Source organism: Gordonia terrae (assembly GCF_051789125.1).
GTDB classification, from domain to species: Bacteria; Actinomycetota; Actinomycetes; order Mycobacteriales; family Mycobacteriaceae; genus Gordonia; species Gordonia terrae_A.
Genome location: NZ_CP196526.1, coordinates 1826178 through 1882898 on the forward strand (window position 1 = coordinate 1826178; position 56721 = coordinate 1882898).

50 protein-coding genes, 1 pseudogene and 1 riboswitch (2 of these 52 running past the window's edge) are annotated in these 56721 nt (G+C 68.9%); of the genes and pseudogenes, 20 read left to right on the forward strand and 31 right to left on the reverse strand.

Translation table 11 applies throughout. From position 1 onward, the window contains the following. From ACSUZC_RS08295 to ACSUZC_RS08310, 4 genes are all read right to left on the reverse strand, one after another. Nucleotides 1–647 carry the 5' portion of a D-alanyl-D-alanine carboxypeptidase family protein gene (locus ACSUZC_RS08295; RefSeq protein ID WP_439032365.1) on the reverse strand. The gene continues 643 nt to the left of window position 1, outside the view, so the window shows 647 of its 1290 coding nt (coding positions 1–647); its start codon is at nucleotides 645–647; its stop codon lies off the left edge, out of view. Between the two features lie 55 nt (nucleotides 648–702). Next, entirely contained in the window at nucleotides 703–1458 is a 756-nt protein-coding gene (locus ACSUZC_RS08300; protein WP_439032366.1) for a type 1 glutamine amidotransferase, read from the reverse strand. Further along, nucleotides 1455–1898, reverse strand: a complete 444-nt coding sequence (locus tag ACSUZC_RS08305) for a hypothetical protein (protein ID WP_439032367.1) — start codon at nucleotides 1896–1898, stop codon at nucleotides 1455–1457. Before ACSUZC_RS08305 ends, ACSUZC_RS08300 begins: the two co-directional genes overlap by 4 nt. Nucleotides 1899–1988: 90 nt before the next feature. Next, a complete protein-coding gene (locus ACSUZC_RS08310) occupies nucleotides 1989–3188 on the reverse strand; it encodes a cytochrome P450 (RefSeq protein WP_439032368.1) in 1200 nt (399 codons plus the stop codon). 174 nt (nucleotides 3189–3362) lie between these two features. Between ACSUZC_RS08310 and ACSUZC_RS08315 the strand changes: the two genes are divergently transcribed. Beyond that, nucleotides 3363–3956, forward strand: coding sequence for a TetR/AcrR family transcriptional regulator (locus ACSUZC_RS08315; RefSeq protein WP_439032369.1), 594 nt, complete (start codon nucleotides 3363–3365; stop codon nucleotides 3954–3956). A gap of 44 nt (nucleotides 3957–4000) precedes the next feature. On the opposite strand, the gene ACSUZC_RS08320 is transcribed toward ACSUZC_RS08315, so the two are convergent. The 4 genes from ACSUZC_RS08320 to sdhC are packed head-to-tail and all read right to left on the reverse strand — an operon-like array spanning nucleotide 4001 to nucleotide 7430. Further along, nucleotides 4001–4789 carry a succinate dehydrogenase iron-sulfur subunit gene (locus tag ACSUZC_RS08320; RefSeq protein ID WP_238422129.1) on the reverse strand — a complete coding sequence of 263 codons (789 nt, stop codon included), beginning with the start codon at nucleotides 4787–4789 and terminating at the stop codon, nucleotides 4001–4003. Continuing rightward, complete coding sequence (gene sdhA / locus ACSUZC_RS08325) at nucleotides 4789–6543, reverse strand: succinate dehydrogenase flavoprotein subunit (RefSeq protein ID WP_439032370.1); 1755 nt, start codon at nucleotides 6541–6543, stop codon at nucleotides 4789–4791. Before sdhA ends, ACSUZC_RS08320 begins: the two co-directional genes overlap by 1 nt. Before the next feature lie 14 nt (nucleotides 6544–6557). Next, the gene (locus ACSUZC_RS08330) at nucleotides 6558–7013 is read right to left on the reverse strand and encodes a succinate dehydrogenase hydrophobic membrane anchor subunit (RefSeq protein WP_004021682.1); all 456 of its coding nucleotides are present in this window, start codon (nucleotides 7011–7013) and stop codon (nucleotides 6558–6560) included. Nucleotides 7014–7025: 12 nt separating this feature from the next. Next, nucleotides 7026–7430 (reverse strand): succinate dehydrogenase, cytochrome b556 subunit, encoded by a 405-nt coding sequence (gene sdhC / locus ACSUZC_RS08335; protein WP_439032371.1) that lies wholly within the window; start codon nucleotides 7428–7430, stop codon nucleotides 7026–7028. 224 nt (nucleotides 7431–7654) lie between these two features. Here sdhC and ACSUZC_RS08340 point away from each other — a divergent pair, with 224 nt between their 5' ends. From ACSUZC_RS08340 to ACSUZC_RS08350, 3 genes are read left to right on the forward strand one after another with little or no spacing between them, the layout of a single operon-like run. Beyond that, nucleotides 7655–8059, forward strand: coding sequence for a cytidine deaminase (locus ACSUZC_RS08340; protein WP_439032372.1), 405 nt, complete (start codon nucleotides 7655–7657; stop codon nucleotides 8057–8059). Next, a complete protein-coding gene (locus tag ACSUZC_RS08345) occupies nucleotides 8056–9387 on the forward strand; it encodes a thymidine phosphorylase (RefSeq protein WP_439032373.1) in 1332 nt (443 codons plus the stop codon). Before ACSUZC_RS08340 ends, ACSUZC_RS08345 begins: the two co-directional genes overlap by 4 nt. Next, entirely contained in the window at nucleotides 9384–10514 is a 1131-nt protein-coding gene (locus ACSUZC_RS08350) for an adenosine deaminase (protein ID WP_439032374.1), read from the forward strand. Before ACSUZC_RS08345 ends, ACSUZC_RS08350 begins: the two co-directional genes overlap by 4 nt. 23 nt (nucleotides 10515–10537) lie before the next feature. Here ACSUZC_RS08350 and ACSUZC_RS08355 read toward each other — a convergent pair whose 3' ends face one another. The 3 genes from ACSUZC_RS08355 to ACSUZC_RS08365 all read right to left on the reverse strand — a co-directional run bounded on the left by ACSUZC_RS08355 (nucleotide 10538) and on the right by ACSUZC_RS08365 (nucleotide 13267). Next, nucleotides 10538–11833 carry a primosomal protein gene (locus ACSUZC_RS08355; RefSeq protein ID WP_439032375.1) on the reverse strand — a complete coding sequence of 432 codons (1296 nt, stop codon included), beginning with the start codon at nucleotides 11831–11833 and terminating at the stop codon, nucleotides 10538–10540. Between the two features lie 124 nt (nucleotides 11834–11957). Beyond that, entirely contained in the window at nucleotides 11958–12911 is a 954-nt protein-coding gene (locus ACSUZC_RS08360) for a C40 family peptidase (RefSeq protein ID WP_439032376.1), read from the reverse strand. Then, nucleotides 12908–13267, reverse strand: coding sequence for a type VII secretion target (locus tag ACSUZC_RS08365; RefSeq protein ID WP_439032377.1), 360 nt, complete (start codon nucleotides 13265–13267; stop codon nucleotides 12908–12910). The genes ACSUZC_RS08360 and ACSUZC_RS08365 overlap by 4 nt, the downstream gene beginning before the upstream one ends. 146 nt (nucleotides 13268–13413) lie before the next feature. Here ACSUZC_RS08365 and upp point away from each other — a divergent pair, with 146 nt between their 5' ends. Further along, nucleotides 13414–14043 carry a uracil phosphoribosyltransferase gene (upp, locus tag ACSUZC_RS08370; protein WP_439032378.1) on the forward strand — a complete coding sequence of 210 codons (630 nt, stop codon included), beginning with the start codon at nucleotides 13414–13416 and terminating at the stop codon, nucleotides 14041–14043. 143 nt (nucleotides 14044–14186) lie between these two features. On the opposite strand, the gene ACSUZC_RS08375 is transcribed toward upp, so the two are convergent. Together ACSUZC_RS08375 and ACSUZC_RS08380 are read right to left on the reverse strand one after the other, a co-directional pair. After that, on the reverse strand, nucleotides 14187–14855 hold the full coding sequence (locus ACSUZC_RS08375; RefSeq protein WP_439032379.1) for a hypothetical protein: 669 nt from the start codon (nucleotides 14853–14855) through the stop codon (nucleotides 14187–14189). A 42-nt stretch (nucleotides 14856–14897) separates the two neighbouring features. Then, nucleotides 14898–15701, reverse strand: a complete 804-nt coding sequence (locus ACSUZC_RS08380) for a purine-nucleoside phosphorylase (RefSeq protein WP_439032380.1) — start codon at nucleotides 15699–15701, stop codon at nucleotides 14898–14900. A gap of 99 nt (nucleotides 15702–15800) precedes the next feature. Here ACSUZC_RS08380 and ACSUZC_RS08385 point away from each other — a divergent pair, with 99 nt between their 5' ends. Then, nucleotides 15801–16499 (forward strand): enoyl-CoA hydratase/isomerase family protein, encoded by a 699-nt coding sequence (locus ACSUZC_RS08385; RefSeq protein WP_439032381.1) that lies wholly within the window; start codon nucleotides 15801–15803, stop codon nucleotides 16497–16499. After that, nucleotides 16499–17698, forward strand: coding sequence for an amidohydrolase (locus tag ACSUZC_RS08390; RefSeq protein WP_439032382.1), 1200 nt, complete (start codon nucleotides 16499–16501; stop codon nucleotides 17696–17698). Before ACSUZC_RS08385 ends, ACSUZC_RS08390 begins: the two co-directional genes overlap by 1 nt. 45 nt (nucleotides 17699–17743) lie before the next feature. Here ACSUZC_RS08390 and ACSUZC_RS08395 read toward each other — a convergent pair whose 3' ends face one another. Further along, on the reverse strand, nucleotides 17744–18217 hold the full coding sequence (locus tag ACSUZC_RS08395; RefSeq protein WP_439032383.1) for a gamma-glutamylcyclotransferase: 474 nt from the start codon (nucleotides 18215–18217) through the stop codon (nucleotides 17744–17746). A 318-nt stretch (nucleotides 18218–18535) separates the two neighbouring features. Between ACSUZC_RS08395 and ACSUZC_RS08400 the strand changes: the two genes are divergently transcribed. The 3 genes from ACSUZC_RS08400 to ACSUZC_RS08410 all read left to right on the forward strand — a co-directional run bounded on the left by ACSUZC_RS08400 (nucleotide 18536) and on the right by ACSUZC_RS08410 (nucleotide 21950). Continuing rightward, a complete protein-coding gene (locus tag ACSUZC_RS08400) occupies nucleotides 18536–19939 on the forward strand; it encodes an NAD(P)H-quinone dehydrogenase (RefSeq protein ID WP_439033039.1) in 1404 nt (467 codons plus the stop codon). A 144-nt stretch (nucleotides 19940–20083) separates the two neighbouring features. Further along, nucleotides 20084–21469 carry a hypothetical protein gene (locus ACSUZC_RS08405; protein ID WP_439032384.1) on the forward strand — a complete coding sequence of 462 codons (1386 nt, stop codon included), beginning with the start codon at nucleotides 20084–20086 and terminating at the stop codon, nucleotides 21467–21469. A gap of 40 nt (nucleotides 21470–21509) precedes the next feature. Continuing rightward, nucleotides 21510–21950 carry a hypothetical protein gene (locus tag ACSUZC_RS08410; protein ID WP_439032385.1) on the forward strand — a complete coding sequence of 147 codons (441 nt, stop codon included), beginning with the start codon at nucleotides 21510–21512 and terminating at the stop codon, nucleotides 21948–21950. 28 nt (nucleotides 21951–21978) lie between these two features. Here the strand turns inward: ACSUZC_RS08410 and glpK are convergent, their stop codons facing one another. After that, entirely contained in the window at nucleotides 21979–23466 is a 1488-nt protein-coding gene (gene glpK, locus ACSUZC_RS08415; protein WP_439033040.1) for a glycerol kinase GlpK, read from the reverse strand. 76 nt (nucleotides 23467–23542) lie between these two features. Between glpK and glpD the strand changes: the two genes are divergently transcribed. After that, nucleotides 23543–25285, forward strand: coding sequence for a glycerol-3-phosphate dehydrogenase (glpD, locus tag ACSUZC_RS08420; RefSeq protein ID WP_439032386.1), 1743 nt, complete (start codon nucleotides 23543–23545; stop codon nucleotides 25283–25285). Between the two features lie 34 nt (nucleotides 25286–25319). On the opposite strand, the gene ACSUZC_RS08425 is transcribed toward glpD, so the two are convergent. Both ACSUZC_RS08425 and ACSUZC_RS08430 read right to left on the reverse strand, forming a co-directional pair. Further along, nucleotides 25320–26111, reverse strand: coding sequence for a DNA-formamidopyrimidine glycosylase family protein (locus ACSUZC_RS08425; RefSeq protein WP_439032387.1), 792 nt, complete (start codon nucleotides 26109–26111; stop codon nucleotides 25320–25322). Further along, the gene (locus ACSUZC_RS08430) at nucleotides 26104–30735 is read right to left on the reverse strand and encodes an ATP-dependent helicase (RefSeq protein WP_439032388.1); all 4632 of its coding nucleotides are present in this window, start codon (nucleotides 30733–30735) and stop codon (nucleotides 26104–26106) included. Before ACSUZC_RS08430 ends, ACSUZC_RS08425 begins: the two co-directional genes overlap by 8 nt. A 61-nt stretch (nucleotides 30736–30796) precedes the next feature. Then, a riboswitch (cobalamin riboswitch) is annotated at nucleotides 30797–30916 on the forward strand. Between the two features lie 75 nt (nucleotides 30917–30991). Between ACSUZC_RS08430 and ACSUZC_RS08435 the strand changes: the two genes are divergently transcribed. From ACSUZC_RS08435 to ACSUZC_RS08450, 4 genes are all read left to right on the forward strand, one after another. Beyond that, nucleotides 30992–31228: a CbtB domain-containing protein gene (locus tag ACSUZC_RS08435; protein ID WP_439032389.1), complete on the forward strand. Its 237-nt coding sequence runs from the start codon at nucleotides 30992–30994 to the stop codon at nucleotides 31226–31228. Nucleotides 31229–31269: 41 nt separating this feature from the next. Further along, nucleotides 31270–32100, forward strand: a complete 831-nt coding sequence (locus tag ACSUZC_RS08440; RefSeq protein ID WP_439032390.1) for a CbtA family protein — start codon at nucleotides 31270–31272, stop codon at nucleotides 32098–32100. Nucleotides 32101–32116: 16 nt separating this feature from the next. Further along, complete coding sequence (locus tag ACSUZC_RS08445; RefSeq protein ID WP_439033041.1) at nucleotides 32117–32614, forward strand: histidine phosphatase family protein; 498 nt, start codon at nucleotides 32117–32119, stop codon at nucleotides 32612–32614. A 113-nt stretch (nucleotides 32615–32727) separates the two neighbouring features. Then, nucleotides 32728–33954 carry an acyl-CoA dehydrogenase family protein gene (locus tag ACSUZC_RS08450; RefSeq protein WP_439032391.1) on the forward strand — a complete coding sequence of 409 codons (1227 nt, stop codon included), beginning with the start codon at nucleotides 32728–32730 and terminating at the stop codon, nucleotides 33952–33954. Nucleotides 33955–33958: 4 nt separating this feature from the next. Here the strand turns inward: ACSUZC_RS08450 and ACSUZC_RS08455 are convergent. The 6 genes and pseudogenes from ACSUZC_RS08455 to ACSUZC_RS08480 all read right to left on the reverse strand — a co-directional run bounded on the left by ACSUZC_RS08455 (nucleotide 33959) and on the right by ACSUZC_RS08480 (nucleotide 42352). Further along, nucleotides 33959–35464: pseudogene (locus ACSUZC_RS08455) on the reverse strand (hypothetical protein). 36 nt (nucleotides 35465–35500) lie between these two features. Next, on the reverse strand, nucleotides 35501–35929 hold the full coding sequence (locus ACSUZC_RS08460) for a DUF7144 family membrane protein (protein ID WP_439032392.1): 429 nt from the start codon (nucleotides 35927–35929) through the stop codon (nucleotides 35501–35503). A 140-nt stretch (nucleotides 35930–36069) separates the two neighbouring features. Continuing rightward, nucleotides 36070–38862: a molybdopterin-dependent oxidoreductase gene (locus ACSUZC_RS08465; RefSeq protein WP_439032393.1), complete on the reverse strand. Its 2793-nt coding sequence runs from the start codon at nucleotides 38860–38862 to the stop codon at nucleotides 36070–36072. Further along, complete coding sequence (locus tag ACSUZC_RS08470; protein ID WP_439033042.1) at nucleotides 38859–39701, reverse strand: FAD binding domain-containing protein; 843 nt, start codon at nucleotides 39699–39701, stop codon at nucleotides 38859–38861. Before ACSUZC_RS08470 ends, ACSUZC_RS08465 begins: the two co-directional genes overlap by 4 nt. A gap of 256 nt (nucleotides 39702–39957) precedes the next feature. After that, entirely contained in the window at nucleotides 39958–41454 is a 1497-nt protein-coding gene (locus ACSUZC_RS08475; protein WP_439032394.1) for an MFS transporter, read from the reverse strand. Between the two features lie 115 nt (nucleotides 41455–41569). Further along, entirely contained in the window at nucleotides 41570–42352 is a 783-nt protein-coding gene (locus tag ACSUZC_RS08480; protein ID WP_439032395.1) for an SGNH/GDSL hydrolase family protein, read from the reverse strand. A 563-nt stretch (nucleotides 42353–42915) separates the two neighbouring features. On the opposite strand from ACSUZC_RS08480, the gene ACSUZC_RS08485 reads away from it, so the two are divergent. Then, a complete protein-coding gene (locus ACSUZC_RS08485) occupies nucleotides 42916–46305 on the forward strand; it encodes a pyruvate carboxylase (protein WP_439032396.1) in 3390 nt (1129 codons plus the stop codon). A gap of 34 nt (nucleotides 46306–46339) precedes the next feature. Here ACSUZC_RS08485 and uraH read toward each other — a convergent pair whose 3' ends face one another. Both uraH and uraD read right to left on the reverse strand, forming a co-directional pair. Beyond that, the gene (uraH, locus tag ACSUZC_RS08490; RefSeq protein ID WP_439032397.1) at nucleotides 46340–46666 is read right to left on the reverse strand and encodes a hydroxyisourate hydrolase; all 327 of its coding nucleotides are present in this window, start codon (nucleotides 46664–46666) and stop codon (nucleotides 46340–46342) included. After that, complete coding sequence (gene uraD, locus ACSUZC_RS08495) at nucleotides 46663–47166, reverse strand: 2-oxo-4-hydroxy-4-carboxy-5-ureidoimidazoline decarboxylase (protein WP_439032398.1); 504 nt, start codon at nucleotides 47164–47166, stop codon at nucleotides 46663–46665. Before uraD ends, uraH begins: the two co-directional genes overlap by 4 nt. A 66-nt stretch (nucleotides 47167–47232) precedes the next feature. Here uraD and ACSUZC_RS08500 point away from each other — a divergent pair, with 66 nt between their 5' ends. Together ACSUZC_RS08500 and ACSUZC_RS08505 are read left to right on the forward strand one after the other, a co-directional pair. Then, nucleotides 47233–47826, forward strand: a complete 594-nt coding sequence (locus tag ACSUZC_RS08500) for a nucleotidyltransferase family protein (RefSeq protein ID WP_439032399.1) — start codon at nucleotides 47233–47235, stop codon at nucleotides 47824–47826. A 167-nt stretch (nucleotides 47827–47993) separates the two neighbouring features. Then, complete coding sequence (locus ACSUZC_RS08505; protein ID WP_439033043.1) at nucleotides 47994–48716, forward strand: hypothetical protein; 723 nt, start codon at nucleotides 47994–47996, stop codon at nucleotides 48714–48716. Between the two features lie 12 nt (nucleotides 48717–48728). On the opposite strand, the gene ACSUZC_RS08510 is transcribed toward ACSUZC_RS08505, so the two are convergent. The 3 genes from ACSUZC_RS08510 to ACSUZC_RS08520 are packed head-to-tail and all read right to left on the reverse strand — an operon-like array spanning nucleotide 48729 to nucleotide 52335. Next, nucleotides 48729–50813 (reverse strand): xanthine dehydrogenase family protein molybdopterin-binding subunit, encoded by a 2085-nt coding sequence (locus tag ACSUZC_RS08510; protein ID WP_439032400.1) that lies wholly within the window; start codon nucleotides 50811–50813, stop codon nucleotides 48729–48731. Continuing rightward, entirely contained in the window at nucleotides 50810–51793 is a 984-nt protein-coding gene (locus ACSUZC_RS08515) for an FAD binding domain-containing protein (protein ID WP_439032401.1), read from the reverse strand. Before ACSUZC_RS08515 ends, ACSUZC_RS08510 begins: the two co-directional genes overlap by 4 nt. Beyond that, on the reverse strand, nucleotides 51790–52335 hold the full coding sequence (locus ACSUZC_RS08520; protein ID WP_439032402.1) for a 2Fe-2S iron-sulfur cluster-binding protein: 546 nt from the start codon (nucleotides 52333–52335) through the stop codon (nucleotides 51790–51792). Before ACSUZC_RS08520 ends, ACSUZC_RS08515 begins: the two co-directional genes overlap by 4 nt. Before the next feature lie 63 nt (nucleotides 52336–52398). On the opposite strand from ACSUZC_RS08520, the gene ACSUZC_RS08525 reads away from it, so the two are divergent. Then, a complete protein-coding gene (locus ACSUZC_RS08525; protein ID WP_439032403.1) occupies nucleotides 52399–53709 on the forward strand; it encodes an NAD(P)/FAD-dependent oxidoreductase in 1311 nt (436 codons plus the stop codon). A gap of 135 nt (nucleotides 53710–53844) precedes the next feature. Then, the gene (locus ACSUZC_RS08530; RefSeq protein ID WP_439032404.1) at nucleotides 53845–54972 is read left to right on the forward strand and encodes a nitronate monooxygenase; all 1128 of its coding nucleotides are present in this window, start codon (nucleotides 53845–53847) and stop codon (nucleotides 54970–54972) included. A gap of 19 nt (nucleotides 54973–54991) precedes the next feature. Here the strand turns inward: ACSUZC_RS08530 and ACSUZC_RS08535 are convergent, their stop codons facing one another. The 3 genes in view from ACSUZC_RS08535 to ACSUZC_RS08545 are tightly spaced (at most 48 nt apart) and all read right to left on the reverse strand, a layout consistent with a single transcriptional unit that may run on beyond the window. After that, nucleotides 54992–55321 carry a rhodanese-like domain-containing protein gene (locus ACSUZC_RS08535; RefSeq protein ID WP_439032405.1) on the reverse strand — a complete coding sequence of 110 codons (330 nt, stop codon included), beginning with the start codon at nucleotides 55319–55321 and terminating at the stop codon, nucleotides 54992–54994. 31 nt (nucleotides 55322–55352) lie between these two features. After that, on the reverse strand, nucleotides 55353–55766 hold the full coding sequence (locus ACSUZC_RS08540; protein ID WP_439032406.1) for a MarR family winged helix-turn-helix transcriptional regulator: 414 nt from the start codon (nucleotides 55764–55766) through the stop codon (nucleotides 55353–55355). 48 nt (nucleotides 55767–55814) lie between these two features. Then, nucleotides 55815–56721, reverse strand: the 3' portion of a protein-coding gene (locus ACSUZC_RS08545; RefSeq protein ID WP_439032407.1) for a flavin monoamine oxidase family protein. It continues 488 nt past the right edge of the window; 907 of the gene's 1395 nt are visible here — the last part of the coding sequence; the start codon falls outside the window, past its right edge; its stop codon occupies nucleotides 55815–55817.

Consider the following 56721-nt stretch of genomic DNA (forward strand, 5'->3'; position numbering starts at 1 on the left):
CGTGCGTTCATCTTCGTCAGGGTGGCGTCGACGCCACCCAGTTCACGGGCGAGCGCGTTCGCGCAGTCGTTACCCGACACCAGGAGCAACCCGGTCAGCAGGTCGCGGACGGTATAGGTGCCACCCGGGCCCATGCCGCAGGAATCGCCTTCGGCACTCCAATCCTCCGGGGTCGGCACGACGGGTGCGGCGAGGTCGAGTTCGTCGAGGACGACCAGGGCGAGAAGTACCTTGATCGTCGACGCCGGGCGGTACCGTCCGTGTGGGTCCTTGGCCGCGATGATCTGTCCCGACCCGAGGTCGGCGACCAACCAGCCGGCCGAGGTCAGGCCTGGCGGAACGGGCCCCGCGGCGGGGTCGGCGACGACCCCGCAGTAGGAGAGATCCTCACCGCCGACGGCGGGCGTCGGCACCGGAAGCGGAGTCGGGGTTGCCGAACCCGGTGCGACGACCTCGGATTCGTCGACGGCGGGCGGCGTCGAGACCTTGTGCGGACAGTGATCGGTGACCGGTGTGGTGACGACCGGGGGAGCCGGGGCGGGCGGTGGCGGCACCGCCGCGGCAGGCGGTATCCCACCGGCGATCGTCCCGAACGTGACCACGGCCGCGAGCGCACACAGGGTCCGACGCGTCCACCTCCGGGTCACCGATCGGACGTTACCAGCGGACAAGGCGGCGTCCGGGGCATCGACGCGGGGCACGTCAGCGCGTGTCGCGGGTCGTGGCCACGACCTCGGTCAGCCACCGGTGCATCACCCCGCGGGCCAGGGGCGTCGTCACGACCTCGACGGCTCCGGCCTCGTCGATGAACCGGTCGGTCGCGGCGTCGCCCAGGACCTCGACCACATCCGCCCGTGACTCGGGGTGTGACAACCAGTCGCTGACCAGTGCGCCACCCGCCTCGAGATGGAATTGCACGCCATAGCAGTTGCCCTTCCGGTACAGCTGGGTGTCGCACTGCGCGGACGACGCCAGCAGATCGGCCCCGGCCGGGAGCCGGCACGCGTCGAAATGCCAGTGCACAGTGTCGATCTCATCGTGGTGTCCGGCGGCGTGAAGCGCGGGGCCCCAGACCGGATCGGCGAGGCCCGCGTCGTTGAATGTCACGGGACGGACGCCGAGTTCGGGGGATGGTCCGGTGAAGACCTCGCCGCCGAGGGCTTTCGTCAGCATCTGTGCGCCGAGGCATACGCCCCACACGGGAATCCCGGCTTCGACAGCCCGCGCCAGCAAGGCGATCTCCTCGGTGATCCACGGGAGGCGCTCCGCGTCACCGACTCCCATGGCTCCGCCGAGGACGATGATCGCGTCGACGCCGGCGAGGTCCACCGGGACCGGCTCGCGCCAGATGCGAAGCGTCGTCACCTCGGCGACCTCGTCGAGGGCTGGGCCGTATGCGCCGGGCGGTTCGGAGTCGGCATGCCGGATCTCGAGCACGCGCACCGGGTTCTGCGTCATCCGCCAACACTACGATCTCCGTGTGTTCTCGTCTCGTCAGCTCGGCACGAACTGGTCGCGAGCTCACCATGCGCGGTGTGCTCGGCGACGCGCTGGTCGTCGATCCAGATCTCGCACCGCGCGAATCGACCCGCCGACTGGAACAGTGCGACGACCGGTGTGTCGGGGGAGGGGCGGGTGAACACCAGGGACGACGACCACAGTCCCGATGACGAATCCCGTTGCGACAGAGGGACGTCTGCCTGTGTACGCAACCGACCGAGCGCGTCGTACCAGGCCGCCGAGCCGTTGTGTTGCCGGTCCGAGGTCAGTGTCAGCGTGACCCGCGATACGGGCGGCGCGCCGCCGGGCGCTGCGAGGGCCGGGGAGAACACCGCGAACGCCAGACTCGCGCTCATCGTGCAGGTGAGCAGCAGGCGCAAGAGGAGAATGCGGATCATGCGGGACTCCGTTCGAGTGTGCCGGCTCGCGAGGTGTGCGAGATCGGTGTCGCACTCTAGGACGCATCCGGTCGCGATCCGGTTCCCGCCTCAGCCCGGCACGATGACCGGAAGTGAGGCGAGCTTGCGTGCCAGAGTGCCTTCTTCCCAGCGTGATCCGTCTACGTCGAGCCGGACGGTGGAGGTCTCGGCCAGAAGGTGTTCGACGGCGATGCGCGCCTGCAACCGTGCCAATGCCGCTCCGACACACAGATGCAGTCCCTTGCCGAATGCGAGATGGGATCGGCGGGCCGCGGGATCGAGGTCGATGATCGCGGGGTCGTCGAAGTGTGCGGGGTCCCGGTTGGCGGCTCCCCACATGAGGAACACGTGCGCGCCCGCGGGAAGGGACGTGTCACCAAGCGTCGTGTCGGACACGACGTGCCGAAAGTGTCCGCGGAACGGTGTCTCCAGTCGGAGCGCCTCCTCCACGAACACCGGGATGAGCGCGGGGTCGCGACGCAACGCCGCTTCCGTGTCCGGGTGCCTGCCGAGGAGCCAGACCGCGCTGCTCAGCAGGCTGGTCGTCGATTCGGCCCCGGCGGCGACGAGCTGGAAGAGGATCATCACGGCCTCGCCGTGGTCGAGACGTCCCTGCATGACCCGATCCGCGATCTGGCTCAGCGCGGTCGAGGTCTCGCTCATGTTCCCGTGTCCGACCATCTGGTCGGACAGCGCGTGGGAGAGGTGGGCGGTCAGTTCGGCCACCGCGGAGGTCGCCGTTGCCAGCTGCGCAGGGGTGATGATGCCGTCGATCAGCACATTGGTCGCGACCGCCCAGTCGGTCAGGTCGTCGAGCGCATCGGTGCGCAGCCCGAGCAGCTCGGCGACCACCGCCATCGGGATGCGTCGAGCGATGGCGGGCACCCAGTCGATCCGACCGTCGTGCAGCCCGTCGTGCCACGCGGCGGCGACCAGTCGGCGGACCTCGGGTTCGAGCGCGCGAATCCGCGCAGGGGATACCGCCGGCATGACGAGGGTGCGGTGGTCGCGATGGCGCGGCCCGTCAGCGGTGGCCAGGACGTGCATGGCGTCGCCGAGACCCGCGACCGGGAACTCCGAGACCCGGCCGTCGTCGTGCCAGACCATCGTCGCGGTCAGGTTCGACGAGAAGTCGTCCGGCCGGCTCACCGCCTCGGCGATGAGGTCCCAGGAGCCGACGGCGTAGAACGGGGACTCGCCGATCTGTTGGACCGGTGCGTCGCCGTGGAGCCGCGAGTAGAAGGTCGTGGGGTCGTCGGTGGTGTGCATGACACCAGGGTCGATCACCTCGACGGACGAGCGCGCGCGATTCGGAGAACACGATACTGCTGCGGTCGGAAACGGTTACCATGCGTCTCATGGCAACTCTCTGAACTGGTACGACGGTCTACTCAACTTGTTCACCATGTCTCATCATGAGATTCGAGCGGGGGAGGGCGGACGATGGCGCGGGACTGGCTTGTCGGCGGCGATCGTGCGGATGCGGCGCGCGACCGACTCGTCGCGCATGCGGCGGCGCTGATCGGGCGACGCGGACTCGATGCCTTCGATCTCGACGAACTCGGGCGCCGTGCGCATTGCTCGCGTGCGACCATCTATCGCCACGCCGGCGGCCGGGCGGCACTGATCGAGGCGGTCTTCGCGACGACGTCGGCGCCGGTGCTCGACGAGATCCGCTCGTCCACAACGGGACTGGTGGGCGAGGAGCGCGCCCGCAAGGTCATCGTCGAGACGCTGCGCGCGCTTCGGCAGGACAGGGTGATCCGGCAGTTCCTCGCACCTCGCAGTCTCATGGACGCGACGCCGACCGTACTGGCTTCACCCACGGTGCTCGCGGTGGCCGCCGATCTGACCGGTATCGACGCGGGCGACACCGCGTCTGCACGGCTCGTCATCCGGTCGGTGCTGGGTCTGCTCCTGTGGCCCGGGGAGCCGGCAGAAGAGGCAGACCTCGTGAACGCCGTCGTGGCCGGGGTCTTCCGGCGTGACCCCGGCCCGCTCGACAGCAGCACCGACGACACCGGCCCGCACCCCTGAGGGGTGCGGGCCGGTGCCGGGCTGCAGAGAGGAGTACGTGTTGGTCAGCGCGAGAACATCAGGGCGCGCTTGACCTCGGAGATCGCCTGGGTCACCTGGATGCCGCGGGGGCATGCGTCGGTGCAGTTGAAGGTGGTGCGGCAGCGCCACACACCGTCGACGTCGTTGAGGATGTCGAGACGCTCGACGGCACCTTCGTCGCGGCTGTCGAAGATGAAGCGATGCGCGTTGACGATGGCGGCCGGGCCGAAGTACGAACCCTCGGTCCAGAACACCGGGCAACTCGTCGTGCAACACGCACAGAGGATGCACTTGGTGGTGTCGTCGAAACGTGCGCGGTCGGTCTGGCTCTGGATGCGCTCACGGGTCGGCTCGTTGCCCGAGGTGATCAGGAACGGCTTGATGGCGCGGTATGCGTCGAAGAACGGTTCCATGTCGACGACGAGATCCTTCTCCACCGGCAGGCCGCGGATGGGCTCGACGGTGATCGTGATCTCCTTGGACTTGTCCTTGGGGAGCATGTCCTTCATGAGGAGCTTGCACGCGAGGCGGTTGACGCCGTTGATGCGCATCGCGTCGGAGCCGCAGACACCGTGCGCGCAGCTGCGACGGAAGGTCAGCGTGCCGTCGAGGTAACCCTTCACGTACAGCAGCAGGTTGAGCAGGCGGTCCGTGGGCAGGGCCGGGACACGGAAGCTCTCGAACCCCTGCGCGTCCGGGTTCTCCGGATTGAAGCGGAAGATCTTGAGCGTCACCATCGTGGCCTCGTCGGGCACCGGTGGCAACGGCGGCTCGTCGGAGGACGGCGCGGGCTTGTCCAGAACAGATGTCATCAGTACTTACGCTCCATCGGTTCGTAGCGGGTCTGCACCACGGGCTTGTAGTCCAGCTCGATGTCCGAGAGAAGGTCGTTGCCCTTCTTGTACGCCATGGTGTGGCGCATGTAGTTCACGTCGTCGCGGTCGGGGTAGTCCTCGCGCGCGTGACCGCCGCGCGATTCCTTGCGGTTGAGCGCGCCGACCACGGTCACCTCGGCCATCTCGAGCAAGAAGCCGAGCTCGATGGCCTCGAGCAGGTCGCTGTTGAAGCGCTTGCCCTTGTCGTGGACCTTGATGTGGGCGTAACGCTCTTTGAACCGATGGATGTCGGTGAGCGCCTGCTTGAGGGTCTCCTCGGTGCGGAACACCGAGGCGTTGGCGTCCATGGAGGCCTGCAGTTCGGTGCGGATGTCGGCGACACGCTCGTGGCCGTGTTCGCTCAGCAGCAGTTCGAGCCAGGAGTCGACCATCTCGGTCGGCGCCTCCGGGAGTTCGGTGAACTCCGCGGAGTTGGCGTAGTCGGCGGCTGCGATACCGGCGCGACGGCCGAAGACGTTGATGTCCAGCAGCGAGTTGGTGCCGAGGCGGTTGGCGCCGTGGACGGACACGCAGGCGCACTCGCCCGCGGCGTACAGCCCGTGGACGACCTCGTCGTTGTTGCGCAGCACCTGACCGTTGATGTTGGTCGGGATGCCGCCCATGACGTAGTGGCACGTGGGGAACACAGGCACGTACTCGGTGACGGGGTCGACGCCGAGATAGGTGCGGGCGAACTCGGTGATGTCGGGGAGCTTCTCGTTGAGGACGTCCTCGCCGAGGTGGGTCACGTCGATGTAGACGTAGTCCTTGTTGGGTCCGGCGCCGCGACCTTCGAGGACCTCGAGAACCATCGATCGCGCGACGATGTCGCGAGGTGCGAGGTCCTTGATGGTGGGGGCGTAGCGCTCCATGAAGCGTTCGCCGTCGGCGTTGCGCAGGATGCCGCCCTCACCGCGGACGGCTTCGGAGATCAGGATGCCCAGTCCGGCCAGGCCGGTCGGATGGAACTGGTGGAATTCCATGTCTTCCAGGGGCAGTCCCTTGCGGAAGATGATGCCCATGCCGTCGCCGGTCAGCGTGTGCGCGTTCGACGTCGTCTTGTACATGCGCCCCGAGCCGCCGGTGGCGAAGACGATCGACTTGGCGTGGAAGACGTGGATCTCGCCGGTCGCGAGTTCGTAGGCGACGACGCCGGTGGCGACCTGCTCGCCCTTCTCGTTCTCGGTGAGGCAGATGTCGAGGGCGTAGAACTCGTTGAAGAACTCGACGTCGTGCTTGACGCAGTTCTGATACAGCGTCTGCAGGATCATGTGGCCCGTGCGGTCGGCGGCATAGCAGGCGCGGCGCACCGGCGACTTGCCGTGGTCACGGGTGTGTCCGCCGAAGCGGCGCTGGTCGATCTTGCCCTCGGGCGTCCGGTTGAACGGCAGGCCCATCTTCTCCAGATCGAGCACCGCGTCGATGGCCTCCTTGGCCATGATCTCGACGGCGTCCTGATCGGCCAGGTAGTCACCACCCTTGACGGTGTCGAACGTGTGCCACTCCCAGTTGTCCTCCTCGACGTTGGCCAGAGCGGCGCACATACCGCCCTGGGCCGCGCCGGTATGGCTGCGAGTGGGGTAGAGCTTGGTCAGTACCGCGGTGCGGGCGCGCGGAGCGGATTCGATCGCCGCGCGCATGCCTGCGCCGCCGGCGCCCACGATGACGACGTCGTAGCGGTGTTCCTGCATGTTCTGGGTCTCCTTTAGCCGACGCTGTTGACGTCGAAGGTGAGGAGGGCGTAGGTGCCCATCGTGAGGACGAGGATCATCGACACGGCGAGCAGCACGTTCAGCCAGAAGCGGGTCGAGTCCTTGCGGGAGTAGTCGGCGATCACGGTGCGCACGCCGTTGCCGCCGTGGAGCTGAGCCAACCACAGCATGGTCAGATCCCAGATCTGCCAGAAGGGCGAACTCCACCGCGCGGCGACGAACGAGGCGTCGATGCGGTGAACACCGCCGTCCCAAGCCAGCATGATGAACATGTGGCCGATCGTCAGGACGACGAGCAGCAGGCCCGAGAAGCGCATGAACAGCCACGCGTTTTTCTCGAAGTTCCCGCCCTTGGGCTTGCGGGGCGAGCGCGGGTTGTCCAGGCTCGCGGGACGATCGTGTTGGGTACCGAGGGTCTTGGCGACACCGGTGGCTTCCGAGGTGGTCATCTCTGGTGTCTCCTACAGGTGGCTGAACATGATCTGCAGCAGGCGGACCGCGCCGGCACCGAAGACGATGACGAACAGGGTCATGGCCACCCACAGCATCTGCCGCTGGTACTTGGGGCCCTTGGACCAGAAGTCCACGAGGATCAGGCGCACACCGTTGAAGGCGTGGAACAGGACGCAGGCGACCAGGGCGATCTCCATGAGACCGATGAGCGGCGTCTTGTAGGTCTCGATGATCGCGTCGTACTGGTTGGGGTCGACGCGGATGACCGCGGTGTCCAGCACGTGCACGAACAGGAAGAAGAAGATGGTGACGCCCGTGATGCGGTGGAGGACCCACGACCACATGCCGGGATCGCCGCGATACAGGGAACGTCTGCGCACCGGGTCGGGTGCGACTTCCATTGAGGTGCTCATCGGGAAACTGGCCTCCAACATCGTCGATGGACGCATCGAATCGGCATGCTCCGACTCGACCATGGACCCATAGAAAGAGACTCTAAACCCATGCTGACAGCGGTGGTAAATTGCCCGAACCGATCTGGGCGACAAGACATTACGAGTTAGGTTTGCCTTACCCAAGCTTTGTGGTGATGAAGTTCCGATGAACGGCCGGTTACGCCGTGCGACAGGAGATCTACGTGGTTGCCGAAGTCGAGTGGAATATGTTGCGGGACAAGGCGAAAAGTGTCGTCGGACATGCCTACGCCCCGTACTCCGGGTATCCGGTCGGGGCCGCGGGCCTGACCGCCGATGGGCATGTGGTCTCCGGGTGCAATGTGGAAAATGTCTCATACGGTCTCGGCGTCTGCGCCGAGGTCTCGCTGGTCGGGCAGCTGGTGAGCGGCGGGGGCCGGACGCTGCGTGCGGTCAGCGTCTGCGACGCCAGAGGGGCCGTGCTGATGCCATGCGGTCGGTGCCGTCAGGTCCTGCTGGAGTTCGGCGGACGCGAGCTGCTCGTCGATCACCCCGACGGTCCCCGGGCGCTGGGCTCGCTGCTGCCCGATGCGTTCGGTCCCGACGACCTGGCCGCGGTCCGCGCATGACCGGCGCGGTCGGCGACGCCATCCACGCCGTGTCGGTGATCGCGACCAAACGCGGCGGACGCACGCTCAGCGACGCGCAGATCGCCTGGATGGTCGACGGTTACACCCGCGGCGAGGTCGCCCCCGAGCAGATGTCGGCGTTGCTGATGGCGATCTTTCTCCGTGGCATGAACAGGCGCGAGATCGCTTCGTGGACCCACGCCATGATCGACAGCGGGCGCCGGATGGACCTCTCCGGACTGCGTCGCGAAGGACGACCCCTCGTGACGGTGGACAAACACTCGACCGGCGGCGTCGGCGACAAGATCACGCTCCCGCTCACCCCGCTCGTCGCCTCGTTCGGCGTCGCCGTCCCGCAACTGTCCGGCCGGGGGCTCGGCCACACCGGGGGCACACTCGACAAGCTCGAATCCATTCCGGGATGGCGGGCCGAGGTCGGCGTCGAGGAGATGATCGACCAGCTCGAGCGGGTGGGGGCGGTCATCTGCGCCGCCGGTGCGGACCTGGCGCCGGCCGACCGCAAGCTGTACGCGTTGCGGGACGTCACCGGCACCGTCGAGTCCATCCCGCTTCTCGCCTCGTCGATCATGAGCAAGAAGATCGCAGAGGGTACCGGCGCGCTGGTGCTGGATGTGAAGACCGGGTCGGGTGCCTTCCTCCCCGACGAGGACGACGCCCGCGAACTCGCCTCGACCATGGTCGAACTCGGCCACGACGCGGGAGTGGACACCCGAGCGGTCATCACCGACATGAGCACGCCGCTCGGGCGGGCGGTCGGGAACGCCGTCGAGGTCGCCGAATCGGTGGAGGTGCTCGCCGGCGGCGGTCCCTCCGACGTCGTGGAGCTGACCTTGGCCCTGGCGCGGGAGATGCTCGACGCCGCGGGTCTGCCCGACGCCGATCCCGCCCTCCATCTCGCCGACGGTCGGGCGATGGACTCGTGGCGGGCCATGATCGCGGCGCAGGGCGGCGACCCGGACGCTCCGCTTCCGGTCGCCCGGCATCGCGAAGACGTGCCGGCCGATCGCGACGGTGTCGTCACCGGAATGGACGCACGGTCGGTCGGCGATGCCGCCTGGCGGCTCGGCGGTGGACGCGCGAAGCCGGGGGAGGCCGTCGCCGCGGAGGCCGGCGTGGTCATCCACGCCAAGCCCGGCGACCGGGTGCGCGCCGGTCAACCGCTCTTCACCTTGCACACGCGGGATGAATCCCGGCTGGCCGGAGCACGCGCATGCCTCGACGGTGCGGTGGCGATCGACGATCCGGCCGGTGATGTCGGCGCGCAGCGCCGCCCCCTGATCGTCGATCACGTTAGGTTCACAGCATGACGACGCTGACGCCGGCGAACATCTCCCTCGCACCCAAGGTCCTCCTGCACGACCACCTCGACGGCGGGTTGCGGCCCGCGACAGTCCTCGAGCTGGCCCGGGAGGTCGGTTACGAGGGGTTGCCGACCGACCCCGACGGGCACTCGATCGACGACGCCGCCACCCTCGCGCAGTGGTTTCGCGAGGCTGCCGACAGCGGGTCCCTCGAGCGGTACCTGGAGACCTTCTCGCACACCGTGGCGGTGATGCAGACAGCGCCGGCGCTCGAACGCGTCGCGCGGGAGTGCGTGGCCGACCTCGCCGATGACGGCGTCGTCTACGCCGAGGTCCGGTATGCGCCCGAGCAGCACCTCGAAGGCGGTCTGGACCTCGACGAGGTGGTGCAGGCGGTGCTGCGCGGCTTCGCCGACGGCGAGGCGGAAGCGGCCGCCCGGGGCAAGAGCATCACGGTGCGCTGCCTCGTGACCGCGATGCGGCACGCCGCGCGGTCACGCGAGATCGCCGAACTCGCGGTGCGTTACCGGGACCGCGGCGTCGTCGGCTTCGACATCGCCGGGGCGGAGGCCGGGCACCCGCCGACCCGTCACCTCGACGCGTTCGAGTACATGCGTGCCAACAGCGCACCGTTCACGATCCACGCGGGGGAGGCGTTCGGACTGCCGTCGATCCACGAGGCGATCGGTTTCTGCGGGACCGACCGGCTCGGGCACGGCGTGCGCGTCTTCGACGACATCGAGTTGCCCGCGGGCGTCGACCTCGCGGCACAGTCGTTCACCGGCGCACGACTGGGTCAGATCGCCAACGTCGTGCGGGACAAGCGGATTCCGCTCGAGTTGTGCCCGAGCTCGAATGTCCAGACCGGCGCCGTCGCCTCGCTCGCCGAGCATCCCTTCAACGTGCTGGCGCGGTTGCGATTCCGCGTCACCGTGAACACCGACAACCGGCTCATGTCCGACACCACGATGAGCAAGGAGTTCGGGCTGCTCGCCGAGCAGTTCGGTTACGGCTGGGCCGACTTCGAGCGCTTCACCGTGAATGCCATGAAGTCGGCGTTCATCCACTTCGACGAACGCCTCGCGTTCATCGACGACATCATCAAGCCCGGATACGCGGTGCTCCTGGGCTGACGGGTCGGCGTCGGATCGGGTGCTCAGCCCTTCTTGGTGAGTCGGGCCTCGAAGTCGTGCTCGAGCGCCCGCCACGCCTCGGCCTCGTTCTCGAACGGACCGCTGGGGGCCATGCGCTTGGGGTCGGGGTTCACCGTGTAGTCCACGAACCAGCCCAGCGGCGTCGTCGTACCGAGTGCCTCGTTCACCGTGTCGTCGCCCGCGTAGTCGGCGGCGTCGGTGAACAGTTCGACGGCCAGGTCGAGCTGGTCCCGGTCCATCCGTCGGGGCCCGTCGATGATGTCGTCGGCGAGGCCGGGCAGGACATAGACATTGTCGTCGATGACGTCGAACTCGAGTGAGCCGTCGGTGGCCTCGGTGCGGACCTGCTCGAACGTCGACAAGTCCGCGAGGTCGTGGGTGTTGTCGTCGGCGAGGAACCGCGACAAGGCACGTGCGGAGGAGAACACGAAGATCTTGCCGTTGGCGCCGAGGAAGACCGGGTCGTCGCCGAGGTAGCAGCGCAGCGTCAGGTACTCGCCCGCGCTGGTGACGATCCGGATCGGATCGATGCCGACGGATGCCCAGAAGTCGTCATCGTCGTAGTCGTCCGCGTCTTCGTCGTCTTCTTCTTCATCGTCGACGGCCGTGTCGTCTGCGTCGTCGGTGTCGTCCGCGGAATCGTCGGCGCCGACGATCTCGATGTCGTCATCGGCCGGTTCGTCCTCGTCCTCGGCGGATGCGGCGGCCTCGAGTTCGGCTTCGGCGGTCTCGACGGCCTTGGGGTCGACCTCCGGCGTGGAGATGACCCCGTCGATGGCATCGAGCACATCGTCCCAGTGCTTGGCGATCAGCCGTCCGATGCGCACCCAGAGGTCGGCGCCCTCGCGGCCGTCGAAGTTGCGGGTGCCGGTCGTGACGGCGCCGACGATCGGGTTGCCGTTGAAGAACTTGGTGACCGGGGTCAGTTCGCAGACCTCACCGAGGATCCGCACGATCTCCAGTGCGTCCTCGAGTTCGGCGATGACCTCCGGGGTGGGGTCCTCGGCGGCCAGTTCGGGTACGCCGACGAGGTCGTAGCTGTGGCGTTCGTCGGGCACGAGTTCGTCGGCCTGCAGACCGACGACCGTGGACCACGCCGGGTGCTCGACGAGATCGTTGTCGTCGCTGGTGCGGATGAACGCGGCGAGCTCGGCGACCCCGGGCAGCACGTAGAGATCCTCGTCGAGTCCGAGGAAGGCCTCCCACTCGTCGTCACCCTCGCGCCAGCGAGGTGCCCACAGTGTGAAGCTGTTTCCGTCGGTGAGTCCGAGCTCAATCGGGACGATGTCTCCGGCCATGGGGACACAGCCTAGCGATTGTCGACGCCGATTCCAGTAGTGCCCCCACAGACTCTCGGTGGTCTGCGGACGACGAATCGGTGAACGGCCGCGCCATCGACGACGACGGCTGCGCGAACGCTTGTCATCGTGGACGGAAGAAGCCCTCGAAGGTCTGATCGAGGTTAGACGTCCGTACCGCCGAAACGCTCACCGGGTCACCGGCTTCCACCATCTGATTGTTTCCGATGTACATGGCGACGTGCCCGGACCACACCGCGAGATCTCCGGGTCGGAGTTGGGCCTGCGACACCCGGATGCCCGCGGTGTCCTGGTCCTGGGCCAGGCGCGGCAGATCAACGCCGGCCTGTCGATAGGCCCATTGGGTCAACCCGCTGCAGTCGAACCCGTCCGGCGTAGTTCCGCCCCAGACGTAGGGAACTCCGCGCTGGCTCAACGCCGCACGTACCGCCGTGGCGGCCCGTTGGTCGGGTGCGTAGGCCACCGAACCGTCCGGCAGGGTGATGGGAACGCCACCGCGGACGGGGGTTGTGGACAGTCCGTTCGCCGGGTCTGCGACCGTTCCCTCGGCCGGGGCGGTGTGCCGGGCCAGGGCGGTCATCGCCTCGGTGTCCGACCGGAGATCCGCTCGCGCACGGCTCACGGTCGCGATGCCCCGCCCGATGTGGTCGATCGCCACCGGGAGGATCGCGAGGAGACCCGCCGGCGTGATCGGACCGCCGGCCAGCGCGTGGGCGGAACGGTCGAACGAGTCCACGAGCCCGTCGAGATGGGCCGCCGCGGCATGCACCGTGCCGCTCGCCCGCTCGACGAGACGGGCGAATTCGTCGGCGCTCTCCGCCAGCCCGGTCATTGTCTGCTGGAGTGCTCCAGCCGCATCTCCCGCGCCCGCCGCGCCCGCGCCCTGCCAGGTGGTGAGCGCGGTATCGGTGACCGAGACGGATCGACGGCGTGCAGACTCCACGGTGCCGGCGGCGACGCGAAGTGTCTCGGCGGGATTTCCCGGCGACAGGACGCCGGTGCCGAGTGCGTCGACGAGTCTGCGCAGCGGTTCGATGAGCAGTTCGACGCCGATCACAGGGTCAGCTCCCGGTCGGCGGCTGCGCAGTCGCAGTCGACGTAAGCGGCGTCGGCGGATCGCGTGGTCGTCGCGATCTGTCGATGACGAGCCGCGATCGCGTCGGTCGTGCTCCGGTGGGCCTGGAGGAACTCGGCGACGGCGGCGAGGAATTCGGCGCCGATCAGGCCGAAGGTGACCGCGAGGTCGACCAGATCCGTCGGCTCGTGGCCGGGCCCGTCGCCGAGGAGGGCTCCGTTGTCCCGGTGAGCATCGGCGAACGTTCGCAGGGCGATCGAATCGGTGTGGAGGCGGGCATGTGCCGGATGGTCCGGCGTCGGGGCGGGGGATGCGGCGGATGAGGAGAACGGGCTCATGGGTTTCAGACGCTGCGCAGCGCCGGCGGGTTCCATCTCTCTGTGGGAACTCGTCGTGATTCGGAAGCGCCCCGTTCGAGAGTGGTGCGAGACGGGGAGTCGCCCACGCTGCACGCGTGTCCCGCCCAGGAAATAGGGTGGTCGCCATGGATTGCCTGATCGTCGACCATCCCCTCGCGGCCGCGCGGCTCACCACCATGCGGGACGAGAACACCGACAACGCCGGGTTCCGGGCGGCTCTGTCGGACCTCACGCAGATGCTGATCTACGAGGCCCTCGTGGGCGCCCCGAGCGCTGATGTCGTCATCAACACCCCGCTGACCTCACACACCGGGTCGCGGTTGGCGGCCCCACCGCTGCTGGTCCCGGTGCTGCGTGCCGGACTCGGCATGGTGGAGCAGGCCCACGCGATGGTCCCGGAGGCGCACGTCGGATTCGTCGGTCTCGCACGCGACGAGGAGACCGCGCAGCCGGTGCCGTACCTCGAGTCGCTACCCGAGGACCTGGCGGGGAGGCCGGTGTTCGTCCTCGATCCGATGCTCGCAACCGGCGGGTCGATGCTCCACACCATCGAGCTCCTCGTGGCGCGCAACGCCACCGACATCACCGCGGTGTGCGTCGTCGCAGCCCCGGAAGGTGTTGCCGCTCTGGAGGAATCCGGTCACCCGTGTCGCCTCGTCGTGGCTGCGGTGGACGAGGGGCTCAACGACGTGAACTACATCGTGCCCGGTCTCGGTGACGCCGGTGACCGGCAGTTCGGTCCGCGATACTCGTAGGACTCCGACGCGCATCGCGTCATGCGGATCGTCGACGCCATCGTCCGCGGCATCAACCACATCGATAACCGTTGCCCCGAGGGCCATTTCGACGACGAAGAGCTCCCGCGAGACCGACCTCCCCGGCCTGGTGCCCCGGGGTGTCAGCTCGGCAGTGACCAATACGCCAGCATCGGCTCGGCGGTCAGCACGGTGCCGTTCTCGACGATGGTGAGGCTCGTCGGTGAGACGAGGTAGCTGACGGCTCCATTGCGCGCCTCGAAGGTGTCACCCGTGCGAGTCGGGAATTGCAGTTCGATCCCACCCTCGGGTGCGAGGCCCTTGTAATACCAGCGGCCCGTCTGGTTCCCGACCTGGCAGATCACCACGCGCGATCGAGAGGTCTGTCCCACCGCGACGGCGGGGTCGCCCGCGGCATTGCAGCGTGGACCGTCGGTGAAGCCCTGCCAGTCCGCGCCCGAGACGGAGGGCGCCGGGCGTGCCGGTGTCGACGAGGTGGCCGGTGTCGTCGGTGTCGTGGTGGTGGGCGTCGTCTCGGCGGGTCGGGTGATCGTGCTGGTGAACGTCGGAGTCGACGACTGCCCACCGTCGGCGGAGTCGCGGACCGCGGACTCGTCGTCCGCGGGAATGAAGAGCAGGGCTGCCAGCACTGCTGCGACGACCAGCAGCACACCTGCGCCGATCGCCACCAGTACCGCGGGCGACGACCACGGCGACCGGGGCGGTCCGGGAGACGTCTGGCCCGGTGGGTAACCGCCCTGGGGGTAACCGCCTTGCGGATAGCCGGCCGGACCGCTCGGTGGATGACTCATCTCGCTCCTTCGGTTCGCGCCGGGCCGGAATCCGTGCCGTGTCTACAGTTCGCCGACGATCTGCGCCAGCAACTCACCCATCCGGGTCGCGGACGTGCGTCCCACCTCCAGCACCTCCCCGTGGCTCAGGTGCTCGCCGGTCATGCCGGCCGCGAGGTTGGTGACCAGCGACACCCCGAGTACGTCGAGTCCGGCGGCGCGGGCCGCGATGGTCTCGTGCACGGTTGACATGCCGACCAGGTCGGCGCCCATCGTGCGCAGCATCCGGATCTCGGCCGGTGTCTCGTAGTGCGGGCCCGGCAGTCCGGCGTACACGCCTTCGGCAAGGCTCGGGTCGACACGGCGCGCGATGTCGCGCAGACGTGGCGCATAGGCGTCGACGAGGTCGACGAACCGGGCACCGACGAGGGGTGACCGGGCCGTCAGATTGAGATGGTCGGAAATCAGCACCGGTTGGCCGACCGCCATGTCCTCGCGCAGGCCGCCCGCCGCGTTGGTCAGCACGATGGAGCGCACGCCGGCCGCCGCGGCCGTCCGGACCGGGTGTACGACACGGGCCAGATCGTGACCTTCGTAGGCGTGAATTCGACCGAGCATCAACAGGATTCGACGGTCGTCGATGCGGATCGAATGGACCACTCCGCCATGGCCCGCGGCCGCGGGCGCGGTGAACCCGGGAATCGAGGCCATCGGCAGCGAACGAACCGGCCGCCCGAATGCGTCCGCCGCCGGCGCCCACCCGGACCCGAGGATGACGGCGACATCGTGTGTTGCAGCGTCGGTCTCGGCGGCGATCATGGCCGCAGCGGCGACCGCTGCGGCGTCTGGGTCGACAGTGGGATCCATGCGCCAACCCTAAACCGTGAGCGGGCCGGCCGATGCATGCCGAGATCACCCGGGCGATCGCGTCGGCGACGGAGAAGCGGCAGGCGATAAGGTCGGCACATGCCTTATCTGAAGGAGACCGGAGAGATCGTCGAACTCCACCTCGGTGCCCACGGGGAGGAGATCAGCGAGTCCAACCCCGAGAACCGCTTCCGGCTGGACTGGCTGGACGAGGTCGACCGGTTGCTCGACGACGTCGTTGCGGATCCGGCGCATCCGCTCGTGATCACGGCCACCGGCAAGTTCTTCTCGAACGGGCTCGACACCGACCACATCTTCGCCGCGCCCGATCAGCTTCCCGGTTACCTCGACCGCGTCCACGCGCTCTACGCGAAGGTCCTCACCCTGCCGGTACCGACCGTCAGTGCGATCAACGGCCACGCCTTCGGGGCCGGCGCGATGCTCGCACTGTGCACCGACCACGTCCTGATGCGCACCGAACGCGGATTCTGGTCGCTGCCGGAGGCCGCTCTCTCCATGCCGTTCACCCGCGGGATGGCTACCCTGCTGCGCACCAGGCTCGACGACCGGACCGCGACCGAGGCGATGTTCACCAGCCGTCGATACCCCGCCGACGAAGCGGTGGACGCCGGCATCGTCGACGAGGCGGTGGAGGTCGGGCAGCTCGCCGCCCACGCGGCCGCGATCGCCGCGGCGCGGGCCTCGACCGTCGGGCCGAATCTCGCACTGATCAAGCGTGGGCTCCGTGCTCCGCTGCTCGAGGACCTCGCGACACCGACACCGCCCGGAGTGTTCTGATGACCGCCGCGGGAGCGGGTTTCGCCGCGGCCGACAACCCCATCGACGCCTGGCTGGCCGCGCACGGAACAGAACTCATCGCATGGCGTCGGGACATCCATGCCCATCCCGAGCTGTCGCGCCAAGAGGTCCGCACCACCGAGCTCGTGATGGCGGAGCTGTCCGCCGCCGGTCTCACCCCACGCCGCCTCCCGCTGGGCACCGGCGTGGTCTGCGACCTCGGGCCGTCCGGTGAACCCCGCATCGGTCTGCGCGCCGACATGGACGCGCTGCCCATCACCGAACACACCGGTCTCCCGTTCACCTCCACCGTCGACGGGGCCTCGCACTCCTGCGGCCACGACGCGCACACCGCCATCCTCCTCGGCGTCGCCAAACTCCTCGCCGCCGCCGAACCCCTACCCGTGGGCGTGCGCCTGATCTTCCAGGCCGCCGAGGAGGTCATGCCGGGCGGCGCGCTCGACGCCATCGAGGCCGGCGTCACCGTCGGCCTCGGGCGGATCTTCGCGCTGCACTGCGACCCGCGCCTCCCCGTCGGCGCGATCGGACTCCGCTCCGGACCACTGACCTCGGCGGCCGACCACATCGAACTGCACCTCCACTCCGCGGGCGGTCACACCTCACGTCCGCACCTCACCGGCGACCTGATCTACGCGATGGGCACCGTCATCACCGGACTGCCCGGCATCCTGTCCCGTCGCGTCGACCCGCGCTCCGGCACGGTGATGGTGTGGGGCGCCGCCAACGCGGGTAGCGCCCCCAACGCCATTCCCCAGGAAGGACGGATGCGGGGCACGGTACGTACCGGCGACCACGGGACCTGGGCCGAACTGGAACCCCTCGTGCGCAGCGTCATCGGCGAACTCCTCGCACCGCTCGGCGTCCGCTACGACCTCTCGTACTTCCGGGGCGTGCCACCCGTCGTCAACGACGAGACTGCCGTCGAGATGTTCGAACGGTCTGTGTCCGCGATCGGCCCACGGGCTGTCGCCGACACCCCGCAGTCGCCCGGTGGCGAAGACTTCTCGTGGTATCTCGAACAGGTGCCGGGAGCGATGGCCCGTCTGGGCGTCTGGGACGGCTTCGGACCCCAGGTGGATCTGCACGCACCCAACTTCGACCTCGACGAACGATGCCTCGCCATCGGTGTTCGCGCTCTCGCGGGAATTGTCCTCAACGCGCGCAGTGCAGCAGGCTGAGCCCGACTCGATCAGTCGGCGGACCCGATCACCCAGCGGTCCTCATCACTCAGCCGGGCCGGGCCCGACATTGCGCGACTCGCGCAACCGCAGGTCTTGCACGTATTCGGCGGGTGCCCCGGCGATCTCGGCGGCCTCGGCCATCACACCCAGATAGCGCGCCGACGGCAGGCCGCCTTCGAACGCGTCGAGGACATACAGCCACGCCAGGACGGGCCCGTCCTCGGTGTCGATGCGCGCCCGGATCTTGCGGTGGATACCGAGTTCGGAACCCTCCCAGCGATCCAGCAGGTCCTCGTCCTCGGTGGTGACGTCGTAGAGGACGACGAACACGCGCGCCTCCGGGTCATCGCGATCCTCGGTGACCGTGGCCAGCGAACCCTCCCACCCGATGTCGCCGCCGCCGAAGGTCAGACGCCAACCGCGGAGCCATCCGGTGCCCGACATCGGCGAGTGCGGAGCGCGCTCGGCCATCTGCTCGGGATGCATGTTGGATCCGTAGGCTGCGTAAATCGGCACGGATGGAGCCTAGATGGTCCGCGGCCACTCCGGAAGGTGACACCGACCGGGGCCGGTCCGTTGTGATCCGTGCGTCCTCCGGGCCGAGTCGTGTCCCACATCACCGCCACCGGCTGACGGCCCATCGCCGGTCGGCCTCGTGCACGGCGCCGACACCGCGCGACTAGTTTGGTAGGCGGCGCGGACGCCGCTTGCCCGGTTCGCCCCCCGAGGAACGCACCACCCCGCGCGACCTCGACAGATCTCGACGACACGCAGTCGGTGCGCGACGCCCCCACGAGAGGCCGCTGAGCACCGGCGAGGAGAACAGGAGTGACAGTGACCAGGATCGTCATCATCGGCGGCGGACCGGCTGGCTACGAGGCCGCGCTCGCCGCGGCCGCCTACGGAGCCGACATCACGGTGATCGACTCGGACGGGATCGGTGGCGCCTGCGTGCTGTGGGACTGCGTGCCGTCGAAGACGTTCATCGCGTCGACCGGCATCCGCACCGAGGTCCGTCGCGCCGTCGACCTCGGCATCAACATCAAAGCCGATGACACCATGGTCACCCTGCCGCAGATCCACCAGCGCGTCCGTGACCTCGCGTTCGCCCAGTCCGCCGACATCCGGTCGCGCCTCGTGAGCGAGGGTGTGAAGCTCGTGAACGGGACCGCAACCCTTGACGACTCGCAGGTCGGGGTGTCGTCGCACTCGGTTCTGGCGACCCTGGCCGACGGCACCACGGAGCGCTTCGACGGCGACGTGGTGTTGCTCGCCACCGGCGCGTCGCCGCGGGTCCTGCCCGACGCACAACCCGACGGTGAACGCATCCTCACCTGGCGGCAGCTCTACGACCTCGAGAAACTGCCCGAGCACCTGGTCGTCATCGGGTCCGGTGTGACCGGCGCCGAGTTCGTCCACGCCTACACCGAGCTGGGCGTGAAGGTCACACTGGTGTCCAGCCGTGATCGCGTGCTCCCACACGAGGACGAGGACGCCGCGCTGGTCCTCGAGGACGCGCTCGCCGAACGCGGAGTCGAACTCGTCAAACATGCGCGGGCCGACCGGGTGGAGCGTTCCGGCGACACGGTGACCGCACATCTGGCCGACGGCTCGACCGTCACCGGTTCCCACGTACTCATGACCGTCGGGTCGATCCCCAACACCGCCGATCTGGGGCTCGAACGTGCCGGGGTCGCCGTCGGCAAGGGCGGCTACATCGACGTGGACCGGGTCTCGCGCACGTCGGTGGCCGGTATCTACGCTGCCGGTGACTGCACCGGACTCCTGCCGCTCGCGTCGGTGGCCGCCATGCAGGGACGCATCGCGATGTATCACGCGCTCGGCGAAGGTGTCAGCCCGATCAAGCTGAAAACCGTTGCGTCGGCGATCTTCACACGTCCGGAGATCGCCACGGTCGGGGTGTCGCAGAACGCCATCGACACCGGCGAATACCCCGCCCGGACCGTGATGCTCCCACTGGCCACCAACCCCCGGGCCAAGATGAGTGGGCTACGCCGAGGGTTCGTGAAGATCTTCTGCCGGCCGGCAACAGGCGTGGTCATCGGCGGAGTGGTGGTGGCGCCCAACGCATCCGAACTCATCCTGCCGATCGCGCTCGCCGTGCAGAACAAGCTGACGGTCGGCGACCTCGCACAGACGTTCTCGGTGTATCCGTCGCTGACGGGGTCGATCACCGAAGCGGCCCGTCAGCTCGTCCGCCACGACGATCTCGACTGACCCGATCGATCGGGCAACCGATCCGGGCGCCGGTCCGGGGTTGTGCACAGGACGCCTGCGCGCCCACTCCGACGTCCCAGGATGGCGGTAGGGTCGTAGCCATTTGCCCGATCCGGCTGTCCGGTTCGCGACGAGGGAGGTGTCGTGTCATCGCCTGAGCAGTTCTACAACACCCACGGTGCCGGGAACGAACGCACCTTCGACGGTGCGCGGACCGAGTGGGCGGGGATGGGGATCGACGAGATCCTCGACGTCCTCGCGTCGATGAACCCCGGCGTGGCCGACGGTGACGTCAACACCATTTTGCAGGCGATCGAGGCGATACGACGGGCGGCCGAGTCCATGCACGGCATGTTCGGCGACCAGATGTCGGGTCAGGCCTCGGACGCGGCGCTGGAGGCCGGCCGGTCGTTGTCGGCGGACATGGCGACGACCTCGGCGTCGGCGGGACGGATAGGCGACGCGATGTCCGGTGCCGCCGGAATCCTCGAGTCGACCCGCGGGCAGGAAGGCCGTCTCCGCGAACTGCAGCAACATCTGCGCGACAACCCCGAGGATGCGGCCTCGGTCCGGCACGAGGTGGACCGGACCATGACCGGGACGTACTCGTCCCCGATGATCGGCGTGCAGTACACGCTGCCGCGGGAGCCGGTCAACGCCAACGGGATGACGTCCGGCGCCGGGACAGTCGAGGCGATCGACACCACCGGGTCCGCTGCCGGTGGCGGCGGCTCGGAGACGACTCGTGGGCAGGCCGCCAACACGGTCGACGCCGGCGACTTCGGGCCGTCGGGGGCCCGGGCAGCGCCGACACCGGTGCCTGCTGCCGGGCCGGGTCCGGCAGGGGGTGGGCCGGGCACGACAGCGAGCCCGGCCGCCGCGTCCGGACCGTCGACGGGATCGGCGCCGCGCGTCGGCGCGGACGGACCGGACGGTCTGCTCCGCGGCGGGCGCGGTACACCCGAGGCGGTGATGAGAGGTGCGTCGTCGACGCGCGACTCGCAGAACCCGACCGGGCATGCGGGCGGCTCCGTGTCGGGGGCTGCGGCGGGCGCGTCGGGCGGCTCCGGTTCGGTCGCCCCGCTCGCGATGCCCGCACCCGCACCCGCACCGGCACCCGGTCCCTCGTCCGCGGCGCCGCTGTCGACGCCTGTCTCGTCGCCCGCATCGGCGTCCACTCCGCCGGGCGCGGTCGGTCAGCGTCCGGGCGGCATCGGCTCCCCGGGACCCCTCGGGGCTCCGCCCGGCACCCGCCGACCCGGTGGCGACGACGAGACACACCGCGCCGCACCGTATCTGAACACTCGCGAACACGGCGCCGAGATCGTCGGCGACATGCCGCTCGTCGGACCCCCGGTCATCGGTGACTGGGTTCGCCAGGCATTTCCGTCGACACCCGAGCCGGCACCCGCCCCGGCGCCCGAGCACGCCGACGCGTCACCGTCCGGGAATGCCGATGGAGACCGCCCGGCCTCTACCAGGACGACCGACGCCGAGGTCCCGGCGCCCGCGAAACCGGGTGGAGCGTGAACGCGACCCGGTCAGGGTGGGAGCCCGTCGGGGGAGTCCCGTGCTGACTCGCGTCGACCGGTTGCCGGGCGGCGTCGCCCGCCTCGTCGACGCCGTCCCCGACGAGGACATCACCCGCTGTCTACACCAGCTCGTCGCGACAGCCCTGGATGTGACGGCGGCGTCGACGCCGGAGATCCGCGACGTCACACGGCACTGGCGCCAGCACGGATCCGCCGCGCCGGAAGACGCCTCCCGGCTGCGCCTCCTTGCCGCGCAGCACGACTTCGACGCCTTCGCGTATCACCGCCGTGGCGACATCGATGCTCAGCGGGACAGTTTCCGTCGGGCGCGGGCGCTCGACTGCGCGCTGGCTGCGATGTCGACGTCCCTTGCCGGGCAGTCGCTCCGGGCGGCGCTGGGCGAGACCGCCTACGAGGCGGCCGCGGCTCTCGGTGCAGGCGCCGGGGTGGTGGCCATCCTCGCCGATCACGTCATGTGACCGAGCCGGGTGTGATCGATACGGACCCTCAGGCCAGGCCGAAGCTGTGCTCCACGGCCCGATTCCATTCCGCATAGAGTCCGTCGCGACGTTCCCGGTCCATCCCGGGTTCCCAGCGGCGGTCCTCGGCCCAGTTCGCGCGGATGTCGTCTTCGCTCTCCCAGAATCCCACGGCCAGACCGGCGGCGTAGGCGGCGCCGAGCGCGGTCGTCTCGTTGACGACCGGCCGCACGACCGGGACGTCGAGGATGTCGGCCTGGAACTGCATGAGCAGTTCGTTCACCACCATTCCGCCGTCGACCTTCAGTGTCGACAGCTCGACCCCGGAGTCGGCCTGCATCGCCTCGATCACCTCGCGGGTCTGGAATGCACTGGCCTCCAACGCTGCCCGCGCGAGATGGCCCTTGTTCACGAACCGGGTCAGGCCGACTATGACGCCGCGTGCATCGGATCGCCAGCGTGGCGCGAACAGGCCGGAGAAGGCGGGGACGAAGTACGCGCCGCCGTTGTCCTCGACCTCCGCGGCCAGCTTCTCGACATCGGCCGCCTGCGCGAACAGGCCGAGGTTGTCGCGCAGCCACTGGATGAGCGAGCCGGTCACCGCGATCGATCCCTCGAGGGCGTAGCGAGCCGGCTGGTCACCGATCCGGTAGCAGACGGTGGTCAGCAGGCCGTGCTCGCTGAACACCGGCTCCGTTCCGGTGTTGAGCAACAGGAAGTTGCCGGTTCCGTAGGTGTTCTTCGCCTCGCCGGGCTCCAGGCACGCCTGGCCGAACGTCGCGGCCTGCTGGTCGCCCAGGATTCCCGACAACGGCACACCGGGGAGCGGTCCGTTGCCGCGCAGCGAGCCGAAGTCGCCGGAGGAGCTGCGGATCTCGGGGAGCATCGACATCGGGATGCCCATCTCGGCGCAGATGTCGGCGTCCCAGGTCTGGGTGCGCAGGTCCATCAGCATGGTGCGCGAGGCGTTGGTGACGTCGGTGACGTGTTGCCCGCCGTCGACCCCGCCGGTCATGTTCCACGCGATCCAGGAATCCATTGTGCCGAAACATAGTTCGCCGTTCTCGGCGCGGTCGCGGAGGCCGTCGACGGAGTCGAGGATCCAACGCGCCTTGGGGCCGGCGAAGTAGGTCGACAGCGGCAGTCCGGTGCGATCGCGGTACCGGTCGACACCGGCGTCTCCGGCGAGTTCCTCGCACAGATCGCTGGTACGGGTGTCCTGCCAGACGATCGCGTTGTGCACCGGCTTGCCGGTCTCCCGGTCCCAGATGACCGTCGTCTCGCGCTGATTGGTGAGTCCGCACGCCACGATGTCCTTGGCGGTCAGGTCCGCCGAGGCCAGAGCCGCGGCGCCGACTCGACGGGTGTTGCGCCAGATCTCGGCGGCATCGTGTTCGACCCAGCCCGCGCGGGGAAAGATCTGCTCGTGCTCGAGTTGTTCGACGCCGACGACGCGCCCCTTGTGATCGAAGATCATCGCCCGGGTCGAGGTGGTGCCCTGGTCGATCGCCGCCACGTATCTGCCTGCCCTGCCCACGCCGGACAGTGTCGCACGCGCTCGCGCCGACCGAGATCAATTAGGCTCGGCAAGCATGAACACCGAGTTCAATCCGGACCGGCCGGCCGACATGGGGCCGCTCTACCACGCCGAGGCGTGGCGCAGACTCGGTGCCGAACAGTTCGACGTCCTGGTCATCGGCGGCGGGGTGGTGGGGGTCGGTGCCGCGCTCGACGCGGCGACACGCGGTCTGCGGGTGGCGCTCGTGGAGGCCCGCGACATCGCGTCGGGTACGTCGAGTCGGTCGTCGAAGATGTTCCACGGCGGGCTGCGCTACCTCGAGCAACTCGAATTCGGTCTGGTGCGTGAGGCACTCAGGGAACGTGAGTTGTCGTTGCGTTTCCTCGCTCCCCACCTCGTCAAGCCGTTGCCGTTCCTCTATCCGCTCACCCAGCGGGTCTGGGAGCGGCCGTATGTCGGCGCCGGGATCTTCCTCTACGACCGTATGGGTGGCGCCAAGTCCGTTCCCGGGCAACGTCACGTCACGCGGTCGGGTGCGTTGCGGGTGGCGCCGGCGCTCAAGCGCAATTCGCTGATCGGTGGAATCCGGTATTACGACACGGTCGTCGACGATGCGCGCCACAGCCTCACGGTCGCCCGAACGGCCGCCAACTACGGTGCGGTCATCCGGACCTCGACCCAGGTGATCGGTTTTCTGCGTGAGTCCGACCGGGTGCTCGGAGTCCGGGTGCGCGACACCGAGAACGGTGACGTCACCGAGATCCGCGCCCACTGCGTCATCAATGCCGCAGGGGTGTGGACCGACGAGGTGCAGGCCCTGTCGCGCCAGCGCGGACACTTCAAGGTGCGTGCCTCCAAGGGGGTGCACATCGTGGTGCCCCGCGACCGCATCGTCAGCGAGACCGCGATCATCCTGCGCACCGCCAACTCGGTGCTGTTCGTCATCCCGTGGGAGACGCACTGGATCATCGGCACCACCGACACCGACTGGAACCTCGACCTCGCGCATCCGGCCGCGACCCGCGCCGACATCGACTACATCCTCGAACGCGTCAACGAGGTCCTGGTGACCAAGCTGAACCACGACGACATCGAAGGCGTCTACGCGGGGTTGCGTCCGCTGCTGGCCGGTGAGGACGACGAGACCTCGAAGCTGTCCCGCGAGCATGCCGTTGCCACTGTCGCACCCGGACTCGTGTCGATCGCGGGCGGCAAGTACACCACCTACCGGGTGATGGCCGCCGACGCCGTCGACGCGTGCAACGACTTCATCCCCACCCGGGTCGCGCCGTCGATCACCGAGCGGGTCCCGCTGCTCGGCGCCGACGGCTACTTCGCGCTCATCAACCAGTGCGAACACCTCGGACAGCGATTCGGCTTGCACCCGTACCGGATTCGGCGGTTGCTCAACCGGTACGGCTCACTCATCGACGACGTGCTGTACTACGCAGACGCCGATCGGTCGCTGCTGCGACCACTGGCCGCCGCACCGCAGTATCTGCGCGTCGAGGTGGTGTACGCCGCGGTCTCCGAAGCCGCACTGCACCTCGAGGACGTCCTGGCCCGGCGCACGCGCATCGCCATCGAGTACTCGCATCGCGGCGTCGACTGCGCCGATGAGGTGGCCGACCTGTTGGCGCCGCTGCTGGGATGGACCAGCGAGCAACGCGACTTCGAGGTGGCGACCTACATCGCGCGTGTCGAGGCCGAAGTCGCCTCGCAGCGCCAGCCCGACGACGACTCGGCCGATGCACTGCGGGCCGCAGCACCGGAGGCACGCCCGGAGATCCTGGAGCCGGTACCGGTCCCGGAGTGATCGTCGATGCGATCCCGTCGTCGTCGCGACGGGATCAGGTCTGGCACCGAGGACACCAGTAGATCGATCGTTCCCCGCCGGGGGAGGCGAGTTCGCCGCGCCGCACCGGAGTCGCACATCGACGACACAGGCGGCCATGGCGGCCGTAGACCCACATGCGGGCGTTGGGAGACGTGTTGCCCGTGGTGGTACGCGCCGACCGCATCCGGTTGGCCCACAGGAGACGTCGGCTGAGATCCACGACCGGTCCGAGCTCCACCTCGCCCACCGGCCGGGTGGGGAGGACGCGACGGAGAAAGCAGATCTCGCTGCGGAAGACGTTGCCGATCCCCGCGATCAGACGCTGGTCGAGCAGGGCCGAACCGATCGTCTCCTCCGGTTGCGACGCGAGACGGCGGATGGCCTCCTCGCGGTCGAAATCGTCGTCGAGCAGATCTGGTCCGAGGTAGGCCAGTGCGGCGTCGGGGTCTGCGAGCAACTCGAGCACGCCGAGATCGAATCCGACGGCCTCGTTATCGGCGGTGCGCAGGACCGCTCGCGCCTGATAGGCGGGGCGTCGCCACCGTTGGCCCCGGCGGTGGACATGCCAGGCGCCCTCCATCTTCAGATGCGAGTGGATGCTGAGGGCGTCCCCGGCGCCCGGACTGCTCTCGTCGACATCGATGAGGAGGTGTTTGCCGCGCGAACGGACCGAGACCACCTCGCGGCCGGAGAGATCTGCGGTGGCCAGCGACGGTATGCGGAAATCCGAGGACTCCAGCACGTGGCCCGCGAGTCCGGCGCGCAGTCGGGCCGCGGCGGCGAAGACGGTGTCGCCCTCAGGCATGATCGCCGAACCGCAGCCGGATGCCGCGCGGGGTCGTCGAGAATCCGGCCTCGACCAGGACCTTGCCGAAGTCGGTGCCGCGCACGGGTTCGGAGTCGATGTGATCGATGGTGAGTCGTGAGATGCGGCCACGGCGTACGAGGGCGACGAGGGCTCCGGCCGCCGACTCCAGGCGCGGGATGGAGTCGGTGAAGGTGAGCAGCGTCTTGCCACCGCGTTCGACGAAGCTTGCCAGTTCGCCGTCGACCAGCACCACCAGCGCTCCGGGTTTCCGGCCGGGTCGGTGGCCGGCATCGGCGTCACGGGACCGTGGCCATTCGAGGGCGGCGCCGAAGGGGTTGGCCGGGTCGGTGGCCGCCAGCACCGTGGCCTCCCGCGGTGGTCTGCGGTCGGGGAGTGCGTGCCGACGAAGCTCATCGACGGTCGCGGGCGACGCGAACTGGGCTCCGCCGAGCCCGTCGACGTAATAACCGCGTCGGACGTGCCCGTTGTCCTCGAAGACGGTGAGCGCCTTGTAGACACGCGCAAAGCCGCCCGTGACCTCTTCCGAGGCGACGCTGCCGCGGGTGATGACGCCGTATCGGGTCAGCAACTGGTCGCACAGGCCCTGGGTCGCCAGCGTCGGGTCGATCGCGGGGTGGTCGAGGCCGAACCAGCGTCCGACGGCGGTGGGCGACACGGGCGGGGCCGCCGAATGGTCGGTCAGGTAGCGCGCCGACAACCGTCCGGCGCGCAACCGCGGTGCGCGCCCCCGGGCCCGGTGGGCCGGTGCCGAGCGGGGAGTGGACGGGCTGCGGCGGGGCTGCATCAGCGCGCGGACGGGAGCGAACGTGTCGTTGCTGATCTGCCCGGACCACACCAGATCCCACAGCGCGCTCTCGACATCGGCGGCCGGAGTGGTGGTTTCGGTGCTGATGTCCGCGGCGATCTGTGGAAAGCGGAGTGCGCCCCCGGGTTCGAGGGCCGCTACGACGGCCTCGTGGATGGGCGTGGTGTCGATCTCGTCGGCGGCGGGCAGGGTGAGCGCGGCGACATCGGCGGGATGCAACGCGATCCAGCCGTCGGCGTTACCGATGCGTCCATGTCCGGACCAGATCACCTCGCCGGCGCTGAGCAGTTCGTCAAGCATCGCCGGCGTGTAGTCCGACACGCGTGCGGGCAGTACCAGTGACTCCCACGCCGAGGCCGGCAGCGGGTAACCGGCCAACTGGTCGATGACCGTCACCACACCGTCGACGCCGCGCAGCTGGGTGGTGGGGGAGGCGTGCTGCCATTCGGTGAGGAAGCGGGTGAGCACCTCCGTGCCCACCGGCGCGACCTCGGCACGGCTCGCGGCGAGCGACCCCCGACGGATCTGGCCCAGGACGTCGGTGTGGCACCACTGGCTGGTTCGAGGTGCGGCGCCGGCCGCGGGATCGGCAGGTCCGTCCTCGGGAAGGAAATCGCCTTCGACGACGCGTCTCTCGGTGGCGAGCCGGTTCAGCGTGTCCCGGACGACCGCGGTCGCGATGCCGAGCGCGGTCGAGGCATCGGCCACGGTGAAGGGGCCGTGGGTGCGGGCGTACCGGCCGATGAGGTCGCCGACCGGATCCGGGACAGGCTCCATGTAGACCGCCGGAATGCCCAGTGGTGCAGGGACTCCCAGCGCATCCCGTAACCGCGCGGTGTCGTCGACCGACGCCCACAGGGCGCGTCTGTTGTGGTTCACGGAGATGATCTGCCCGCTGCGATGGAGCGCGGCGAGGACATCGGACACCGGCTCCTCTCCGCGGTATCGGGCCTCGACCTCCTCGGTGGTGAGGGGTCCGAGCCAGCGCAGCAGGTCGACCACGTCCTCGGCGTCGCGCGCCTGACGTTCGGGAGCGAGACGTTGCAGGCGGGCGATGACCTCGGCGATGACTCCCGGGTCGAGCAGTTCGCGAAGGTCGACTCGGCCGAGCAGCTGGGCGAGGAGGCTGGTGTCGAGCGACAGCGCGGCGGCGCGGCGCTCGGCGAGCGGGGCGTCGTCGGCGTACATGAACGCGCCCACGTAACCGAACAGCAGCGAGGCGGCGAACGGCGAGGGCGTCTGGGTCTCGGTCTCCACGACCCGGATGCGGCGCGTGCGGATGCGGGTGAGGAGATCGAGGAGGGCGGGGAGGTCGTACACGTCTTGCAGGCATTCCCGGACGGCCTCCAGCACGATCGGGAAGTCGGGGAACTTCGAGGCGACGGACAGCAGCTGGGCGCTGCGCTGGCGCTGCTGCCACAGCGGAGCGCGTCGTCCCGGGTCGCGCCGCGGCAACAACAGTGCGCGAGCGGCGCATTCGCGGAACCGTGAGGCGAACATCGACGAATCGGCGAGTCCGTCGGTGACGAGTTGCTCGACCTCCTCGGGGTCGAGGAGGAACTTCTCCGCGCCGGGCGGGGCGTCGTCTGTGTCGGGAAGACGGATGATGATCCCGTCGTCGGAGGCGGTCGTCGCGCCTTCGATGCCCAGGGTTGCCAGCAGTTGCTGTGAGATCGCGCTCGCCCACGGGGCGTGGACGCGGAGCCCGTAGGGCGAGTGCAGGATCACCCGCCAGTCGCCGAGCTCGTCTCGGAAGCGTTCCACCACCAGGGTGCGGTCGGTGGGGAGGTGCCCGGTCGACTCGCGTTGCTCGGCGATGAGGTTTTCGAGGTTGGAGCGGGCGTTGTCGGTGAGGCCGAGGCGTTCGGCATGGTCGTCGAGCTTGCCGGGGTCGGCGATCGCACCGGTGAACGCGCCGATCGCGGCACCGAGTTCGGCAGGGCGTCCGATGGCGTCGCCGATCCAGAACGGCAACCGGCCGGGCTGGCCGAAGGCCGGGGACACCAGGACGCGGTCGTGCGTGATGTCTTCGATGCGCCAGCTGGTCGCGCCGAGTGCGAAGACGTCGCCCACGCGGGACTCGTAGACCATCTCCTCGTCGAGTTCGCCGACGCGTGTCGCCTTCTCGCCGACCATGAACACACCGAAGAGACCGCGGTCGGGGATCGAACCGCCCGAGGTCACCGCGAGCCGCTGTGCACCGCGCCGACCGGTGATGACACCGGCGTCGCGATCCCAGTTCACCCGCGGGCGCAATTCGGCGAACTCGTCCGACGGGAACCTGCCCGCGATGAGGTCGAGGGTGGCGTCGAAGACGCCGCGACCGAGTTCTCGGTAGGGTGCCGCACGCCGAACCACGTCGTACCAGTGATCCACCTCGAGGTCGTCGACCGCCGCGGCGGCGATGGTCTGCTGGGCGAGGATGTCGAGAGGATTCTGGGGGACCTTGATCTCCTCGATGGCCCCGTCGAGCATCCGGCTCACGGTCACGGTGCAGTGCAGGAGATCGGTGCGGTGCTTCGGGTACAGGATGCCCTGGCTGATCTCGCCGACCTGGTGTCCGGCGCGGCCGATGCGCTGGAGCCCGCTGGCCACCGACGGTGGGGATTCCACCTGGATCACGAGGTCGACCGCACCCATGTCGATACCGAGTTCGAGCGAGCTGGTCGCGACGACGCACGACAGGCGCCCGGCCTTGAGGTCGTCCTCGATCTGGGCGCGCTGCTCCTTGCTGACCGAGCCGTGGTGCGCGCGGGCCAGGACCGGTTCGGCGCCGGCGCTGGCCCCGCTGCCCATCACGAATGCCGGGGCGCCGCCCGCGACCGACGGATTGGCGGCCGGCTCGGCCGGATCGCCGTGGCGTTCGGCGTGGATCTCGTTGAGGCGCGCGGTGAGCTTCTCGGCCAGGCGCCGTGAGTTGGCGAACACGATGGTCGCGCGGTTGGCCTCGATCTGGTCGACGATGGAGGCCTCCACATATGGCCACAGCGACCCGGCGGTGGGGGAGAACGCATCGTCGAGTGCGGCGGGATCGGCCTCGGACACCGGCGGTGGGATGTTCGCCATGTCTTCGACCGGCACATCGACGCGCAGGTCGAAGGTCTTGTCGGCCTTGGGTTTGACGACCTGACAGGGCGCTGCCCCGGACAGGAAGGTCGCGACGACGTCCGGTGGGCGGACGGTCGCCGACAGCCCGATCCGCTGTGCGGGTGTCTCGAGCAGCTCGTCGAGTCGTTCGAGGGTCAGCGCGAGGTGGGTACCGCGTTTGGTGGCGGCGACCGCATGCACCTCGTCGACGATGACTGCCTGCACGCCGGTGAGGTTCTCCCGTGCGGCCGACGTGAGCATCAGATACAGCGACTCCGGGGTCGTGATCAGGATGTCGGGCGGCGTCTTGACGAGTGCGCGACGGTCCGCGGCGGAGGTGTCGCCGGACCGAACGCCCACGGTGATGTTCGGTTCGGGGAGGTTGAGCTCCTGGGCCGCTCGCGTGATCCCGGTCAGCGGGGCGCGCAGGTTGCGTTCGACGTCGACGGCCAGTGCCTTGAGCGGCGAGATGTAGAGGACCTTGGTGCCCGCGGGTCGAGCGTCCGCGTCGGCCGCGAGGCGGTCGAGGGCCCACAGGAACGCGGCGAGCGTCTTACCCGACCCGGTGGGAGCGATGACGAGTGTGTTCGATCCGTCCGCGATCGAGGTCCACGCGCCCTTCTGGGCGGCGGTGGGAGAGGTGAAGGCGCCCGTGAACCAGCGTCGGGTGGGGGCGGTGAAACGGTCGAGCACCGAAGCGCGGGGCATCTCTCCACTATGTCTCACGCGTACGACAGGACGCGGTATAGAGTCATCCCACGCCTGTGCGGGGAATCCGGTGAGAGTCCGGAGCGGTCGCGCCACTGTGAACGCCGCCCATATCGACACGGTCGACGTGTCGACACATCGACGCGGTCGACGGTGACGGGGAGACGTGAGTCAGGATGCCGTGCCGGCGTGTAGCAGTTCACCGGACTACTACTCCACGACATCTCCGACGCGAGATCGGCGAAAGGACCCCACCATGACAGCCCCCCGCACCGCGGCAGCGGTACAGACCGCCCCGGCCCGTGCCCTGCCTGTACCGAACCTCGCGGTCGCGAGCACGGCCCTCTGGCTCAGCCTGACCGTGCTGCTCGCCGGTCTCGCCTACTACTTCCTCGGGTACGACCAGGGCGTCGTGTCCGTCTTCGGCTCCGACACCCATGTGCACGAGTTCGTGCATGACGCACGCCACTTCCTCGGCTTCCCCTGCCACTGAGCCGGCCCGACCGGCCCTACCCGACAGGAAGCCAATTGCATATGGAGAAGAAGTTCATCGGCGCCGGCCTGCTCGCAGGCCTGATCGCCGGAATCGTCTCGTTCGTGTTCGCCCGGTTCTACCTCGAACCGGTCGTCGGCAAGGCCATCGACTACGAAGGCGCCCGCTCGGAAGCCGAGGAGGCCCTGGCCCACGCTGCCGAACCGGGTGGCCACACCCACGGTGAGGGCGGCGAGTTGTTCACGCGCGCCATGCAGGAGAACCTCGGCGCCGGTGTCGGCAACGTCGTGTTCGCGGTGTGCATGGGTGCGTTCTTCGCGGTCGCGTTCACGGTGCTGTGGAGCTACATCGGCAGCCGACATCCGGCGACCGATCCGCGCTCGGTCGCGGGCGTGCTCGGCGCGATCGGTTTCGTCGCGGTGTTCGCCGTGCCGTTCTTCGCCTACCCGGCGAACCCGCCCGCCGTCGGTGACGACGACACCATCGGCGACCGGACCGGTGCCTTCCTCGCCATCACCGTCGCGTCGGTCATCCTCGCGATCGCCGCGGTGGTCCTCGCGCTGTGGCTTCGCCCGCGTCTCGGCGGGTTCGTCTCGGCCGTCGCCGGCTCGGTCGCCTACCTGGCCGGTGTCGCGGTCGTGCTCGCGTTCCTGCCGTCGTTCAGCGAGGTCCCCGAGCCGGTCCGCAACGATGCCGGTCAGATCGTCTTCCCGGGCTTCCCCGGTGACGTGATCGGCGACTTCCGGGTGTACGCCATCGCCAACCAGGTGATCCTCTGGACGGTTCTCACCGTGGTCTTCGCCCTGCTGCTGGGGGCGATGACGAGTTCACGCACTGCAGACCGGGCACCGGCGCTCACCTCGCAGGGCTGAGGCGATCGTCTCGCGCCTGCAGATCGTCACCGCCGGTCGCACCGGCCCCAATCGGTCGGTGCGATTCGGCGGTGATCCGTGTCTGGACGAGCGGGGCCGCGCGTCCGTTCAGCGGCTCGCCGCATCCATGACCCGGCCCGTCGACACCTGCGGACCGGAGGCCTCGACCCGGGAGACCGCCGAGTTGCTCGGTGTGCCACCGGACCACGTCGTCGACGACGCGCTGCGAACACTGGACGTCGGGACGTGGGCCGGCCGCACCCCGGAGGACATCGATCCCGTCGAACTCGGCGCGTGGTTCGCCGATCCCGGCGCCCGGCCACACGGGGGTGAGAGTGTCGAGGATTTCGTCGGCCGCGTCCACGCCTGGCGCATGCGGCAATCGGGGCTCTCCGGCCGCTGTGTGGTGGTGGCGATGCCGGTCGCCCAGGCCCTGCTGTGCACGGAACCGAGTCGGTTCTTCGCTCACGAGGTACGCCCGGCGACCGTCTACACCTGGGCAGATACCCGATAGGAACAGATTCGCGACGACGTACCTAGACATCGGCAGTGACTCCTGACACAGTTGGGGACGACGAAACTGAAACATGTTCGCCCCCGGGCGGACACCGGTCTGGGAGTGTGACGATGTTCGAGTGGTCCGATGAAGATCTGATGGTTCGGGACGCCCTGCGGGCGTTCATCGACAAGGAGATCCGGCCACATCTCGACGAACTCGAGTCGGGCGTCCTGCCGCCTTACGACATCACCCGCAAGCTGCTGTCGAGCTTCGGTGTCGATGCCATGGCCAAGGATGCGCTCGAGAAGGAGCTCGAGGCAGAAGCCAAGGGCGAGAAGAAGAAGTCCTCCGGCGATGGCGGCGGCATGGGCGGATCGATGTTCATGATGGTCAACATCGAGCTCGCGGGTGTGTGTCTGGGCCTCGTCGCGTCGCTGGGAGTGAGCATGGGGCTGACCGCCTCGACCATCCGCGGCAAGGGCACGCTCGCGCAGAAGAAGCGCTGGTTGCCCGAGTTGGTGACCATGGAGAAGGTCGGCGCCTGGGCGATCACCGAACCCGACTCCGGGTCGGATGCGCTCGGCGGCATGAAGACCACGGTTCGTCGTGACGGTGACGACTACATCCTCAACGGGCAGAAGACCTTCATCACGAATGGTCCCTACGCCGATACCATCGTCGTCTTCGCCAAGCTCGACGACGGCAGCGGCATCCCGATGCGCGACCGCAAGGTCCTGTCGTTTGTCCTGGACAAGGGCATGCCCGGGCTGACGCAGGGCAAGCCGTTCAAGAAGATGGGCATGATGAGTTCGCCCACCGGCGAGCTGTTCTTCGACAACGTGCGTGTGGGCAAGGACCGTCTCCTGGGCGAGACCGAGGACACCGGCACCGATTCGCGCGGGTCCGAGGGCGCGAAGGCGGGCTTCACCGCCGAACGTGTCGGCATCGCCGCGCTCTCCCTGGGCATCATCAACGAGGCTCAGCGACTGTCGATCGACTACGCGAAGAACCGCAAGCTGTGGGGCCAGGAGATCGCCCAGTTCCAGCTCATCCAGCTCAAGCTGGCCGAGATGGAGATCGCGCGGATCAACGTGCAGAACATGCTCTTCAGTGCGCTCGAGCGCGGTAAGGCCGGTAAGCCACTCAGCCTGTCCGAGGCGTCGGCGATGAAGCTCTACTCGTCCAAGGCGGCCACCGACGTCGCCATGGAGGCGGTGCAGCTGTTCGGCGGCAACGGCTACATGGCCGAGTACCGCGTGGAACAGCTTGCGCGCGATGCCAAGTCGCTCATGATCTATGCGGGCAGCAACGAGATCCAGGTGACGCATGTCGCCAAGGGGCTGCTGCGCGGCTGAACGTCTACGGGGCCGCCGCCGGGGTCGGCGTCTCGCCGGAGTCGGCCCCAGGCGAGGCGGCCCCAGGCGAGGCGGTGGCCGCAGGTGTGTCGGCCTCAGCGGGCGGATCGGTGTCGAGTGCGTCGTGCTGGGCGGCCGGGGGCGTGTGGTCCTCGGCCCACGCACGGGCCGGCCGGATCACGACTTCCAGTGCCAGCAGGGCGAGGAGGCCGATGAGCGCGACGAGCACCACGACCAGTCCGGTCGGGTAGCTCCAGAAGACGAGGAGCAGCGCGGCGACGCCGACGATGCCGCTCCGCAACGCGATCCGAGCGCGGAAGAGGCTCTCCTCGAACGCATTCGGTGGGCGTGTGCGGCGTGCGCGCTGTAGGGCGTCGAGTCCTTGGGAGACGCCGCGGCGGACCGCGGCGGCGGATGCCGAGCCGCCGGTGAGGTAGGCCGCCAGAGCGACGACGAGCCCGAGGACGGCGACGGCGCGCAACGCCAGTCGCAGCGGATCGAGGACGGTGTCGATGAGGGCTGCCGCGGCGTCCGGGGCTAGCACGTCGGCGGGTACCGCGTCGAGGTAGAGCGCCCGTCCGATCACGAGCGCGATCGCCAGGACGAGCATGCCGAGCACGAGGGAGAGTCCCGCGAGCGACAGCGCCCGCAGGCGCCTGCCCCGGGGGGCGATGCCGATGGCGGCGAGAGCCAGCGCGATCGTCAGCCACGGCAGGACATCGGCTGCGGTGTCGAGTGCGGAGACGGCCCGCTGGGCCCGGACGAGTTAGGGGGAGCGGAACAGCACGAACTGCTTGTCCACCGCCGGGAGCCGCTCGGCGAAGGTGAAACCTTGTGCGAGCAGCCGATCCTTGACGTTGTCGATCACGGTCCCCAGCGAGATGGCGACTGTTCCGGAGTCGTCGACGGTGACCGAAGACGGCCCGGCATCACCGGTCGCGACGGCGACCAGCGCGCGGTGTGCCGCCCGATTCGCCTGGAGCCACAGGGTTTCGAACTGATCGGAGGCGACGAACGTCGACACGGTCTGGCCTACGAAGCCACGGGCCTGACCGGCCAGCACCGGTGCGAGGCCGTCGACGGCCCGGTCGACGCGTGGTGCTTCGGCGGTTGCGGGCACCGCGTCCGTCAGTGCGGCGAGGGCTGTGGCGGTCAGCCCTTCGACATCGATGCGGGTGAAGATCTCGTCGGTGATCGTGGACGAGATCTCGGCTTGCACAGCCGGATCGCCCGCCAGCGTTGCGACGGTGCTGACATAGCGGTCGGTGTCGAGGATCTCGCCACGGACGAACCGCGACGTCACCGAGGTGATGGCGAGGAGTGCCACGAGCACGCAGAGGAGCCCGACGGCGAACCAGCGCCACCGCAGGCCGGTGACCGGCGTCGCCGGAGCGTCACCCACCGAGCGCAGCCGCGCCACCTCGGCGCGCAGATGTTCGAGCTCGTTCCGTTCCGCCTCGGAGAGCCCTGCGCCGGCCGGAACCTCGTGCGCACTGCTGTCCGTGGACATCTCGACACCGGGGTCGGGCGGCCGGCGGTCGGCGGCTCAGCGGTACTCGGCCTTGGGTTGCCAGGTCGAGACGGCCCAGATCACCACGACGTCCAGGGCGATGATCAACACGGACCACCACGGGTAGTAGGGCAGCCACAGGAAGTTGGCGATGATGGACAGCCCGGCTATCGCGATCGCGGTGAACCGCGCCCAGGTGGCACCGTTCATCAACGCGATGCCGACGATCACCATCACGACGCCCAGGACGATGTGAATCCAGCCCCACGTGGAGAAGTCGAGTTTGTAGACGTACTCCAGGCCGCGGACGAACACCTCGTCCTCGGCCACCGCCGCGATCCCCTGGGCGAGTTGGACGACTCCCACCACGGTGAGGATGATCGCGGCCGCTATCGATGTTCCCGCGGCGAAACCTTGTCGTGCCGGTGTGGGATGTCCCTGGTCGGCCGGAGCGGTGTGAGTCATGACGAAGCCCTTCTCTGGACAGTTCTGCCAGAGACAGTGTGTGCTACGTCACATCAGGTCGCAAGGGTTGTCGGATGGCGAGGCCCAGATTTGACCACACCGGTGACCACGGCCGGTGTGGCGCATGATGATTCGCCTGGCTAACGGATGGGGTCGGCGTGGGATCGACAGAGCCGCCAGAGCCGGTCGCGGGACATCGGTGTCTCGTAGGGGCGTTCGCCGATGGCCCGCCGGATGGCGTTGGCCAGGGCCGGCGCCACCGGGTTGTACGGCGACTCGCTCATCGATTTGGCGCCGAAGGGGCCCAGCTCGTCCGCTGTGTCGGCGAAGTAGACCTCGGTGACGGGGATGTCGGCCATCTGTGGCACGCGGTAGGTACGGAACACGTTGGTCACCGGCACGCCGCGGTCGTCGATCATCACCTCTTCGTACAGCGCGGTGCCGATCCCTTGTGCGACACCGCCTTCCACCTGTCCGCGGCACTGCTCGGGGTTCATCACGGTGCCCGCGTCGGCGGCATGCACCGACTGGAGGACGGCAACGGTGCCGGTCTCGGTGTCGACGGCGACGCGGAACGCCTGCACGTTGAAGGCGATCGACCGCATCTCACCGCGTTCCTCGCCGGCCGCGACGGCGCGTGGACCGGCCGGGTGGTCGATGCGGTGACGTGGGTCGACCGAACCGATGAGGTCGGCGAAGCCGACGGCCCCGCCGGCGACCACGGCACCGTCGGGGCCGAGGGCGATCTGGTCGGCGGGCGTTCCGGTGAGCCGACTCGCGGCGGCGACGAGTGCGTCCCGGAGTGCGAGGCACGCACCATGGACGGCCTTGCCCGCCACGGTGGTGCCTGCCGATGCGAAGGCGCCGGTGTCATGGGAGGCGGCGTCGGTGTCGCCGTGCCACAGGGAGACCCGTTCGATGCCCGTCGACAGGGCGGTCGCGACGATCTGCGCGTGCACCGTCGTGGTGCCGTTGCCGAACTCGGCCGTGCCGACCCCGACGTGGTAGGTGCCGGCGGCGTCGACGGCGACGGTGACGTTCGACAGATGCCCGCGGGGTGCCATGGTGGCGATGGCGGCGATGGACATTCCCTCGCCGACCCGCCAGCGGTCGCCCGGCGGGGCGGTGATCCCGTTACCCCGGCGGAGTGCCTGCTCGGCCAGGTCGAGGCACTGATCGAGACCATAGCTGCCGTAGACCAGGTCGACCTCGGGTTCGGCCCGCGCGATGAGCAGGGGATCGCCGTCGGCGACGGCATTGCGTCGGCGGAATTCGAACGGGTCGATGCCGAGACGGAGCGCGAGCTCGTCCATCGCGCTCTCGACCGCGAAGACCACCTGGCCGAGTCCGTATCCGCGGAACGCGCCCGACGGTGGGTTGTTGGTGTACACGACCTCGGCGTCGAGCCGTTTCACCGGGCAGTTGTACACCGAGACCGACTCCGCGCAGGCATGGAACATGACGCCGATCGCGTGGTTGCCGTAGGCGCCGGTGTCCGACAGCAGGTCCACCCGCAGCGCGGTGAGCCGGCCGTCGGCGTCCGCGCCGGCGTCCACGGTGACGCGCATCGGGTGACGGTACGTGGTCCGGGTCAGCTCCTCGGTCCGCGTCATCTCGTACGCGCACGGTCGCCCGGTACGCAGCACGGCGAGCGCGACGAGATCCTCGGTCAGCATCTCCTGCTTGCCGCCGAATCCGCCGCCCACGCGGGCGCTGAAGACCCGGACGCGGTCCGGGGGCAGGTCGAACAGCAGCGCGAGCTCGTTGCGTACCAGGAACGGGACCTGCGTGCTGGTCCGGATGACGAGACGTCCCTGCTCGTCCATCCAGCCGATCGAGCCGTGGGTCTCCAACTGCGCGTGCGAGACCCGGTTGCTCTTCCAGGTGCCGTGCACGGTTACCGCGGACGCGGCCAGGGCGGCGTCGGCGTCTCCTCCGAAGCCCTCGTGGAACGTGACGACGACGTTGCGCGCCGCCTCGGCAACCCGGTCTTCCGGGGTGCGATCGGGGTGGATCACGGGGGCACCGGGGCTGCGGGCGGCCTCCGGGTCGAACACCGCGGGCAGCACCTCGTAGGTGACGTCGAGGAGCGCCAGCGCCTGGTCGGCCACCGCCGGGGAGGTGGCGACGACGGCGGCGACCCGCTGTCCGGCGAAGCGGACCACGGGGTCGAAGATCAGGGTGTCGTCGGGGTCTTCGAGCCGGCTCTCGTGACGACCTGTCGAAAACCTTCGCGTCGAGACGTTCTCGTGGGTGAGGATCAGTTCGACGCCGGGCAGTGCGCCGGCCGCGGTGGTGTCGATAGCGGTGATACGGGCGTGCGCGTGCGGAGATCCGAGCACGTGGATGGTCAGCGTTCCGGGGGTGGGGACGTCGAAGGTGTAGGGCTCGGTACCTGTCACGACGCGACGGGCCGCGAGGGGGTTCACCGACGTGCCGACCAGCGCTCGCGGTGTCTCGGCGGCCGGTGCAGGCGGCGCCCCCGTTGTACCCACCCCCGCCGTACCCGCGGCCGAGGTGATCGCGTCCCGGATGGCGCGATATCCCGTGCAGCGGCACAGGTTTCCCTTCATCCGACGGGGCAGGTCGTCGAGGTGGTCGGCGGTGACGGTCGACGCCGTCACGATCATGCCCGCGGTGCAGAAGCCGCACTGGAACCCGAAGTTGTCGACGAACGACTGCTGCACGGGATGCAGGTCGTCGGGAGTGCCGAGCCCCGCGACGGTCGTCACCGAGCGGCCCGCGATGCGTTGCGCCGGGTAGATGCACGAATGCACGGGTTCGCCGTCGACGAGTACCGAGCACGCACCACAGTCGCCGGCGTCGCAGCCCTTCTTCACCTCGAAGTGGGCGTGCTCACGCAACAACATCCGAAGGCATTGTCCGGCAACGGGTTCGGCGTCCACCTGCTCGCCGTTGACGTCGAATCTCATGCGCCGACCCCGAACCCCATGTCGACTCCCGTCGTCTGCGCCAACTCGATCCGGATCTCCTCGGCGAGGACCGCCGACACCCCGCGCCGCCAGTCGGCTGACCCGAGCGGATCGGTGTAATAGCCACTGGCCGCGGTGATGTCGTCGTGCAACACCTCACGCGACGGTGCAGCCGGGTATCTCAGTACCGTCGGCCACTCGGTGGCGGCGGTGATGCCGAAGACGGTGGAACCGTCCTCGTCGACACGCCCGGTGACCACGGCGCCCGACCGTCCGAGTTCGGCGAGCGCGATCTTGCGGAACCCGGTACGCGCCCGCAGGGCGTGGCCGGGGAAGTCGATGGCGCGCAGCACTTCTCCCGGGCCCAGGATGTTGATGCCGTTGCCGATCACGAGTTCGGCGACGGGTAGGTCCCGGTCGGTGCCGTCGGGGCTCCAGATGTGCGCGGTCGCATCCAGCGCGGTCGCCAGGGAGACCATGGACGCGGCGGCGAACGACCGGCAGATGTTGCCACCGACGGTCGCCATGTTCCAGATCTTGAACGACGCCAGAAGCGCGTTCGCGCACTGTGCGAACAGCGGATGCGCGTGGAAACCAGGCCGGGGACCGAGCGCGACCAGGTGTGCGATCGTGCAGGTCGCGGCGATTCGGAGGCCACCGCCGGGGAGGTCTTCGACGGGCGCCCAACCCATCTCGCTGAGGTCGACGAGGCCCGTCGTCGCCGGTTGCGGTTCCGAGAACACCCAGGTACCGCCGGCGACGAGCTGCTCGCCCGGTGCCGGGAACACCTCGTCGCGTGAACGGGCGAAGCGATAGTGGGAGACGGCGGTGAGGTCCATCATCGTGCCCTGTCGAGAAGGCGTCGGTGCGCGAAGGCGACGGCGGTGAGCGGCTGTGGGATGTCTGGCTGGGGCGAGTGGTCCCACCGTACGAGGCGGGTGGCGTCGCCGTGTGGGATCGAGCCGATTGGGTGCTGGCGCCGCGGAATGCGGATCACGATTCCGGGCGTCGGTGGCGGCACGGCGTCACGTTACGTGCATCGGCGGTGGTCCGCATCTCGACGCACGTGACGCACCGGCCGAGCGAGGTGCCCTGTCACACCGGGGTTTCGGTGCTCCGTCCGCGTGCGGGTATCGCGAAGGCGACGACGGCGGCGACGACGCACATGACCAGCGCGATGCCTGATGCCCAGAGGTACCCGTCGGAGGTGGGGACGTCCACCACCGACCCGTCGGAGGTGGTGACCGCGACCATCGACCACGTGAGCAGCATGCCGGCCGCGGCGGCCGCCGTCGATGTCCCGATGATCCGCATGAGAGCGTTCACGCCGTTGGATTCACCGGTCTGCTCCACGCTCACCGATTGCATGATCAGGGCGGGCATCGCGGAGTAGGCGATGCCGAGTCCTGCACCGATGCAGCAGGCGATGACGACCATGTGAATCCAGGTCAGGGCCCACGGGCCGGTGAGGCCCACGATGAACACGATGTAACCGGCCCCGATGATGACCGCGCCGACGGCGAGTGAGATGCGCGCCCCGAAGACGGCGTTGATGCGTCCGCTGATGTGCGAGAACGCGAACATCACCAGTCCGCTCGGCGCGAGTACGAGACTGGCGTGCACCATGTCGTAGCCGAAGCCGTCCTGGCTGTTCGTCGGTGCCATCAGGAGCTGGATCGGGATCAGCTGCATGGCGTAGAAGGCGAACCCGGTCGCGATGGACGCGAGGTTGGTCAGCAGGAGCGGGCGTTCGCCGAGGATGCGGAGATCGATGAGCGGGTTCTCGAGGCGGAGTTCGGTGAGGACCCACACAGCCAGGAAGACCACGAACCCGGCGAACATGGAGAGGGTGAGCGGATTCGTCCAACCCCACTCGGCGCCCTTCGACAGCGGGAGCAGGAGGCAGACGAGAACGATGGTCAGGCCGATGGCACCGAGGGCGTCGAATCGCCCGCCCGACGGTTTCGCGGTGGATCGCACCGTCAGCGTGACGCCGACTGCGGCGAGGGTCGCGGCAGCGGCACACGACCAGAACAGCGCGTGCCAGCTGACGTGCTGCGCGATGAGCGCGGCGACCGGGAGTCCGAGCGCGCCGCCGATGCCGAGTGACGCGCTCATCGTGCCCACCGACGACCCGAGGTGCCGGGGCGGCACGATGTCGCGCATGACGCTGATGCCCAGCGCCACGATGCCGAAGCCCAGCCCTTGCAGGCCACGTCCGATGATGAACAACGGCAGGGAGGTCGCGACGGCGCAGGCGACCGATCCGATCGCGACGAAGCCGAGGCTGACGAGGATCGCGAGGCGTTTGCCGTACATGTCGCCGATTCGTCCGCCGATGGGCGTCGCGACTGCGCCGAGGAGCAGGGTGATGGTGATGGCCCAGGTGGTGTCGGAGGCGTCCGCGTGCAGGAGTGCCGGCAGCTGGGGGATCAGGGGCACGATGATCGTCTGCATCAGTGCCACGACGATCCCGGCCAGGCAGAGGATCGACACCGCAAGGCGCGGGTGGGGCTTCTCGCCGGCGGATTCCGCGGGAGGGAGATCGGGAGTGTTGTCCGTCGTACCGTCGGCGTCCGTCCGGCTGGTCACGCCGGCATCCGACTGGTCGCGATCGTCATGTACTCAACACCTCCGAACGACCAGGGTATCGCGGCGGCTGTCGGCGAGGACGTCCGCGTCCGGACGCCTGGTGCCCGTCCCGGGCTCACCGCAGGTCGGCCGCTCCGATCGGTTCCGGCCATCGGGGTGTGAGTCCGTCGCCGGACGACACACCGCGGATGCGCCGCATCAGCCACGGCCCGAGAAACGTCCTCGCCCACTCGGAGTCCTGGCGGCGCCGTTCCCGCCGTGTCGCCACGGCCGCCTCGGCCAGATCGTGCGGGGTGATTCCGTGCTCGACGCCCAGGAGGTCGAGGACGTGCGCCGCCATGCGTGTGTGTCCCAGTGGTGACATGTGCAGTCGGTCGGTGTCCCACATGCGGTAGTCGTCGTATCCGGGCATGCGCCAGAAGTCACAGATGACGACCCCGTGCCGGTCGGCGACCGCTCGCAACAGTTCGTTGTAGACGGCGATGCGGCCGCGGAGCATGCGGAAGACCGGCGCCCACCCGGTGTCGTAGGCGGTGAACACCACGACCGTCGCGCCCGTCGCGGTGAGCCGGCCCAGGGCGGCGTCGTAACGCTCCATCAGCGCGTCGATGTCCAGCGCGGGTCGCATCAGGTCGTTGCCGCCGGCGTAGATCGTGACGAGGTCCGGGTTCAGCGCGATCGCGGGCTCGAGTTGCTCGGCGAGGACCTCGTCGAGAAGCCGACCGCGGATCGCGAGGTTGGCGTAGGTCACCGTCTCCCCGTTCCGCTCGCCCGCCGCGGCCAGTTGCTCGGCGACGCGGTCGGCCCATCCGCGGAGACCGTTCGGACGCGAGGGGTCCGGGTCGCCGACGCCCTCGGTGAACGAATCTCCCAGTGCGACGAAGCGGGTGAAGCCCACGGTGCGGTCCTCCTGTAGTGATCTGACGCCGACGCTAGCGGCGGGGAGTCGACAGAGACAAAGCGTGCCTTCCGTATCAGAGTCCCGTGGTTGTGCGGATGCTCTCGCAGGTGTTGGGAAACAGAGCGATCGGTCGGCTCCGACGGAGCGATCGATCGGCATTCTCGCCGATTGTCCGACACGATCTCTCTTCGCCGATTCGGCGGTGAGAGTATTTCTCAATACAGCCGACATGAATGTCACATAAGTTGTCCGCCAGTCTGTTTCGAAGTCGGAGCACATAGTCGGCCGAGGGTGTCCCACGCGCCGGTCGTTGTTCGGAATGGGTTTCGCGTACTGGGTTGACGGAGGTCTCGACGAGGGTGTGAGGGGGCCGCCGATAGGCGGTTCGCGGTGAGTAGGATCACGACTTGAACTGTTCGGGACACGATGGTTTCGGCGTCATACACAGAGCGCCGGCTCCGGGATTTCGGAAGGTTTGTTCGCGCGATCTCCACCGCGATTGTGCGAATCGCTGAGCACGCGCCGGACCGGCGCAGGCGTGAGAGAAAGAGAACACCACGATGTTCGACAAGGTTCTGGTCGCCAACCGCGGGGAGATCGCCATCCGTGCGTTCCGCGCCGCCTACGAGCTCGGAGCGCGGACGGTTGCGATCTTCCCGTACGAGGACCGCAACTCCGTGCATCGGCTCAAGGCCGACGAGTCCTACCAGATCGGTGTACCGGGACATCCGGTCCGGGCCTACCTGTCCGTGGACGAGGTCGTCAGTGCGGCCGTCCGTTGCGGCGCCGACGCGATCTACCCCGGATACGGATTCCTGTCCGAGAACCAGGGCCTGGCCGCGGCGTGCGCGGAGGCCGGGATCACCTTCGTCGGTCCGAGCGCCGACATCCTGGAGATGACCGGCAACAAGGCGACGGCGGTGGCCGCGGCGAAAGCGGCCGGAATCCCGGTTCTCGCCAGCTCGGAACCGTCGTCGGATCTCGACGAGTTGCTCGCCGCCGCCGAGGACATGCAGTTCCCGGTCTTCGTGAAGGCGGTCGCAGGCGGTGGTGGGCGCGGCATGCGCCGCGTGGACGACCGTGCCGACCTCGCCGAGGCGATCGCGGCGGCCTCCCGCGAGGCCGAGGCCGCGTTCGGCGACGCGACGGTGTTCCTCGAGCAGGCCGTGGTCAACCCGCGTCACATCGAGGTCCAGATCCTCGCCGACACCCAGGGCAACGTCATCCATCTCTACGAGCGGGACTGCAGCCTCCAGCGCCGGCACCAGAAGGTGATCGAGCTGGCCCCGGCCCCGAACCTCTCCGATGAGTTGCGTGAGCGGATCTGCGCCGACGCCGTCGCCTTCGCCCGCCACATCGGCTACTCGTGTGCGGGCACGGTGGAGTTCCTGCTCGACGAGCAGGGCCGGCACGTCTTCATCGAGATGAATCCGCGCATCCAGGTCGAGCACACGGTGACCGAGGAAATCACCGACGTAGACCTCGTGAGTTCACAGCTGCGGATCGCCGCGGGTGAGTCGCTCGACGACCTGGGCCTGAGTCAGGACATGATCCGCATCCGTGGAGCCGCCCTGCAGTGCCGCATCACCACCGAGGATCCCGCGAACGGTTTCCGGCCCGACGTCGGGCGGATCACCGCGTACCGCAGCCCGGGGGGCGCGGGCGTGCGGCTGGACGGGGGCGCCACCCTGGGCGCCGAGGTCAGCGGTCACTTCGACTCGATGCTGGTCAAACTCACCTGTCGCGGAAGGGATTTCCCGACCGCGATGCGTCGTGCGCGGCGCGCTGTCGCCGAGTTCCGCATCCGCGGCGTCGCGACGAACATCCCGTTCCTACAGGCGGTCCTCGACGATCCCGACTTCCGCGCGGGACGCGTCACCACGTCCTTCATCGACGAGCGGCCGGAGCTGCTGACCTCGCGCTCGTCTGCGGACCGGGGCTCGCGCATCCTGTCCTTCCTCGCCGATGTCACGGTCAACAAGCCGCACGGTGAGCGGCCGACGACGGTGTACCCGCGCGACAAGCTGCCCACCGTCGAACGCTCGGTGCTCGCCTCACCGCCGAATGGTTCGCGGCAGCGTCTGCTGGAGCTCGGCCCGGAGGGGTTCGCACGCGACCTGCGGGAGAATCCGCGCCTGGGCATCACCGACACGACGTTCCGCGATGCCCACCAGTCGCTGCTCGCGACGCGTGTGCGCACCAACGGACTGCTCAACGTTGCGCCGTACGTCGCCGCGCTGACTCCGGAGCTGCTCTCCGTCGAATGCTGGGGCGGCGCGACCTACGATGTGGCACTGCGCTTTCTGAAGGAAGACCCCTGGGATCGGCTGGCCCAGTTGCGCGAAGCGATCCCCAACATCTGTCTGCAGATGCTGCTGCGCGGCGCCAACACCGTGGGTTACACGCCGTATCCGACGAAGGTGACGACCGCGTTCGTGTCCGAGGCGACCGACGTGGGTATCGACATCTTCCGTATCTTCGACGCGCTCAACAACATCGAGGCGATGCGCCCGGCGATCGACGCGGTGCGGGAGACCGGCACGGCGGTCGCCGAGGTGGCGATGAGTTACACCGGGGACCTGTCGAATCCGGCCGAGGACCTCTACACCCTCGACTACTACCTGCGTCTGGCCGAGCAGATCGTCTCCGCAGGCGCGCACGTCATCGCCATCAAGGACATGGCCGGCCTGCTGCGGGCCCCGGCGGCGACGACGCTGGTCTCGGCTCTGCGCCGCGAGTTCGACCTGCCGATCCATGTGCACACCCACGACACCCCGGGCGGCCAGCTCGCGACATACATGGCCGCATGGCAGGCCGGGGCGGATGCGGTAGACGGCGCCAGTGCCGCGCTGGCGGGCACCACGAGCCAGCCCGCGTTGTCGGCGATCGTGGCCGCGACCGCGCACACCGAGCGCGACAGCGGGATCGACCTCGCCCGCGTGTGCGATCTGGAGCCGTACTGGGAGGCGCTGCGCAAGGTGTACGCCCCGTTCGAGTCCGGACTACCGGCGCCGACCGGCCGCGTCTACTCGCACGAGATCCCGGGCGGTCAGCTGTCGAATCTGCGTCAGCAGGCCATCTCCCTCGGCCTGGGCAACCGGTTTGAGGCGGTCGAGCAGGCCTATGCCGCAGCCGATTCGATGCTGGGCCGGCTCGTCAAGGTCACGCCGTCGTCGAAGGTCGTCGGCGATCTGGCGCTCGCACTGGTCGGGCGCGGGATCACCGCGTCGGACTTCGCGGCCGACCCGGCGTCGTATGACATCCCGGACTCGGTGATCGGCTTCCTGCGAGGCGAACTCGGCGACCCGCCCGGCGGCTGGCCGGAACCCCTGCGCACCCTCGCGCTCGAGGGCCGGGCACCTGCACCGGAGGTCGTCGCACTCTCCGCCGATGACGAGGCCATCCTCGACAAGCCGGGCCGGGATCGTCAGGTCCGCCTCAACCACCTGTTGTTCCCCGGCCCCGCCAAGGAGTTCGAGGAGCACTACGAGACCTACGGGGACACGTCGAGTCTCTCGGCCAACCAGTTCTTCTACGGATTGCGCTACGGCGAGGAACATCGCGTCGTGCTCGAACCGGGTGTCGAACTGCTCATCGGGCTCGAGGCGATCAGCGAGCCCGACGACCAGGGTATGCGCACCGTGATGTGCGTCCTCAACGGGCAGCTGCGGCCGATCGCCGTGCGCGACCACGCCGTCGATTCGGCGGTGGCGGCGGCCGAGAAGGCCGACCGGTCGAACCCCCACCACGTCGGTGCGCCGTTCGCCGGGGTGGTCTCGCTGTCGGTGGATGTCGGTGACGATGTCGCCGCCGGGGCCACCATCGGCACCATCGAGGCGATGAAGATGGAGGCGGCCATCACCGCGCCGGTGGCGGGCAAGGTCGCCCGGCTGGCGATCGGACAGGTCACCCAGGTGTCGCCGGGCGACCTGCTGATCGAGATCCGCTGAGCATCCGGCGGCGGGGTGGACGCCCCGCCGCCGGTCAGCTCCCGCGATACGTCGAGTAGGCGAAGGGGCTCAACAGGATCGGCACGTGGTGGTGGCGTTCGGCGTCGTCGATCTCGAAGCAGATGTCGATCTCGGGATAGAAACCCTTGATGTCGTTGTCGGCGAACCAGTTCCCGGTGTCGAAGACCAGGTGATAGATCCCCGGGACGAGCGTCTCGGTGTTCACCGCCCCGATGCGACCGTCGGAATCGGTGGTGCCGGTGGACAATTGCGTTCCCGATGCGTCCTGAAGCGACACCTCGAGGCCGGCGGCGGGTGAACCCGACGTGGCGTCGAGAACGTGGGTGGACAGTCCGGTCATCTCGGAACCCCTTCATCGGCGATGCTCTCGGTCGACAGCATACGGAGCAGCCGGGCGCGGTTGATCTGCGCGAGTTCGCCGCGCAGGACGCGCCGCTCCGTGGCGGCGTCGTTGGTCATCCGGTCGTCGAGGATGGCGAGCAGGTCCTCGGCGGACCGGCCGTTCGCGAAGACCAGATAGACATGCCCGAACCGCTCCTCGTAGGACGCGTTGCGCTCCCGGAGTTCGGCGAGCACCGAGTCCGCGGCATCGGCCACCCCGGACTGCTCACGCGCCGACGAGGCGTTGTCCGGCCGATCGCCGATCCGCGGGTGGCCGGCGAGTGCCTCGTCGATGTCGGCCTCGGAGAGCTCGGTGAGTGCGCTGTCGGCGGCATCGAGCAGTGCGGCCTCATCGGCAAAGGGGCGCGCGCCCAGCATGCGCTCGACCCAGCCCGTCGAGGAGCAAATTGAGCGCAGTGCCGACCGGGCCGCGTCGTCGTCCATCTGGTTGAGCCGCATGGGGACCAGCCTAGGAGAGCGGGGCCGAGTCGTCGCGTGGACATCCGTCGAGTGGAAGATGGAGCGATGAGCGACGCCACCGGGACCGCATGCGGGGATCGGTCACCGGACCGGGTCCTCGGCGTGGTGCTCGCGGCCGGAGCCGGGACGCGATACGGCGAGCCGAAGATCCTGGCGCACGGGGGAGAGTGGCTCGAGCGCGCGGTCGTGGCGCTGCGTGACGGTGGATGCGACGACGTCGCGGTGGCCATGGGAGCCGCGATCGTCGACCCGCCTGCCGGGGCCGGGGTGCTGACCGTCGACCGGTGGGCCGACGGAGTCGGTACCACGGTGTCGGTGGTGCTGCGCAACGCACGGGAACGTCCGGGGACCGCCGGGGTCGTTCTGCACGTCGTCGACACGCCCGATGTCGGCGCCGACGTGGTGGCCCGGGTCGTCGCGGCCGGCCGACACAGGCGAGATTCGTTGGCACGCGCGGTCTTCGACGGACAGCCAGGCCATCCGGTGTACCTCGGTGCCGATCATTTCGGTCCCGCGCTCGACGTGCTCGCGGGTGACAGGGGCGCGCAGGGCTATCTGCGCGGTCGGGACGTGACCGTGATCGAGTGCGGGGATCTGGCGTCGGGGGTCGACATCGACGAGCGGCCGACCCTGGACTGACCGACTGACGTAGCCGATTCGAGACCTTCTCGTCGCCTTTCCGGTGCACGGTGATCGCACGTGGGACATCCGTCCATGTCTAGGGTGCACACATAGCCGGGTAACGGACCGCACTCCCGAAGCGGGTGATCACCGTGGCGCTTGGACGACGTCGACGCCTCTCCGTGATGCTCGCCGGGCTCCTCGTCACCGCCGGACTCGCCGCCTGCGGCGGTGCCCCGGCACCCGAGGACCCCGCCCGGGAGCACGCCGTCGCCGACGCGCACACACCGCCCGGCTTTGACACCACGTTCCGGTGGACCGCGACCGCCGACCTGGACCCGACGTCGGCGGAGGGCACGTTCATCCGGGCATTCGTCGAGTCCTTCGAGCTGGCCAACGCCGGGCGGTCGACCGACTGGGGGTATCCGGGTTTCGTCGACGCCGCACCGTCGAACATCGCCGAGATGGTCGTCGCCTATCCCGCTGATGTCGCGGCTCACCCGGAGGCGGGGACGGCCTTCTACCGCGGCCTGCGCCGCGTCGACGACGAGGGGTCGGTGCGGATCGTGTTGTGCCGACACGGTTTCCGATCTGTGCTTCAGAACGATCGCTGGACCGTCGGGTACGACACCCCGCGGCCGGTCGAGATCGACATCCGGCGCACCGGGACCGAGCCCGCACCCGCACCCAGTGGCAGCGAGCGACTGCCCGGCGCCGACGTCTTCGGCGGGTGGTACGCGTCGCGATACGATTTCGCGGCGCTGTACCCTACGCCCACCCCGGACCAGAAGGCATGTGCGGCAACGACACCCGTGGACATGCCACACTGGCTGCCGACGTCGGGGAGCGATCCGTGGCCCACGATGCCACCGGTCCCCGGGTGGTCCGCCTACCCGGGCGCCGGTTGAGCGGACCGGAGGTCAGGGCAGCGCATCGAGCAGATCGTCGAGATGGACCGGGAGATCGCGGACCCGCACCCCGGTGGCGTTGTGAATGGCGTTGACCACCGCGGCGGCGCTGCCCACGATGCCGATCTCACCGGCCCCGCGCGAACCCATGGGCGTCGCGTACTCGTCCGGATCGTCGAGCCAGAGGGCATCGACGTCGACGATGTCGGCGTGAACCGGGATGTGGTATTCGGCCAGATCCTGGGTGACGATGTGCCCGAACCGGTGGTCGCGGACGCTCTCCTCGTGCAGTGCCATCGAGATGCCGAAGGTCATGCCCCCGATCAGTTGTGATCGCACGGTGCGCGGGTTGATGGCGCGCCCGATGGAGAAGACCCCGAGCATCCGCGGGATGCGGATCTCGCCGGTGTCCGCGTCGACCCGCACCTCGACGAAGTGCGCCCCGAACGATGCCGCGGTGACCTTGTCGAGGTCCGGGTTGTCGGCGGCGTCCGCGCTGAGCTCGGCATCCTCGGGTGGGTCGTCGCCGAACCGTGCGCGGAACTGGTGCGCTGCCGTGACGATTGCCGAACCCCACGACGAGGTGCCCGACGAACCGCCGGCGACGGTGGCGCTCGGTAGGGAGCTGTCCCCGATCTCGATGTCGACGACGTCGGTGGAGACCCCGAGGGCGTCGGCGGCGATGAGCAGAAGGGTCGTCCACGCCCCGGTCCCGATGTCGGTGGCGGCGATCCGGACCGAATACCGGCCGCCGGCGAAGTGGATCGACGCCGTGTTGCCCGGGTTGACCATGTGCGGGTACGTCGACGCCGCGACCCCCAGGCCCACGAGGTGATGCCCGTCGTGGTGGGTACCGGGTCGTGGACGTCGCCGGTCCCAGCCGAACCGTTCGGCGCCCACGCGAAGGCACTCCACGAGCTGCCTCGACGACCACGGCTTCCCGGTCTCCGGGTCCTCGGGCGGTTCGTTGCGCAGGCGCAGCTCGATCGGATCGAGATCGAGGGCGTGGGCCAGCTCGTCCATCGCGACCTCGCCGGCGAACATCCCGGGGGCCTCGCCGGGTGCACGCATCCAGAACGGCACCGGGACGTCGAGGGGGACGACGTGGTGGTCGGTGCGTCGGTTCTCGGCCGAATACATGCTGCGCGAGGTCACCGCGGCCTGTTCGGCGAACTCTTTGGCGTGCGCGCTGTGCGTGTGCGCCTCGTGGACCAGGGCCGTGATCCGGCCGTCGGCGTCGGCGGCCAGGCGGAGGTGCGACCGGGTCGGCGCACGGTGGCCGACGTAGGCGAACATGTGCTGGCGGGTGACGGCGAACTTGATCGCCCGACCCGGCAGCTCGAACGCCGCGAGCGCGGCCAGCACGTCATGGGAATGCGGTGAGCCCTTGGAGCCGAATCCGCCGCCGACGTGTGGTGCGAGAACTCTCATCTGATCCGGCTCGAGACCGAGAATCGGTGCCAGTGTGGAGACCACGCCCTGCGTCGACTGGGTCGAGTCGTGCAGCGTGAGAACCCCCGGGTCCGGCTCCCAGCGCGCCACGACGGTGTGTGGCTCCATCGGGTTGTTGTGTTCCTCCGGCGTCGAGTACCACTCGTCGACATGCGCCGCGTCCGGTGAGAGGGTCGCCAGGACGCGGTCGGGATCGCCGTCCTGCGAGGAGGGTTCGAACCCGCCGTTGACCTGCTCGGGGCGGTAGCTGTCGGGATGGTCGGTGCGGAACTCGGTGTCGTGGGCGCTCTGCTCGTAGGTCACCGTGACCGAGCCGGCGGCCTCACGGGCCGTCTCCGGCGTTTCCGCCACCACCGCGCCGATGAGTTGTCCGCGGTAGGAGACCTCCGGTGACTGCAGGATGGTCAGGTCGCCGTCGGAGGTGTCGGCCAGGCGTGGCGCGTTCTCCGCGGTGAGCACGAGGAGCACACCCTCGGTGGCCTGCGCTGTGGCGGAGTCGATCGACGTCACCCGCCCGCGGGCGATCGTCGCGGTGATCGGCCACAGGTACACGGCATCGGAGACGTGCTCGTAGGCGTAAGGCGCCGTGCCGCGGACCTTGGCGACCCCGTCGATGCGCGCATGGGAGGTGCCGATGGCGCTCATCGTGTGCTCAACTCACGCAGAGTCGCCACGAGCGTCCGGCGGACGAGGGGGACCTTGTAGGCGTTGCCCTCGAGCACCTGGGCGTCGGTCAGCTCGGCATCGGCTGCGGCGGCGAACAATTCGGGCGAGGGGCGGTTGCCGCGCAGTACGTCTTCGGCGCGTTCGGCGCGCCACGGCTTGTGGGCGACTCCGCCGAACGCGATGCGCGCGTCGTCGATCACCTCGCCGTTCATGGTCAGTTCGGCGCCGACGGAGACGAGCGCGAACGCGTACGACGCCCGATCGCGGACCTTGCGGTACGTGGAGACGGCACCAGGGCTCGGCGCCGGGATGTCGACCGCGACGATCACGTCGTGCGGTTCGAGCACCGTGTCGCGGTCGGGATGTTCACCGGGCAGCCGGTAGAGGGCGCGTACCTCGAAGTCGCGTTCGCCGTCGGGTCCCTGGACGACGACCCGCGCATCGAGAGCGGTGAGCGCGACAGCCATGTCCGAGGGATGGGTCGCCACGCAGTTCTCGGACGCGCCGAGGATGGCGTGATACCGGGTGTACCCGCCGAGGGCCGAACAGCCCGACCCGGGGGAGCGCTTGTTACACGGGGTGGTCACGTCCTGGAAGTACACGCAGCGTGTCCGTTGCAGCAGATTGCCGGCGTTGGTGGCGAGATTGCGTAATTGCGGGGACGCGCCCGACAGCAGAGCACGGGAGAGAACCGGGTAACGACGCCGTACGAGCGGATGCGCCGCAGTGTCGGCGTTGCGCGCGGTCGCCCCCAGCCGGAGTGAGCCATCCGCCTTCTCGCCGATCTCGTCGAGCGGTAGTCGGGAGATGTCCACGAGCGCAGGCGGATCGGCGACCCCGAGCTTCATGTGGTCGACGAGATTGGTGCCGCCGGCGAGCAGTTTGGCGCCGGGGTTGTCGCGGAGGAACTCCACGGCACCGGTCACGTCCCGGGCGCGTTCGTAGGTGAAGGGGATCATCGGCCGGCCACCTGACGGATGGCGGCGAGGATGTTGGGATATGCCGCACACCGGCAGAGGTTGCCGCTCATCCGTTCTCGTATCTCCTCGTCGCTGAGCGGATCAATGTCCGCCTCCGGGTCGAGTTCTTCGGTGACATGGCTGGGGTCGCCACGCTGTGCCTCGTCCAGCATCCCCGCCGCCGAGCACACCTGACCGGGAGTGCAGTATCCGCACTGGAACGCGTCCTGCTCGATGAACGCGCGGTGCAGCGCGTGCAGATCGTCGCCGGCGTCGTCGTCACCGCTCGGGGCCTCGTCGCCGCGGAGTCCCTCGGCGGTCACGATCTCGGCACCCTCGTAGCTCACCGCGAACGACAGGCAGCTGATCACCCGGCGTCCGTCGACGAGCACGGTGCACGATCCGCACTGGCCGTGGTCGCACCCCTTCTTCGGGGAGTAGATACCCAGACGGTCACGGAGTCCGTCGAGCAAGGTTGTGCGTGTGTCCACGCGGACGTCGTGGTGCACACCGTTCACGGACAACGAGACCCTGGATTCCACAGCGGGGGTGGTACCCGGACAACGGACGGGTAAACCACGCCGGCGTCTGGAACAATCGGCGCAATGGCCCCCTCGAGACCCAGAGTCGTTGTCATCGGTGCCGGATTCGCGGGCATGCACTGCCTCCGCCGGCTCAAGAAGGAGCCGGTCGACGTGACCGTCGTCGACCGCGGGACCAGTCACCTCTTCCAGCCACTGCTCTACCAGTGCGCCACCGGTCTGCTGTCCGAGGGCGCGATCTCCAGCCCCGTCCGTCACCTGACCCGGCGGCACCCGAACCTCGACGTGGTCCTGGGGGAGGCGTCGGGCATCGACACCGAGGCCCGCGAACTGACCATCGACCGGATCGACGGGTCGTCGTTTGAGCTGTCCTACGACTACCTCGTCGTCGCCGCCGGGATGCGCACCGCCTATCGCGGCAACGAGGAGTTCGCGGCATACGCGCCCGGGATGAAGACCCTGGACGACGCCCTGTCGATCCGGCGCAAGATCATGGCGGCGTTCGAGATGGCCGAGACGATCACCGACCCGGACGAGCAACGCGCGTGGCTGACGTTCGCCGTGGCGGGCGGAGGGCCCACGGGGGTCGAACTCGCCGGGCAGATCCGGGAGGTCGCGACGCTGGCGCTCGAGCGCGAGTTCGATGCGATCGACCCGGCGCAGGCGCGGGTTCTGCTGCTGCACGGCGGGGACCGGGTCCTGCCGTCGTTTCATCGGCGGTTGTCGGCGAGCGCTCAGCGCACGCTCGACGATCTCGGGGTGGAGACCCACCTCGGGGTTCATGTGACCGGTGTGGGAGAGGACTTCGTCGAGACGACCCGCAAGGCCGACGGGGACAAGCAGGTCTATCGCGCGCGCACGACCCTGTGGACGACGGGTGTCGAGGCGGTCCCGTTCGCGACCACGCTCGCGAACGCGCTGGGCGTCGAGCAGGATCGCGGGGGCCGCATCCCGGTCGCGGCGGATCTCTCGGTGCCGGGCCACCCGCACGTCTTCGTGTGCGGGGACATGAGCTCGTACCGTGATCTGCCCGGTGTCGCCGAAGTGGCGATGCAGGGGGGCCGCCACGCCGGTGCCGTCATCGCCGAAACCGTTGCCGGACAGGCTGACCGGTCACCCTTCAAGTATCACGACCTGGGCACCGCCGCCTACATCGCGCGTCGGCACGCGATCGTGCAGTCGGGGCCGCTCCAGCTGTCGGGTTTTCTCGGCTGGCTCGCGTGGGGCGTCATCCACATCGCCTTCCTGGCTGGTGTCCGCAACCGGATGGGCACCGTGATGACGTGGGGCGCAACACTGCTCACCGACAGCAGGCGCGAACGCGCGATCACCTACGGCGATCCGGAGACGGCGAGGCAGCCCTACGGGCAGTGACGGGGTTGATTCGGCCCGCTCGCTTCGCTCCCGGCGCCGGGAGCCGGCCGAGTTCCCTCGAACGCTTGTCCGTGACCTCCCCGCCTGGTATCCAGAGTAGAACACGTTCTAATTCTGACCGGCGAGGAGTCCTCCATGCACACCCCGATCTGTGACGAGCTCGGTATCGAGTTCCCGATCTTCGCGTTCACCCACTGCCGCGACGTGGTGGTCGCGGTGAGCAAGGCGGGCGGATTCGGCGTGCTCGGCGCGGTCGGGTTCACCCCGGAGGAGCTCGAGATCGAGCTCAACTGGATCGACGAGCACATCGGCGACCGTCCCTACGGCGTCGACATCGTCATCCCGAACAAGTACGAGGGCATGGACTCGAACATGTCGGGCGAAGAACTCGCCAAGCTGCTGCAGTCGATGGTCCCCGCCGAGACACTCGACTTCGGTCGCAAGCTGCTGCGCGACCACGGCGTGCCGCTCAACGAGGACAGCGACAACTCCCTGCAGCTCCTGGGCTGGACCGAGGCCACCGCCACCCCGCAGGTCGAGATCGCACTCCAGCATCCCAAGGTCACCCTGATCGCGAACGCCCTCGGCACGCCGCCCGCCGACATGATCGAGAAGATCCAGTCCGCGGGTCGCAAGGTGGCTGCCCTGTGCGGATCGCCGAAGCAGGCGCGTAAGCACGCCGACGCGGGCGTCGACATCATCATCGCCCAGGGCGGCGAGGGTGGCGGTCACTGCGGCGAGGTGGGTTCCATCGTGCTGTGGCCGCAGGTCGTCAAAGAGGTTGCGCCGGTGCCGGTTCTGGCCGCCGGTGGCATCGGTAGCGGTGAGCAGATCGCGGCGGCCCTGGCGCTCGGCGCGCAAGGTGCGTGGAGTGGTTCGCAGTGGTTGATGGTCGAGGAGGCGGAGAACACCCCGGTCCAGCAGCAGACCTACATCGAGGCCTCCAGTCGCGACACCGTGCGCAGCCGGTCGTTCACCGGCAAGCCGTGCCGCATGCTCCGCAATGACTGGACCGAGGCCTGGGAGGACCCGAACAACCCCGATCCGCTGGGAATGCCGTTGCAGTACATGGTCTCCGGCATGGCGGTCGCGGCCACGCACAAACATCCCGACGAGAGCATCGACGTCGCCTTCAACCCGGTGGGACAGGTGGTCGGTCAGTTCCGCAAGGTCGAGAAGACCTCCGCGGTGATCGAACGGTGGGTCACCGAGTACATCGACGCGACGAGCAGTCTGGACGCGTTCGCCAACGCGAACGCCTGAGGCGTCGACGGTGGCGATCTCACTCGGTGAGGTCGCCGCCGGCCGCTCGCCAGCCGATGAGGCCGCCACTCATGTTGACGGCCTCGAAGCCGTTCTCCACGAGGAGATTTGCTGCACCGGCGGATCTGATCCCGCCGGTGCAGAACGCTATGAGCAGGGTGTCCTCGGGGAGTTCGACGCATCGCTGCGGAAGGACCTCGAGAGGCATGTGTACCGAACCCGGGATGTGGACGCGGTTCCATTCGAAGTCGCGTCGAACATCCACGACGACAGCGCCGGCGGTGACCAGGCGAAGCGCCTCGGCTGCGGGCACGGTCGGAGGACGGCGGAGATAGTGGCGAACCTTCACAACCTTCAGTCTAGCTGAAGGTTGTGGGCGGTCAGGTACCGGTCACGGACGCGAAGTGCGCCGCGAGTGCCGCGGTGAGCCCGGGGAGGCGCTCGGCGAATTCGGCGTCGAGGCGGGTGACCTGCTGGGCCGCCCGCTCCAGAAGGTCCTCGCCGGCCGCGGTGATACCCAGGGCCGATGCGGCGCCGGCATGTGCCGTCCGGTCATCGACGAGTCCGGCGTCGACGAATCCCGAGACCGCCGTGTGCGCGCTCTGCACAGTGATCCGCGAGCGCCGGGCCAACTCGCTGAACGAGATGCCCGGCGTGCCCCGGATGTGGCCCAGGAGGCCGTACTTGCGCGGGGTCAGGCCGAGCGGTGTGAGCGCCGCCGCCAGCTCGGCCTCCCAGACGCGCCCAATCGTGAGCAGTGTGACGGTGGGACTGAACGGCGGCGGCTCCGGCATGGGGGCAGGCTAACAGCCACCCGGACAGAGATCACCGGCGTCGGGCGTTCACCGCAGTTGCGCCATCACCTTGCGAGCCGTGGTGATACCGGATTCGATGGCGCCGTCGACGACCACGCCGTTCCAGCCCTTCGCGAAGTCGGCGCCGGCGAAGTGCAGACGCGTGGTGGAGTCGTGGAAGTGACTCCAGCCGTTGAAGAACTGACCCGACTTGAGCGTCGCCCAGGTCTGGCCGGACCACGGATCGGCCACCCAGTCGTGACCGCCGCAATCGATCACCGTCAGGTCGTTCCGCCACACATCGACCGCCCTCTGCGCCGAGGCGACGTCGTCGAGGTCGATGGCCGTGTGGTCGGACCCGAAGCCCACCAGGATCGTGGCGTCCTCATCGTCGAGGAAGTACTCGCTGCGCAGCAGCGAGATCGGATGCTGTCCGGGCGCTCCGGCGATGACGGAGTGGTGACCGGCGACCTTGATCCAGATCTTGAAGCCCACCGAGTTGGTCCCGTCGGCGATGAGTGCGGTCTGCTCGGCCGACAGGGCGGGGCTGAAGTCGATGGTGCGCAGTGCGCCGATGGGTGCGGTGACGATCACCGCGTCAGCCGCGACGACCTCGCCGGTCGCCAGTGTCACCCGGGCGCCGCCGGGATCGTGCGTCACCGAGCGGACCGGGGTGCCGAGCACGATCTCACCGCGAAGGTCGCCGGCGATCGCCTCGTAGAGGCCTCGCATCCCGTTGGTGAGTTTGAATCGCAGGGTCTGCTCGTCCATCAGAGCGCTGCGGTGGTCGCTCAGAGACGCCCAGTGTTTGGCCATCAGCGGGGACGCCGTGGCCGTCGGGCCCTGGTACCCGGCCGACCAGTACGAGTCGGCGAGGTCGATCTCCTCGCGGGTGAAGTCGCCGTTGTGCAGGCAGTCGAGCACGCTGCCCTTGTCGGCGGCGAGGAAGCGTTCC

Excerpts from the sequence above, each read along its gene's own strand:
- ACSUZC_RS08300 (WP_439032366.1), bottom strand. The coding sequence starts at position 1,458 with ATGACGCAGAACCCGGTGCGCGTGCTCGAGATCCGGCATGCCGACTCC.
- ACSUZC_RS08305 (WP_439032367.1), bottom strand. The coding sequence starts at position 1,898 with ATGATCCGCATTCTCCTCTTGCGCCTGCTGCTCACCTGCACGATGAGC.
- ACSUZC_RS08310 (WP_439032368.1), bottom strand. The coding sequence starts at position 3,188 with ATGCACACCACCGACGACCCCACGACCTTCTACTCGCGGCTCCACGGC.
- ACSUZC_RS08315 (WP_439032369.1), top strand. The coding sequence starts at position 3,363 with ATGGCGCGGGACTGGCTTGTCGGCGGCGATCGTGCGGATGCGGCGCGC.
- ACSUZC_RS08320 (WP_238422129.1), bottom strand. The coding sequence starts at position 4,789 with ATGACATCTGTTCTGGACAAGCCCGCGCCGTCCTCCGACGAGCCGCCG.
- sdhA (WP_439032370.1), bottom strand. The coding sequence starts at position 6,543 with ATGCAGGAACACCGCTACGACGTCGTCATCGTGGGCGCCGGCGGCGCA.
- ACSUZC_RS08330 (WP_004021682.1), bottom strand. The coding sequence starts at position 7,013 with ATGACCACCTCGGAAGCCACCGGTGTCGCCAAGACCCTCGGTACCCAA.
- sdhC (WP_439032371.1), bottom strand. The coding sequence starts at position 7,430 with ATGAGCACCTCAATGGAAGTCGCACCCGACCCGGTGCGCAGACGTTCC.
- ACSUZC_RS08345 (WP_439032373.1), top strand. The coding sequence starts at position 8,056 with ATGACCGGCGCGGTCGGCGACGCCATCCACGCCGTGTCGGTGATCGCG.
- ACSUZC_RS08350 (WP_439032374.1), top strand. The coding sequence starts at position 9,384 with ATGACGACGCTGACGCCGGCGAACATCTCCCTCGCACCCAAGGTCCTC.
- ACSUZC_RS08355 (WP_439032375.1), bottom strand. The coding sequence starts at position 11,833 with ATGGCCGGAGACATCGTCCCGATTGAGCTCGGACTCACCGACGGAAAC.
- ACSUZC_RS08365 (WP_439032377.1), bottom strand. The coding sequence starts at position 13,267 with ATGAGCCCGTTCTCCTCATCCGCCGCATCCCCCGCCCCGACGCCGGAC.
- upp (WP_439032378.1), top strand. The coding sequence starts at position 13,414 with ATGGATTGCCTGATCGTCGACCATCCCCTCGCGGCCGCGCGGCTCACC.
- ACSUZC_RS08375 (WP_439032379.1), bottom strand. The coding sequence starts at position 14,855 with ATGAGTCATCCACCGAGCGGTCCGGCCGGCTATCCGCAAGGCGGTTAC.
- ACSUZC_RS08380 (WP_439032380.1), bottom strand. The coding sequence starts at position 15,701 with ATGGATCCCACTGTCGACCCAGACGCCGCAGCGGTCGCCGCTGCGGCC.
- ACSUZC_RS08385 (WP_439032381.1), top strand. The coding sequence starts at position 15,801 with ATGCCTTATCTGAAGGAGACCGGAGAGATCGTCGAACTCCACCTCGGT.
- ACSUZC_RS08390 (WP_439032382.1), top strand. The coding sequence starts at position 16,499 with ATGACCGCCGCGGGAGCGGGTTTCGCCGCGGCCGACAACCCCATCGAC.
- glpD (WP_439032386.1), top strand. The coding sequence starts at position 23,543 with ATGAACACCGAGTTCAATCCGGACCGGCCGGCCGACATGGGGCCGCTC.
- ACSUZC_RS08425 (WP_439032387.1), bottom strand. The coding sequence starts at position 26,111 with ATGCCTGAGGGCGACACCGTCTTCGCCGCCGCGGCCCGACTGCGCGCC.
- ACSUZC_RS08430 (WP_439032388.1), bottom strand. The coding sequence starts at position 30,735 with ATGCCCCGCGCTTCGGTGCTCGACCGTTTCACCGCCCCCACCCGACGC.
- ACSUZC_RS08435 (WP_439032389.1), top strand. The coding sequence starts at position 30,992 with ATGACAGCCCCCCGCACCGCGGCAGCGGTACAGACCGCCCCGGCCCGT.
- ACSUZC_RS08440 (WP_439032390.1), top strand. The coding sequence starts at position 31,270 with ATGGAGAAGAAGTTCATCGGCGCCGGCCTGCTCGCAGGCCTGATCGCC.
- ACSUZC_RS08450 (WP_439032391.1), top strand. The coding sequence starts at position 32,728 with ATGTTCGAGTGGTCCGATGAAGATCTGATGGTTCGGGACGCCCTGCGG.
- ACSUZC_RS08460 (WP_439032392.1), bottom strand. The coding sequence starts at position 35,929 with ATGACTCACACCGCTCCGGCCGACCAGGGACATCCCACACCGGCACGA.
- ACSUZC_RS08465 (WP_439032393.1), bottom strand. The coding sequence starts at position 38,862 with ATGAGATTCGACGTCAACGGCGAGCAGGTGGACGCCGAACCCGTTGCC.
- ACSUZC_RS08470 (WP_439033042.1), bottom strand. The coding sequence starts at position 39,701 with ATGGACCTCACCGCCGTCTCCCACTATCGCTTCGCCCGTTCACGCGAC.
- ACSUZC_RS08485 (WP_439032396.1), top strand. The coding sequence starts at position 42,916 with ATGTTCGACAAGGTTCTGGTCGCCAACCGCGGGGAGATCGCCATCCGT.
- uraH (WP_439032397.1), bottom strand. The coding sequence starts at position 46,666 with ATGACCGGACTGTCCACCCACGTTCTCGACGCCACGTCGGGTTCACCC.
- uraD (WP_439032398.1), bottom strand. The coding sequence starts at position 47,166 with ATGCGGCTCAACCAGATGGACGACGACGCGGCCCGGTCGGCACTGCGC.
- ACSUZC_RS08500 (WP_439032399.1), top strand. The coding sequence starts at position 47,233 with ATGAGCGACGCCACCGGGACCGCATGCGGGGATCGGTCACCGGACCGG.
- ACSUZC_RS08505 (WP_439033043.1), top strand. The coding sequence starts at position 47,994 with ATGCTCGCCGGGCTCCTCGTCACCGCCGGACTCGCCGCCTGCGGCGGT.
- ACSUZC_RS08510 (WP_439032400.1), bottom strand. The coding sequence starts at position 50,813 with ATGAGCGCCATCGGCACCTCCCATGCGCGCATCGACGGGGTCGCCAAG.
- ACSUZC_RS08515 (WP_439032401.1), bottom strand. The coding sequence starts at position 51,793 with ATGATCCCCTTCACCTACGAACGCGCCCGGGACGTGACCGGTGCCGTG.
- ACSUZC_RS08525 (WP_439032403.1), top strand. The coding sequence starts at position 52,399 with ATGGCCCCCTCGAGACCCAGAGTCGTTGTCATCGGTGCCGGATTCGCG.
- ACSUZC_RS08530 (WP_439032404.1), top strand. The coding sequence starts at position 53,845 with ATGCACACCCCGATCTGTGACGAGCTCGGTATCGAGTTCCCGATCTTC.
- ACSUZC_RS08540 (WP_439032406.1), bottom strand. The coding sequence starts at position 55,766 with ATGCCGGAGCCGCCGCCGTTCAGTCCCACCGTCACACTGCTCACGATT.